We start from the raw sequence: 54,050 nt of genomic DNA, 5'->3' as shown, positions 1-54,050 counted from the left end.
GCGGCCTCGTTGCGGGCGTCGATCTCCTCGGCCGTGGAATAGCTCTCGTAGAGGTAGCCGGCCTCGCGCAGCCGGGCGATGACATCCTGGTAGATCTCGCCGCGCTGCGACTGACGGTAGGGGCCGTGAGGCCCGCCCGCGTCGATGCCCTCGTCCCAGTCGAGACCGAGCCAGCGCAACGAGTCGATGATCTGCGCGTAGCTCTCCTCGCTGTCGCGTGCCGCGTCGGTGTCCTCGATGCGGAAGACGAAGGTACCGCCCGTATGCCGGGCATAGGCCCAGTTGAAGAGGGCGGTGCGCACCATGCCGACGTGCGGGGTGCCGGTGGGCGAGGGGCAGAAGCGCACGCGCACATCGCTACCGGTGGCCGTGGAGAACTGGGGATCGCTGCTCGTAGTCATCGTCTCCAGTTTAGAGGTCGTGCGGGCGGGTGCGCCCACCCGCACGACCTCCGCCTCGGGCACGCGGGGTGCACCGGGAGCCGGCCTCATCGGTCTCGCGGTCGCCTTCCTCCGCATGCGACCGAGGCGATGACGCCCGCCGCGAGCAGGCCTCCCGCGACGAGCGCAAGGAACGAGAAATCGCCGTAGGCGAAGGCGACCCCTGAGAGCACGCCGGCGAGGGCGCCTGCCGCGCTCATGATCGTGTCGGAGCGGCCCTGCCAGCGGGGACGCTCGGCCGACGGGGTGAGATCCGTGAGCAGGGCCGCACCCGCCACGGTCACCGCGCTCCAGCCGAGGCCGAGGAGCGTGAGCGCGACCTGCACCAGCAGGTGCGACGGGCCCGCGACGTAGGAGAGCACGACCGCGGCGAGCAGGAGCCCCCAGCCGAGGCCGACCACGCGCAGGCGCCCGAGCCGGCTCGCGAGCGCGCCGAACACGGGCGACAGCGCGTACATGCCCGCGATATGCAGGCTCAGCGTGATCCCGACGATGGCGGGCGTACCCTCGTGGTGCATGAGATGCAGCGGGGTCATCGCCATGAGCGCCACCATGATCGCCTGCGCGGCCGCGATCGCGATGATGACGCCCCAGCGGGCGCCCGCGCCGGCGGGCGGGGCGGCGGCCGGACCCGCGACCGTTCCGCCAGCGGCACCGGACGCCCGGGCGGGAGCAGCAGCGGCGGATCCCTCGCCTCCGTCGACCGCCTCTCCGGCACCGGGCAACGTCACGGGCCCCGTCTCGACGGGCAGGCGACGGGCCTCGAGCAGCGGGTCGGGCCGCAGGCCGATCCAGTTGACGAGCGCCGCGAGCAGCTGCGCGATGAGCGCGAAGACGAAGACGCCCGCGAGCGGCAGGATCCCCAGCGCGTCGCCGACGGCCTCCCCGGGCGTGATGAGGTTGGGGCCGACGACCGCTCCGACCGTGATCGACCACACGACGAACGAGAGATCGCGCGCGCGGTTGGCCGGCACTGCCAGGTCGGTCGCGGCGAAGCGGGCGAGCAGCGAGACCGCGCTGCTGACACCGACCATGGCGACCCCGAGCGCGAAGAGCGGCCAGGCGTCGACCGCCGCTGCGAGGATCGCGACGAGGGCGCCTGCCACTGCCACGAAGCTGCCGACGACGAGGGCGCGGCGTCGGCCGCGGCGCGCGGCGATCCGGGCGAGCGGGATACCGGCGGCAGCCGCACCCGCGTTGAAGAGCGCGGAGGCGAGACCGGAGATGGCCTCATTGCCGCTCATCTCGGCCAGCACGAGCGCCCCGACCGAGAGCGACGCCCCCGTGCCGAAGCCCGACAGCATCGTGGCGACCGAGAGCACGACGACCGTGCGCCGCTGAACCCGCCGCCGGGTGTCGGGGTCGAGCGGGGGCGCGTCTGGCGCCGCGAGTGCCGGTGCGGTTGCGGTGCGTCGGTTCACGCCACCGCCTCCAGCCCCCAGCAGGATCCGTCGACGCGACCGAGCAGGCGCTTCGCGAGCCGCACCTGCGGGCTCTCGTTCGCGGTGTCCATGGAGACGAGGCCGATCGTGCGGTAGCGGGGCGGATCGAGCGGCAGCGCGCTCGCGTCGTCCGGCAGCGTGCGGGCGGCGGCGAGCGCGAGCCCGGGCACGAGGGCGACCGCTCCGCCCGCCGCGGCCATCGCGAGCATCGCGGGCACGTTGTCGGTCTCCTGGATGATGTCGGGCTCGAACCCGGCCTGCCCCGCAGCGTCGAGCAGGTGCCCTCGGCACTTCTCGCACCCCGCGATCCAGTGCTCCGCCGCGTAGTCTCCGAGGCGGGCGATCTCGCTCTCACCCGCCCGGGTGTCGGATACGACGAGCCGCACCTCCTCGCGCCACATGGGCAGGAATGCGCTGCCCGCGGGCAGCTCGGCCGATCCCTCGTAGACGAAGATCAGCGCGCAGTCGACCTCGCCGTCGCGCAGCAGCCGCGCGGCCTCGGGCGGCTCGGCCTCGCGGTACTGGAGCGATACGTCGGGCGCCTCCTCCGCGAGCGCGCGCATCACGGCCGGCACGATCGTGGCGGATGCCGACGGGAAGCCGACGAGGCGCAGCGTGCCCGCCCGCTCGCCGCGCAGGTCGTCGATCGCGGCGAGCGCGGCGTCGATCTCGGCGACGACGGTGCGGCCGTGGTCGGCGAGGATGCGGCCGGCCGAGGTCAGCCTGATGCCGCGGCCGTTGCGTTCGATGAGCGGCACGGCGAGCCTGGTTTCGACGCGCTTGATGCGCTGGCTCACGGCCGGCTGGCTGAGGCCGAGGCTGACAGCGGCCGCGGTGAGGGATCCGGTGGTGGCGAGCGCGTGGAGGATGCGCAGCTCGGTCGAGTCGATCGAGCCGAGGGGATCGCCGGTGCGGGTGGTGCTCATGGTGAGGAGTCTACCCCGAACATAACCATTTATGAAGCAAATGATAAGAATGATTCTGTTTGATTATGCTCCAGGCGTGACTAATCTGGCCGCATGACCGCAGTGATGGATCGGACCACGAGCTTCAGCAGCCGCTTCGCCCCCGTGAGCGGCTACCTCTCGGCGTGCACGGGCGGCCTGCCGAGCCGCGAGACCGCGGCGGCGATGCGCGACTTCGTCGACGACTGGGCGGCGGGTCGCCTCGATGCCCGCGCCATCGGCGAATCGTACGAGCGCTGCCGCGGGCTCTACTCGGACCTCGCGGGCGTCGCCGCGAACCGCGTGGCGATCGGCTCGCAGGTGTCGCAGCTCGCCTCCGTCGTCGCCACATCGCTGCCCGACGGAGCCGAGGTGCTGTGCGCCGAAGGCGACTTCGCCTCGCTCGTGCACCCCTTCGTGCAGCTCTCCCACCGGGGCGTCGGCGTGCGCTACGCGCCCGTCGCCGAGCTCGCCGCAGCCGTGCGCCCGGAGACCGACCTGGTCGTGTTCTCGCTGGTGCAGTCGGCGACAGGCGAGATCGCCGACCACGAGTCGATCGCGGCCGCAGCGGCCGACGCGGGGGCCCGCACCCTCGTCGATCTCACGCAGTCGCTCGGCTGGCTGCCCGTCGGTGCCGCCGGCTTCGATTTCACCGTCTGCCACGCCTACAAGTGGCTCTGCGCCCCGCGCGGCACCGCCTTCCTCACGGTGCGCGAGGGCCTCGACGACGCACTCGTGCCGATCGCGGCCGGCTGGTGCTCCGCAGACGATGTCTGGGCATCCTGCTACGCGGGACATATGCCGCTCGCCGAGGGTGCCGGGCGCTTCGATCTCTCCCCCGCGTGGCCCGCTATCACCGGCACCGAGGCCGCGCTCGAGCTCCTCGCGTCGCTCGACCCGGCAGAGGTGTACGCCCACGACCTGCGCCTCGCGAACGCAGCGCGCGCCGCACTCGGCCTGCCCGAGGGCGACTCGGCGATCGTCGCGTGGGCCGATCCCGACGGGCGCGACCTCGCCGCGATGCAGGCCGCCGGCATCGTCGCCTCGGGCCGCGCGGGCAACGCCCGCATCTCGTTCCACCTCTGGAACGACGACGCCGACGTGGAACTGCTGGCCCGCGCGCTCGGGCGCTAGCCCTCCGGCGTCGGGGTCGCCGGGCCGTGGGATCCCCCGCCCGCCCGGAGCCCCGCGACCAGGGGGCTCGTCGCGCGGTCGGGCAGCGCGGTGAGCAGCAACCACACCGCGATCGGCTGCTCGAGCGCGACGTTGAGGGCGCCGAGCACCGCGTACAGCGCGCGGCCGTCCGCGTATCCCACCGCGTAGCCGACCCAGCACAGCAGGGTGACTCCACCCGCGAGCAGCCAGAAGCGGCGCCCGGACGGCAGCTGCGATCGGGCGACCTCGGCTCTCCCCCGCAACTGGAAGAAGCCCGCCCAGAGGGCGTAATGGAACAGCTGCAGGAACACGAAGGCGGCGAACAGCCTGGCCGAGAGCTCGTGGCTCATTCCGTGGTGGGAGACTCCCGCGACGAGCGATGAGGGATCGGCGAAGCCCGCGACGAGCCCCGCCGAAGCCGTACCGGATGACGGATCGACAAGACCCACCAGCACCGCGGCGGGGAATCCGAGCATCAGCGCGGCGCACGCGCCGGTGAACGCCCACCGCATCGCCGGAGCGTACCGGCGGGCCCAGTCCCAGAGGAAGACGAGCGGAACGAGGTTGTGCGCGTGCGTCAGCGCGAACCAGTACCAGGAGGTCTGGGCGAGCGCTCCGGCGCCGAGGAGCAGCAGCGGCAGGAGGGCGAGGGATCGCCATGCGCCGCGCAGCCCCCAAAGTATCGCGACGGACAGCACCGCGACGCCACCCGCGGTCTCGAGCAACTGCCCGACGCGCGGATCGATCGCCGCGAAGGCGCGCACGAGCGCCATCGCCGCGACCGCCGCGATCAGCAGGCGCGCGGCAGGCCCGCGTACCGCGCCCGATACACGACCCGTGAGGTATCGGACCGCGAGAAGCACGTGCAGTGGGCCGAGCAGTGCGACCCCGAAGGCGGCCACCGGGTAGGGCGCGGCGACGGCGAGCACCGCCGCCACTGCCGCTGCAACTGCGAGGCCGGCGAGCGGCCCGAGCACCCGCGGCCCGGCGGCGCCTCCGGGCTCGGCGGCAGATCCCTGAGCGGCGGCGCCTGGGGCCGCCGCGCCGGGTGCGCCGCCGCCGTGCGCCGCTCCGCCGGACGCGGGGTCCGCGTTCACCGGCGCTTTCGGTACCAGATCACCGCCGCGACGACGAGAATCACCACGACTCCGATCACGAGGATCGGGCCGATTACGGATCCGCTCAACACTGGTTCGGGGGCGATGTCGAATCGGCGCATGGCTCCAGAATAGTCCGCTAGTGTGACCGGCATGCTCCAGTGGCCCGTCGCCTATCTGCTGACGTGCCTGGTGGAGATCCCGATCGTGGTGGCGCTCGGTCGCGGCCTGGGCTGGCACCCCCGCCGCGCGTGGGAGGCGGCGGTCGCCGCGTGGCTTCTGCAGTGCACCCACCCGCTCCTGTGGCTCGCCGGATCGCTCGACCTGCCGCGGCTCGTGCTCGCGGAGCTCGCCGTCATCGCGGTCGAGAGTATCGCGCTGTGGTGGTGGGCGGTGAGGCGCGCCGGAGCACCGCGAAGCCGCGCCACCCCGGTGAACGCCCTGATCATCGCGTTCATCGCGAACGCGAGCTCGGTGCTCGTGGGGGTGGCGCTCTCAGCGATCCTGCGCTGGGCCGATCTGGCCTGATCCGGCTTGGCCCGCTACCCGCCCGGCCCAGCCCTCCTCGGCCTGCTCGGCCAGGCTTTGCCCGGGTCGGTCAGCCCGCGGCCGCAGCGAAGGCCTCGGCCTCGGCCTTGTCCTGCTCCGTCGCGACGAGCTGCCCGCAGGCGCCGTCGATCTCCTTGCCGCGGGTGTCGCGCAGCGTCGTGGGGATGCCGGCCGCGTTGAGCCGGTCCACGAATTCACGGGTCACCTCGCGGGTCGAGGCGGTCCAGATCGAGCCGGGCGTCGGGTTCAGCGGGATCGGGTTGACATGCACCCAGCCGCGACCGCGCGCGTTCAGCTTGTCTGCGAGCAGGTCGGCGCGCCATGCGTGGTCGTTCATGTCCTTGATGAGCGCGTATTCGATCGAGACGCGGCGGCCGGTCTTCTCGTAGTAGTGGTAGGCCGCGTCGAGCACCTCCTCGACCTTCCACCGACTGTTCACCGGGATCAGGTCGTCGCGCAGCTCGTCGTCGGGTGCGTGCAGCGACAGCGCGAAGGTGATCGGGATGTCCTCGTCGGCGAGCTTGCGGATCGCGGGGGCGAGCCCGACGGTGGAGACCGTGATCCCTCGCGCCGACATGCCGAGCCCCTCCGGGCCCGGGGCGATCATGCGGTGCACCGCGTTCATGACGCGCTTGTAGTTGGCGAGCGGCTCGCCCATTCCCATGAAGACGATGTTGTTCACACGCTCGGGTTCGGCGCCGTTGCCCGCGCGGCGCCTGCGACCGAGGCCGCCCTCCGCGATCACGCGGTTCGCCTGCACGATCTGGTCGAGGATCTCGGCGGTCGACATGTTGCGGGTGAGACCCGCCTGGCCCGTCGCGCAGAACGGGCAGTTCATGCCGCAACCGCACTGGCTCGACACGCACAGCGTGATGCGGCCCGGGTAGCGCATCAGCACCGACTCGACGAGGGCCCCGTCGAAGAGACGCCACAGGAACTTGATCGTGTCGCCGTCGTCGGTGACGAGTCGCTTCACCTCGGTGAGCAGCGGCGGGAAGAAGGCCTCCGCGAGCTCGTCGCGGCGATCCTTCGGCAGATCGGTCATCTCGGCCGGGTCGGTGGTGCGGTGCTCGAAGTAGTGCTTCGAGAGCTGCTTCGCGCGGAACTTCGGCAGCCCCATCTCCACGACCTTCGCCTCGCGCTCGGCGAGCGTCATATCTGCGAGGTGCGTGGCGGGCTGCTTCACGCGGGGCGACGCGAACTGCAGGGTGGGGCGTCCGTCGGGGTTGGTGATCTGCTTCCAACCCTCGGCCATGGGGCGTACCTGCGGGCGCGCGCCCGCCTTCGCGGGGCGCGTCTTGATCAGCTTGCCCTGCTCAGCGGGCTGCGCGTCGTGGTTGAGCTTGTTGGGATCCATCGCGTCTATTGTCGCATCCGCGACTGGGCGAGGGATCCGGAGGCGGTTCAGACGCTGGCTGGAGGTGCCAGCCGGGCCGGATGCGCTGAACGGATTCGAGGGGCTCGAGGGGTCACGTTCGGGGGTCATGACCGCGTGATTACCCCCGAACGCGTCCCCTCACGACTTCTCCGCGGGCGCGGCGGTACGACAATCGGCCGGGCCGAGGAGAGATCTGCTTCAGGGGACGTCCGGCCTCATACTCAACTCCACCCATAATTGGATTGAGTGTATTTTTTGGGAATGCAGTCCTCCGACCGAAACGCCGCTGCGGCGGCGCTGGCTGATCCCTCGCCAGCCCCGGAACGCCTCGCAGAGATCGCGGCGCAGTGCCCGGAGCTCCGGCCGCAGGTCTCCGATCACCCGAACATCTACCCTGGTCTCCTCGAGCGGATGGGGGAAGCGGTCGGCGAGAAGCCACAGCCGGAAGTCCCACAGCAGCATGTGCTGACCGCCGCCACGATTCAGCTCAGCGCGGCCTGAACACCGCTCAGAACTCCTCGTAGACCGCGGGGTCCTGATCCTTCTGGCGCCCGTCGGGCTTGCCCAGCGCCGTGATCGCGTCGACCTCATTGGTGCTCAGCACGATCTCGGCGGCCGCAAGATTCTCGGTCTGACGTCCGGCGTCGCCCGATTTCGGCAGCGGCACCGCGCCGCGCGCGACGTGCCAGGCGAGGATCGCCTGCACGGGGGCGATGCCGTGGCGCCCGGCGATCTCGACCACCACCGGGTGGCGCACCTGCTCCCCCGCGCGGCCGACGGGACTCCAGGCCTCGGTGATGATGCCGAGCTCGCGGTGCAGCGCGAGCGCCTCGGTCTGCGGAAAGAACGGGTGCAGCTCGATCTGGTTGAGCACGGGCCGCACCCCCGTCTCGGCCTCGATGCGCTCGAGATGCTCCGGCAGGAAGTTGGAGACGCCGATCTCGCGCACGAGCCCGCGCTCGCGAGCCTCGATGAGCGCGCGCCACGCCTCGACGTACTTGCCGGTGACAGGGTTGGGCCAGTGCACCAGGTAGAGGTCGATCGCGTCGAGCCCGGCGCGGAAGACGCTCTCCTCGATCGTGCGCAGCGCGGCCTCGTATTCGTGGTGGCGACCGGGCAGCTTGCTCGTGACGGTGATCTCGGAGCGGTCGACGCCCGACTCGCGCACCGCGCGGCCCACGGCGCCCTCGTTCTCGTAGTTGAACGCCGAGTCGATGAGCCGGTAGCCGCCGCGGATCGCCGATGCGATGGCTGCCGCGCCCTCGGCGCCGTTCAGCTTGTAGGTGCCGAAGCCGATCGCCGGCAGGGTGAATCCGTTGTGCGCGCGCTGCTCGTCCATGCTCTCCACCCTATGGGGGTGAGGGATCCTGACGCACCCCGCGTCAGGATCCCTCACCTCAGAGCAGTCGCGAGCGGATCAGGAAGCGCTTGCCCTCGGGCGCCTCGAGGGAGAAGCCCGAGCCGCGACCGGGCACCGCGTCGACGGTGAGGTGCGTGTGCGCCCACACGCCGAACTGCTCGCGCGACATCCAGAACTCGATCTCACGGGGCGATCCCTCGCCGCCCCCGCCGTCGTCCGCGCCCGTGCCGCTGCCGGCAGCACCGCTCGTGAGCGGCGGCAGCACGAGGGTGCCGAGGAGCACGTCCTGACCGCCGGTCTTGAACTCGCCTCGCTGGTAGCACATGGGCGCGCTGCCGTCGCAGCAGCCGCCCGACTGGTGGAACATGAGGGGACCGTGCATCTCCCAGAGCTCGTCGATCAACTCGAGTGCGGCCGGGGTGAAGGCGAGCCGGCTCTCGGTCTCGCCCTCGACCTCGGGACGCGCGTCGACGACCCCCGGGATCGGCTCGGTCGGCGGACTCTGCGCGATGTCGCAGGCGTCCGACGTCTTCTCGTCCATGGTCCCGCCTCTCCGCCGAGCGGCCTAGAAGAACCCGTCGGCTTCCTCCTTGTAGCTGACCAGCAGGTTCTTCGTCTGCTGGTAGTGGTCGAGCATCATGAGGTGGTTCTCGCGCCCGATGCCGCTCGACTTGTAGCCGCCGAACGCGGCGTGCGCGGGGTAGGCGTGGTAGTTGTTGACCCACACGCGGCCGGCCTGGATCGCGCGACCGGCACGGTAGGCGGTGTTGCCGTTGCGGCTCCAGACGCCCGCGCCGAGGCCGTAGAGCGTGTCGTTGGCGATGCGGATCGCATCGTCGAAGTCGGTGAACGTCGTCGCCGAGACCACGGGTCCGAAGATCTCCTCCTGGAAGATGCGCATCGAGTTGTCGCCCCGGAAGATGGTGGGCTGGATGTAGTAGCCCTCGGAGAACTCGCCGCCGAGATCCTCCACACCTCCGCCGGTGAGCACCTGCGCGCCCTCCTGCCTGCCGATGTCGAGGTACGACTTGATCTTCTCGAACTGGTCGTTCGAGGCCTGCGCCCCGACCATCGTGTCGGTGTCGAGCGGGTTGCCGCGCTTGATGCGCTCGGTGCGCTCGACGACGGCGTCGAGGAAGTCGCCCGCGATCGACTCCTGGATCAGCGCGCGCGACGGGCACGTGCAGACCTCGCCCTGGTTGAGGGCGAACATCGCGAAGCCCTCCTGCGCCTTGTCCCAGTAGGCGTCGTCCTGCGCCATGACGTCGTCGAAGAACAGGTTGGGGCTCTTGCCGCCGAGCTCGAGCGTGACGGGGATGATGTTCTCGGAGGCGTACTGCATGATGAGGCGCCCCGTCGTCGTCTCGCCGGTGAAGGCGATCTTGCGGATGCGCTTGTTCGAGGCGAGCGGCTTGCCCGCCTCGGCTCCGAAGCCGTTGACGATGTTCACGACTCCGGGCGGCAGCAGGTCGCCGATGAGTTCGAAGAGCACGAGGATCGAGGCGGGGGTCTGCTCGGCCGGCTTGATGACGACGCAGTTTCCGGCGGCGAGCGCCGGTGCGAGCTTCCACGTCGCCATGAGGATCGGGAAGTTCCACGGGATGATCTGGCCGACCACGCCGAGCGGCTCGTGGTAGTGGTAGGCCACCAGGTCCTCGGAGATCTGGGAGATGCCGCCCTCCTGCGCGCGGATCGCGCCCGCGAAGTAGCGGAAGTGGTCGATCGCGAGGGGCAGGTCGGCGTTCAGGGTCTCGCGCACGGCCTTGCCGTTGTCCCAGGTCTCGGCGACGGCGAGCATCTCGAGGTGCTGCTCCATGCGGTCGGCGATCCTGTTCAGGATCACCGCGCGCTCGGCGGGGCTGGACGCGTTCCAGGCGGGGGCTGCAGCGTGGGCCGCGTCGAGCGCGGCCTCGATGTCCTCCGCGGTGCCGCGGGCGATCTCGCAGAAGGCCTTGCCGGTCACCGGCGAGGGGTTCTCGAAGTACCGGCCCTTCACCGGCGGCACCCACTCGCCTCCGATGTAGTGCTCGTAGCGGCTCTTGAAGGTCACCAGCGAATCGGGCTGGCCCGGGGCTGCGTACACGGCCATGGTGGGTCTCCTCTGACGTCGTTGTCGGATTCCGGGGGCCGCGCGCCCCCGGTGCTCCGAGGCTAGGCCGGGGAGGGTTGCATCAACGTTGCAGCGCCTCGAGCCGCGCGACGACGCGGGCGCGCTTGGGACTGTGCGGGGGCAGCACCTGCAGCAGGGTCTCCCACACCTCGGCGTCGTCGCCGGCCCAGTGCTGCGCGTACTCGAACAGGTGGTCCGGCGCCGCCGATTGCAGCATGGCCTCGCGCAGGGTGGCGTCGACGTCGGCCCGGAGCCGCTCGACGGCCGGCGCGGCCGAGCCGGGCAGCACGGGCCCCTCGTAGGCGGCCAGGGCGAGCCGGTGGGCACCGCGGCCGAGCGCCTCGAGCGCCTCCACTGCGTCGATGCGCAGCGGGGCGTCGAGCCGATAGGGGCGGGAGAGCAGGTCGATGCCGGCGCCGTGCCGGGCGAGCCCCTTCCGCAGCCGCACGACCTCGGCCCGCAGCGTCTGCTGCGATGCCGCGTCGCCGTAGACCTCCTCGGCGAGCGCGGCCGCACCGAGCCCGGGCCGCCGGGCGACGGCGAGCAGGATCTCGGCGTGCCGCCCCGTGAGAGCGAGGGATCCCTGGCCGGTCTCGAGCAGCGCCGGGTCGCGGCCGAGCACCATCAAGCGGGGCGCGACGGCCGCGGACCTCGCGGTCGGGACGCTTCCCGGGCGGCCGGACTCCATGAGGGATCGCAGCGACTCCACCTTGAGCTCTGCCTCGACGGCGGCGAGCGTCGCCTCGACGAGGGGCAGGATGTGGGGCGACGCGGCGCTGTCGCCGCCCGTGACGTCGATGACGCCGATGATCGCACCGGTGGTCGGGTCGTGCACGGGTGCGGCGGTGCAGCTCCACTGGTGCACCGCGCGGTTGTAGTGCTCGGCGCCGAGCACCTGGATGGCGTGGTCGAGCGCCAGAGCGCTGCCGGGTGCGCTCGTGCCGACGGCGGCCTCGGACCAGTCCATACCGGCCCGGAAGCCCATGTCCTCTGCGGCCGACCGCAGGCGCGCGTCGCCGTCGAGCCACAGCAGGCGCCCCGCGGCGTCGCCGACCGCGACGATGAGGCCCGAGTCGCTCGCCTCCTCGAAGAGCAGCCGCTGCACGACCGGCATCACCCTCGCGATGGGGTGGATGCGGCGCAGCTCTGCGAGTTCGTCGGCGTCGAGCGCGGGCCGTTCGGGCGCCCGGCCGGGGTCGACCGTGCGCTGCTGCGACCGGAGCCACGACGCGAACACCACGGGACGCAGCTCCGCCTGCCGTGCGAAGCGCTCGAGCAGTTCGGGGTCGGCAGCGATCCCCGCGTCGGCGATGAAGCGCTCGTGGGCTCGCTCGAGCTGCCTCCGCCGCTCGCGCACCGATTCGCCGCTGCGCAGCGCCCGCCATTCGCTCGGCACCGGGCCCTCCTTCGCGCTCCTGCCTCCGAGCGTAACAGCCACGCGCGGGAGGGGCGAGGGGCCCGAGCACCCGCGTCAGGATCCCTCACCCCAGAGCAGCCGCGAGCAGATGCCGGATCAGGCAGCCGCGAGGGATCCCTGTCGATAGAGTTCGAGCACGGCGGCGATGCCGCCCTCGCGCCACGCCCGGGACTGCATCGCCGCCGGGCCCCCGTCGGCGCGGCGAGCGGCGACGAACCGCTCGACGTGCGCGAGGTCGCCCGTCGCCTCAAGCGACGGGGCGATCCGTTCGACGAGTTCGTCGACGAGTTCGAAGGCGGCGCGCGACTCGCCGTTCTCGGGGTCGGCGAGCTCGGAGCCCAGACCGTTGCGCGCCGCGACCCAGTGCGCGCCGCGCAGCAGGTCGGGCTGGATCGCGGGCGACTGCTCCCCCGCCTCGCCCTCCGCGAGGGCGTGATGCACGAGCGCGCGCAGGATCAGTGCGAAGGCCACCGCATCGTCGGAGGCGAGCTGTGCGTCGGCCGTGCGCAGCTCGATCGTGGGGAACTTCTCCGAGAGCCTGATCGACCAGTTGACGAGCGCCTTGTCGAACAGCGCGCCCGTGCGCACGAGGCCCTCCACGATCCGCTCGTACTCGGCGGCGTCCTCGAAGCGGGGAGGGTAGCCCGAGCTCGACCACTGCTGCAGCTGCAGGTATCGCCAGCTCGCATAGCCGGAGTCGGCGCCGAGCCAGATCGGCGAGTTCGCCGTGAGCGCCACGAGCACCGGCGACCAGCGGGCGATCCGCGGGAACACGTCGACGCCCGCGTCTCGCGACGGCACCTCGATGTGCACGTGGGTGCCGGTCGAGTAGTACCGCTTCACCATCTCGCGCATCTCCGTCTGGATCCGACCGTAGCGCGGGTTGTCGGTGACGCGGCCCGGCTCGGTCGCCCCGATGGGCGGCAGCCCCGTTCCCGCGAGCACCAGCCCGTGACGCGCTGCCGCGGCGGAGGCGGCCGAACGGAACTCGCGCAGCGAGTCGAAGGCCTCGGCGGCAGTGCCGCACACGGGGGTGGCCGTCTCGAGCTGGCTGTGGAAGAACTCGTGCTCCGCGCGCAACCCGGGCAGCTCGGCGATCAGCTCGTCGGCGCCGTCACGCGGGAGCCCCGTCTCGGAGTCGAGCAGCAGGTACTCCTCTTCGACGCCGAACCGCGGCGCATCGCCGCGGAGCGTGACAGAACTCCGTGCGGTCATGTCGGCACCTGCCCTTCGTCGGAGCTTTCAGTGTGGCACGCTCGCAACCCGCGCTTGCGCTATGTTACGCCGCACGAACGGGCACGGTCACGCCGACGCGCCCGCCCCGAACAGTCCGTTCCCGTACTTCTGCAGCGTGCGATAGGCGTCGGCGAACGTGGCAGGCGGGTGCGCGCGCTCCTCCGCGGTGCCATAGCGGGAGATGAGCAGGCCCAGAAGCCCTTTCGCGGGCGGGCTCAGCGGGCGATCGGGGTCGGCCTCGGCCGGATGCGGCCCGCCCTCGGGATTCGGCGGCACGAAGGCGGGCGATGGTTGCGGCCAGTCGGCGACGTGGCGCGGCACCCTGCGGTTGAACGCGCCCGCGATCGAGGGCGCGCCCCGGTCTCGATCCGTGAGCGGCTCGAGGCCGAAGCGCTCGCAGAGGGTCGCTGCGAGCGAGCCGTGGTGCATGGTCTCGGTGAAGACGCTGCCGCGCTCGACGTGCGCCGAGATCAGCACGGTCGGCACCCGGCAGCCGAGGCGGTCGAACTCGAACCCCATCTCACCCTTCCCGCGCTGGGGCGGCTCCGCAGCAGGGGGCGCGACGTGGTCGTAGGTGCCGCCGTGCTCGTCGAAAGTGAGCAGCATGGCCGTGTTGAGGTAGTTCGAGCCCCGTGCGGACATCGAGGTGCGGATCGCCGTGTAGACCCGATGCACCAGCGCGTCGCCCGCTCGCACATCGGAGAGGGCACCGTTGTAGACCCGTTCGCCGTCGACGGGGCTCTCGCGGCCGACGCCGACCGGCGGATGGAAATCGTTGTGGTTGAACACCATGCGCGGTTCGATGAAGGCGTAGGCCGGCAGCTCGCCGTTCTTGGCGTCGGTCTCGAACTGCTCCATCGTGGCGAAGCGCTCGGTCTTCCAATAGCGCTCGAGCACGGGCGCGTGGATCATGCCGGTGAACGACACGAGCTGCAGTTCGTCGAAATAGACCCGCCAGCTCAGCCCGGCCTCTTCCAGACGGTTGAACACGGTCGGCGTCGCCGCCGCGTTCAGCCATTTGTCGTAGCCGCCGTTCAGCGCATTCGTGACATAGCCGTGCGAGGTCGAGGCGTGGAAGAAGCTGCGGTTGCAGAAGGTCTGGCTCGGCACGGCGCAGAACCAGTGATCGTAGACGCCGAACTCTCGCGCGAGCGCGGAGGTCACCGGCAGCATCTCCGGGCTGAACGATCCCATGATCTGGTCGCGCTCGGCCGCGCTCGGCCTACGGCCGGTGCGTCCGACGAAGTCGGCCTCGTAGTCGAGTACGAAGCCGGTCATAGTGGCCCGCCGCCCCGGCGCGGGCGCGTTGAACGGCTCCCGCATCTCGGAGACCTCGCGGCCTCTGTTGTGCTCATCGAGGGATCCGAAGAGCTGAGTGTTGACGTGGGGGTACTCCTCGCCCGGGTCCGGGTCCGGCCGACGCATGATGCGGTCGGTCGGACCCGCGTAGACATGAGCGGGCACGACGGTGCCGTCCTCTGCTCTGTTGGCGTAGTCGCCGAAGGCGAGGCCCTCGAACGAGCCGCCGGGAGGCGAATCGTCAGGCGTGTAGAGGCGGCCCAGCAGGTTGTCGAAGGAGCGGTTCTCCCCCATCAGAACCACGAGGTGATCGAACCCGGGGGTCTTCCGCGGTTTGGGGACCGAGAACTCCTCGGGGATGTAGGGCTGGCCGGGATGCTCGCGGGACTCGATCCCCCGCCACGCCGCGCCGCCGCCGAGACCGGCCGCGGCTCCCGCAGCGAGCAGACCGCCGCCGCGCAGCAGGTCGCGTCGGCTCGGTCGCCGGGGATCGGAAGCGGATCCGTCGCCGAACGAGGACCCCCGGGATCCCTCGCCCGATCCATCGCCGGTTCCGGGCCGCGCGGCCCCACTCCCCGGCATCGCGCTCACACCACCCGGTTGACGAGCGTGCCGACGCCCTCGATGCTCACCTCGACCTCGTCGCCGGCCTCGAGCCTGCCGACCCCCGCGGGCGTGCCCGTGAGGATCACGTCGCCGGGCAGCAGCGTGAACGCCTGCGAGGCGTGCGCGACGATGCGGGCGAGCGAGAAGATGAGCTGCGAGGTGCGGCCGTCCTGGCGCAGCTCGCCGTTGACGCGCGTCGTGATGCGGGCGTCCGAGAGATCCGGGTCGGTCTCGATCACGGGGCCGAGCGGGCAGAAGGTGTCGAACCCCTTCGCCCGCGCCCACTGTCCGTCCGCGATCTGCAGGTCGCGCGCCGTGACATCGTTCGCGCAGGTGAAGCCGAAGACGTACTTCAGCGCATCCTCCTCGGGCACGTTCTTCGCGATCGCGCCGATGATCATCGCGAGCTCGCCCTCGTGCTCCACCCGCTCGGAGATCTCGGGGCGCACGATCCGGTCGCCCGGGCCGATCACCGAGGTGTTCGGCTTCAGGAAGAGCAGCGGCTCCGCGGGAACCTCCCCACCCGTCTCGCCCCTCATCTCCTCCACGTGATCGGCGTAGTTCTTGCCCACGCAGACGATCTTGGAGCGAGGGATCACCGGTGCGAGCAGACGCACATCACCGAGCGGGAAGCGGCGCCCCGTCGTATCGTAGCCCGACACCATCGGGTCACCCGTCAGCTCGACGATCTCGACACCGTCGTCCCGGCCGCCTTCGACGCCGGGAGCGGACTCGGCCTCATCGAGCACTCCGTACGAGATCTCGCCCTCGACGAGGAAACGCGCGACCTTCATGCCTCAGACCTCCGCGGGAGCCGGAGCGATCGCGTCGAGCCAGCCGTGCCGATCCTCGCGGATGCCGGTCTGGATGCCGGTCAACTCCTCGCGCAACGACATCGTCAGCTCGCCCGGAGCCGTGTCGCCGAAATCGACGAGGAGACCGTTGTCGCCGACCAGCCGCTGGATCGGGGTGATCACCGCGGCCGTACCGCAGGCGAACGCCTCGACGATCGAGCCGTCGGCGACGCCCTCGGCCCACTCGCGCACGGTGATGTCGCGCTCCTCGACGCGCAGGCCGCGATCCTCGGCCAGCTGGATCAGGCTGCGACGGGTAATGCCGTCGAGGATGTTCCCGTTCAGCCGCGGCGTGAGCAGCGTGCCGTCGGAGCGCACGAGGAACAGGTTCATGCCGCCGAGCTCGTCGATCGTGTCCTCGGTCGCCGAATCGGTGAACAGCACCTGGGCGCAGCCGTTCTCGGCGGCGATGCGTGTGGGCAGCAGCGAGGAGGCGTAGTTGCCGCCGCACTTCGCGGCGCCCGTGCCGCCGCGACCGGCGCGGGCGAGATCGGAGGACAGCCAGATCGAGACGGGCTTCACGCCGCCCGTGAAGTAGGCTCCCGCGGGACTCGCGATCACCAGGAAGCGCGCACGCTCCGCAGCGCGCACGCCGAGGAAGCTCTCATCGGCGATCATGAACGGGCGCAGGTACAGGCTCTGGTCGGCGCCGCCCGGGACCCAGTCGGCATCGATCCGCACGAGCTGACGGATCGCCTCGGTGAAGAGGCTCTCCGGGATGTGCGGCAATGCCAGACGCTCCGCCGACTCGTTCAGGCGGCGCGCGTTGGCCTCCGGGCGGAAGGTGACGATCGAACCGTCGGGCCTGCGGTACGCCTTCAGCCCCTCGAAGATCTCCTGCCCGTAGTGCAGCACCGACGACGCAGGATCCATGGGGATCGGGCCGTAGGGCACGACCTCGGCGTCGTGCCACCCGGCCTCGCGGGTCCAGACGATCGACACCATGTGGTCGGTGAAGTGGTTGCCGAAGCCGGGATCGGCGAGGATCGCTGCGCGCTCGGCGTCGGGCAGCCGGTCGGCTTCGGTGATGGTGAAGGCAAGGTCGGTCATTGGGGTACTCTCTCGCGGTCGAAGAAGATGGAGCGGCTGCCCGGCGCTGCGGGTCTCAGCCGCGCTGCGGCAGCTGGGCGATCACGGCGTCGCCGATCTCGGCCGTGGGGCGCGTCGCGGCTCCGCGGGTGGCGAGGTCTGCTCGGACGGCGGCGCGCACGCGATCGCCATCCGCGGTCAGACCGAGGTGGTCGAGCATGAGGGCTGCGGAGAGGATCGCCGCGGTCGGGTCCGCCTTCTGCTGCCCAGCGATGTCGGGCGCAGAGCCGTGAACGGGCTCGAACATGCTCGGGAACGTGCCGTCGGGATTGATGTTGCCGCTGGCTGCGAGCCCGATGCCGCCGCCGATGGCGCCGGCCAGGTCCGTAAGGATGTCTCCGAACAGGTTATCAGTCACGATGACATCGAAGCGCGAGGGATCCTGCACCATGAAGATCGTCGCGGCGTCGACATGCATGTAGTCGACCGCGATCTCCGGGTACTCGGCGGCGACCGTCTGCACGATGCGCTGCCAGGTGGCGCCCGCGTGCACGAGCACGTTGGTCTTGTGCACCCAGGTGAGCTTCTTGCGCGGCCGGCTCTGCGCGGTCTCGAACGCGTAGCGCACGACGCGCTCGATGCCGAACGCGGTGTTGACCGACACCTCGGTGGCGACCTCGGCCGGGGTGCCGGGGCGCAGGCGCCCGCCGTTGCCCGCGTAGGGGCCCTCGGTGCCCTCGCGCACCACGACGAAGTCGACGTCTCCCGGCTGCTTCAGCGTCGACTCCACGCCCGGGAACAGGGTGCAGGGGCGCACGTTCGCGTAGTGCTCGAAGTCGAAGCGGAGCTTCAGCAGCAGGCCCCGCTCGATGTTCGCGTTCTTCAACCGAGGGTCGCCCGGCACGCCTCCGACGGCGCCGAAGAGGATGGCGTCGTGTTCGGCGATCGCGGCCTGCTCGGCCTCGGGCAGCGTGTCGCCCGTCTCGAGGAAGCGATCGGCACCCAGCTTGAACTCCGTGCGATCGAGGGCGACTTCGCCGCCGGCGAGCGCCGCGTCGAGTACGCGGTTCGCCTGCTCGATGACCTCGGGTCCGATGCCGTCACCGGGGATGACGGCGAGCTTGATGGTGCGGGTCACAGGGCGCTCCTCTTCGTGCCAGTCTGTCTGCCCGGAGGCTCCGGGCCATACCCTTCCAGCTTACTCCGGCGGCTCCGGCGCGGCGCCCCTCCCCGAAAACGACGAAAGCCCCACCCGAAGGTGAGGCTTTCGCTATCCGGTGACCCCAGCGGGATTCGAACCCGCGTTGCCGCCGTGAGAGGGCGGAGTACTAGGCCGCTATACGATGGGGCCGGAGCTGCTTCGCGCTTTCGATCTCTCTGCTGCGCTGGCAACTCGTATATCTTGACATATGCTCGCGGCCTACGCAAAATCGGGGCGCGACTCCCGGGTGTGTCCCGCATGATCACGCCGATCGGTGCCCATTCTGGACCCGATCGTACGGGTGTCGCGCCGACTCAGTGCACGGACCTGCCGAGCCTGACCCGAGCCCACAGCAGCCCGCACGCGAGCACCGCGCAGGTGACGAGCGCCGCGCCGAGCGGAGCGAGCGACGCGGCGCAGGCGAGAGCCCACACGACGCCGAGCGCCGCCCCGAGGAAGAGCACGGCGATGGGGCCGTCGAGCGTCCACATCAGCACGTTGACGCCCGCCATGTCGCCAGCGGGCGTCGGCACCGGCGCGAGCAGCCGCAGGGGGATGGTGCCCTTCAACACGGCGGCCGCCCGCATGGCGACGACCACCCCGGCGACGAGGACCGCGGAGAGCAGCACGAGCGGCGCCAACCGGACGTGCGGCCCGATGAGACCGCCTGCGGCCGTCCCCAGCAACGCGCCCGCCCCGAGCGCCACCGCGGTCAGCACCGCCGGAACGACGAGGTGTCGCGCGATGAGCGACGCCGGCGAGACCGGGAGCAGCGGCGGCGAACCGCTCCCCTGCGCCGCGGCAGCCATGCCTCGGCACCAGGCCGAGCTCGACAGATACGCGAGCAGGAGCGACGCGGCGCCGAGCAGGGCCGAGCCGACATACGGCAGCAGGAAGCGCCCCTCGGCCGAGGCCGCGGGGATCGACGAGGGATCGAATGCGCCGAGCGCCGCGGCCCACAGAGCGCCGGCGGCGCTCGCACCTCCGAGCGCGAGCAGGCTTCGGCCGGGAGCGCGGACGACGCCGAGCAGATCCCTCGCCGCGATCGCGCCCGTGAGACCGCGGCCGGGGCGGAACCGGATGCGCCTCCCCCACCGCACCGGAGCCCCGAGGCGGGCGAGCCCGGCGCTCGGGTCGCCCGCGACGACGAGGGTCTGCACGGTATCCCAGCGCAGCGCCTGCTCGCGCAGCGCCTCCCAGCGCAGGCGCGCGGCGATCGCGGGGGTCCAGGCGATCATCGCGACCGCCGCAGCCACCGGCACGACCGCGAGCAGCGGCTGGGTCGACGCATCGCTCAGCAGTCGCGCGGCGATCGACCAGGGGTCGGCGAGCCCCGCACCGTCGAGCGCCCGCGCGGCCCACAACTGCGCCGCCGCGAGCGCACCGAGCAGCAGGGCCGCGAGTGCGCGTGCGCGGGGGCTGAGCTGGCCGACGAGCGGCGCCGCCGCGGCCAGCAGACCGATCGAGGCGAGGGCGAGCGGCAGCGCCACCGCGAGGCCGACGTCGAACTCGCCGCGCAGCGCCCGGGCGGCGACGGCCACGGCCGCCGCGAGCACTCCGACGAGCGCGCCCACGCCGAGCCACCGCGCGACCGAGGGACCGAGGAGACGTGCCCTGGACACCGGAGTCACGTGCAGCAGGTCGAGCTGCGGCAGGCCGGCGCGGGCGGGTCCGATCCTCGAGCCGGCGAGACAGAGCAGGGCCGTCGCCACGGTGAGCACGGGGGCGACGGCGGATAGAGGCCCCTCGCCCCCAGCGGCCACGCCGGATGTCGCGGGCAACTCGGCTCGCAGCCAGAGCAGCCCGGCTCGCACGATCGGGGCGACCACGATGATCACGAGCATGATCGCGATGTAGACGGGGTACGACGCGTCGCCGACGTCGAAGCGCGCGCCTCGGCGGCGCAGCACGACGCGGACGGCGCTGCGGTTCACGCCGAACTCGCTCCCCCGACGAGCACGTCGGAACCCGCCACCCGCGCGACGAGCTCCGCGTCGTGCGACGCGAATGCGACCGCGGCCCCGCCGTCGCGTGCCTCGAGGACCGCTTCGGCGACGAGGGATCGCCGATCGGGGTCCAGCCGCTGTTCCGGCTCGTCGAGCAGCAGCGCCGAAGCGGGTCGCGCGAACGTCACCGCGAGCGAGACGAGCTGCCGCTGCCCGCTCGACAGCTCGTTCGGGAAGCGCGTCGCGAGCGCGGCGATGCCGAAGCGGTCGATCGCGCCGCTGCCGAAACCGTGCCATGCAGCACCCTCGGCCTCGCCCTCCCACGCCGCCTCGACGAGCGCGAGCTGATCCCTCACTGTCAGATCGGGGTAGAGCGTCGGCGGTTCGATCAGGGCGGCGATGTGCCGGCGCACCTCGCGGTCGCGCTCGTCGAGCCGACGACCGAAGAGCTCGGCGCGGCCGCGGTTCGGGCGCATCCGCCCCGCGAGCACGCGCAGCAGCGTCGTCTTGCCTGCGCCGTTCGGCCCGCGCACCGCGACGCAGGCGCCGCGAGTGAGCGTGACGGAGGTCTCGGGCAGCAACTCGGCGCCGTCGATCTCGACGGAGACGCCCGTGGCTTCGAGCACCGCGCCCACGCCGTCCACCGCGCCCGCCACCCCTGCGCCCGCTGCGTCCGGGGCGCTCAGCGCTTCACCCGGTTCATCGCCTTCTCGGTCTCGCGGCGCTTCAGCCGCTTCTCGATGACGAAGGCCATGAAGATCCAGCCGCCGAGCGCGGTGATCACCCACACGATGATGGGGGCGAGCACCCAGGTCTCGACACCGCGGATCTCGATGCCGCCCTTGAACAGCGTCGCGACCCAGAGCGCGAGCAGCGTCGCGACGAGCCCGACGCCGCCCGCGAGGGGCGCGGCGTAGCGCTGCGCGATGTTCAGCACGAACGGACCGAGCACGGCATGCGCGACGGCGAACACCGCGACCGCTGTGAGAAAGCCGCCGATGTGCAGCTCGAAGCCGGGCAGCGCGAAGTGCGCGACCACGAGCGCGATGGCCGAGAGCACCACCTGGGAGACGATCTGGAAGAGGAGTCGCATGCGGGATACGCCTTTCGTGACGTCAGTCGGTCTCGCCCGGCTTCGGCCGGAAGGGCTTCGCGGGGAGATCTGGGCCGTCCCAGACCTGGATGACGCCCCACGCGACCGCGGCGATCGGCACGGCGAGCACGGCACCGAGCACGCCGCTCAGCACGGTGCCGATGGTCAGGGCGAGCAGGATGACGAGCGAGTGCAGCTTCAGCGCGCGCCCCATGAGCACGGGCTGCAGGAAGTTGCCCTCGAGCTGGTTGACGAGCACCACGACGCCCACGACGAGCACGGCGCTCAGCGGACCGTTCGCGACGAGGGCGACGAGCGCGGCGAGGATGCCTGCGAGGGTCGCACCCACGATCGGGATGAACGCGAGCACGAACACGAGCACGGCGAGCGGCAGCGCGAGCGGGACCTGCAGGATGACGAGGCCGATGCCGATGCCGATGGCGTCGACCGCAGCCACCGATGCGGTGCCGCGCACGTAGTGGCCGAGCGTGTCGACCGTCTTCGCGCCCGCGCGCTCCGCGCGGGCCAGCGCCGCTCCCTCGAAGGGACGCAGCAGGAAGCGCCAGATCTGCGGCCCGTCTTTCAGGAAGAAGAACAGCACCACGACCATGAGCACGAAGCCGGTGATGAAGTTGGTGACCACGCCGACACCCGCGAGCGCGCCCGAACCGAACTGCGAGCTCGTCAGGAAGTCGACGATGGTGTCGCGCCACTCCATCAGCTGCTCGTGGTCGGGCGCGAACGGCAGCGTCTTCACCCAGTCGAGCACCTGGGCGAAGCCGTCCTGCGCCTGGGTCGAGAGGTCGTCCCACTGATCCTTCACCGCCCACACGATGAGCCAGCCGACGGCCGTGAGCAGCAGCACGATCGTGAGCAGCACGAGTACCGTGGCGAGCGCCGCGGGGATGCGGGCTCGCAGCCACCCCATCACCGGGGCGAACGTGCTCGCGAAGATCAGGGCGAGCAGGATGGGGATCACGACGGTGCTCAGCGTGCGCAGACCGATCACCACGACCGTCGTGAGCACGAGCACGACGATGATCTGCAGCGCGCGCGTCGCGAGCAGCCCGAACGAGTCGCCCCAGGCCCTGCGGGCCCGAGAGGACTCGGCCAGCCCGTCGGAGCCGCCGCGTCCGCGCGTGCCCGCGCGCACCTCGAGATCGTTCATCCGAGCGTTCAGCTCTCGCAGCCGTCTCCCGCCGAACATCGGCACCTCCCTGTTGATGTCGTAGGAACCACCATAGAGGGTGCCGCCGACATCGGTGTCCGCGAACCTCCGGGCTCCGGTCGGACGCACGATCGCCGCCGTCGACGCGCGAGCGCCGGCCCGCCGCGAGGGATCAGCGGTGCACGGCTCGCGTCGCGATGAAGTCGCGCAGCTCCGCCTCGTCGTCATCCATCTCGGTGACGTGCTGCGGCAGCTCGAGCAACCCGGCCAGGTGCTCGGGCATGCCGACGCGCTCGCCGGTCGCCTCGAGCACGATGTCGGGGAACTTCGCGGGCTTCGCCGTCTCGAGCACGAGCATGGGCACGCCGGGCTCGGCGTACTCGCGGGCGACCTTCACGCCGTCGGCCGTGTGCGGGTCGATGAGCACGCCGCTGCCCTCGAACACCGAGCGGATGGTCGCGACGCGGTCGGCGTGCGTGCTCGTGCCGCTCTGGAAGCCGAACTCTGCCTCGAAGCGAGGCAGATCCGCGGAGAAGTCGATGCTCCCGGTCTCGTCGAGCTCGCGCCAGGCGGCGGCGAGCCGCTCGGGATCGCGCCCGAGGAGGTCGAAGACGAAGCGCTCGAGGTTCGAGGCCTTCGAGATGTCCATCGAGGGGCTCGACGTCGCGTGCGTCTCGGCCGCCGTGCGCGGCGTGTAGACGCCGGTGCGGAAGAACTCGTCGAGCACGTTGTTCTCGTTGGCGGCGAGCACGAGTCTGCGGATCGGCAGCCCCATGGCCTTCGCCAGGTGCCCGGAGAGGATGTTGCCGAAGTTGCCCGAGGGCACCGTGAACGAGACCTCGAAGGCCGCGCGCTCGGCTTCGGCCACCGCGTCGGTGGTGCGCAACCAGGCCCAGAAGTAGTAGACCATCTGGGCGCTGATGCGGCCGAGATTGATCGAATTGACCGTGCCCAGCTCATGGGCGCGCTTGAACTCGAGGTCGCCCGAGAGGGCCTTCACGAGGTTCTGGCAGTCGTCGAAGACGCCGGCGACGGCGATGTTGTGGATGTTGTCGTCGGTGAGCGAGTACATCTGCGCCCGCTGGAACTCGCTCATGCGCCCCTGCGGCGAGAGCATGAACACGGCGATGCCGTGCTTGCCCCGGAGCGCGTACTCGGCGGCGGAACCGGTGTCGCCCGAGGTCGCCCCGATGATGTTGAGCGCGCGGTCGTTCTTCTCGAGCGCGTATTCGAGCGCCTGCCCGAGGAACTGCATCGCCATGTCCTTGAAGGCGAGCGTCGGCCCCTCGGAGAGGCCGACGAGCGAGATGCCGGTGTCGGGCCCGGCGAGCGGCGAGACCGGCACGATCGCCTCGTCCACGAAGTTGTCGGCGCTGTAGGCGGCGCGGCACATGCGCGCGAGGTCGTCGCGCGGGATATCGGTCGCGTAGAGGCTCAGGATCTCGGTGGCCAGATCCGCGTAGTCGAGGGATCGCCACGCCTCGATCTGCTCGGCGGAGACCTGCGGCACCGTCTCGGGAACGACGAGCCCGCCGTCGGTTGCGAGCCCCTCCAGCAGGATCGCGCTGTAGGGGGCCGGCTCCATGCCGCCGCGGGTCGAGATGTACTTCACCGATGCTCCTCCAGAGTTGTGGACTGCCCGCACCATTCTTGCAGGCCCCGCTGACATTCCCGGCGATCCCTCTCGGATATAGCCTGGTCGGGACCGTGAGGAGGTCCCCGCACATGAGCGACGAGCAGCAGATGCCCGCGACGATCCCCGATCCGCAGCAGCCCCGATACGCGTCTCTCGTCGCGCACCCGCCCGCCGCACCGTACGCCCCGCAGCCGCAACCCCGGCCGCCGCTCAACGGCCTCGCCGTGTTCGCCTTCGTATCCTCCTTCATCATCGGGCTGCTGGGTCTTGTGCTCTCGTTCATCGCGGTGTCCCAACTCGGGCGCGACGGCAAGCGCGGCAAGGGCTTCGCCGTCGCGGCGATGATCATCGGCGGGGTGAACACGATCTTCCAGCTCGTGGTCGGCATCTTCGTCGTGATAGCGCTCATCGCGGGAGGGATCGCGGTCTCGGCCGTCGGCGAGGCGGCGCGCCGCGGTGCCTCCGGCGCATCGCCCGAACTCGAGCTGCCGCACACCTGGGCGCCGGCGAACATGGGAACGGGAGGGGTGGTCTTCACCTCGCCGACGGAGGCGGTCGAGACCCCTCCGATCGGCGAGATCGAGGAGCGCGGTGCGTACATCCCCGCTCCGGGGAGCGCCCCCGTGCACGTCACGCTCTACGTGGACTACGCCTGCACCGATTGCCTCGCATTCGAGGAGGAGAACGGCGACATGCTCGAGGAGCGCCTCGCCGCGGGCGACATCTCGCTCGAGATCGTACCGGTCGCCGCGCTGGACCGCGCGACCGGCCACACCGAGTACTCGACGAGGGCCGCGAACTTCATGGCCTGCCAGGTCGACGCCCAACCCGAGACCGCCTACGCCGTGCATCGCGCGCTCCTGAGCGCCGAGAACGTCCCCGAACCCGGCACGGCAGGCCCCAAGGACGCCGAGCTGATGGTCATCGCCATGCGCGCGGGAGGCGCCGACGACACCGCCGCGCGCGAGTGCGTCATGTACCGCGCCTTCGAGAGCTTCGTCGCCGAGGTCACCACGGATCTCACGGCCGGTCGCGGGGTGCTCGGCCTGGCCCCCGACGAGCGGCTGCAGCGGGACTCCGAGCCGCAGTCGACCGACGAGCAGCTGCTCTCCAGCCTCCCCCTCTCCCTCGTGAACGGGAAGGATTGGCAGCAGCCCGAATACGAGGCGGTGAGCCTCGAGGCGTTCATCGACCGTGAACTCGCGGTCATCGAAGGCCGGTAGGGATCCCTCGCGGAGTTCGCTTCTGCTCGGCAGGGATCCCTCGCCCTCATCCGTCCGGAGCTCGCGGGTAGGCTGGATACGGTCGAAAGGGGAAGAACCGGCATGAACGACGCACCGGCACCGCACCAGGGAACGCCCGCGCACCCGGAGGTTCCCCCGCCGGGCCTGCCGCAGTCGCAACCGCAACCCGCGCCGCCGCAGGCGCCACCGGTGCACTACGCGCCGGGCGGAGCGGCCTACACCCAGCCGGGCGGCATGCCCGGAGCGATGTACTCCCCCTACGCGGCGCAGCAGGCGGGAGTGCGGCCGCCGATGAACAAGACCGCGATCTGGGCGTTCATCACCTCGTTCTTCATCGGGCTGCTCGGCCTCATCCTGGGCGTCGTGGCGTCGAAGCAGATCGGCAACACCGGGCAGCGCGGCATCGGCTTCGCGATGGCGGGGTTCTACATCGGCCTCGTCGTCATGATCCTGCAGTTGACGGTCGGCCTGATCCTGTTTCTGATGCTGCTCTTCGGCACCATCGCCTCGACGACGGTCTAGTTGGCGGGGCGGAGGGACCGAGACCCTCGCGCCGCCTCGCGGTCGTATACTCTGGCCGGATGATGCCGATTCGTCTCGCCGCGCTCGGCGGTAAGGACGAGATCGTGATCGGCGAAGACCTTCTCGTGGCCGTAGGTCACACGATCAGCGGCGACTTCGCGCAAGATGCGTTCGCGGGGTTGCGCGGCTGAACAAGGCCGGAAGTTCTCCGATGCCTACGAATTGGCGTAGCTCCTCGCCCGAGAGCGACGCATCGGTCTTCGCGTGCCGGGCTACGGAGTAAGCGGTAGCGCGGATGCGCGCACCAAGCGCACCGCAGCGGGTGCGCCCGGTTGCGCGGGTTCCCCGCCTTGCCCTGCACGTGCCGAACATGACGGTTTCAGCGAGACCGACTGTTCCGGGAGCGCTGAAACAGTCTGTTTCGCTGAAACGGTCGGTCTCACCGAGAGAAGCCGCTTCGCTCGCTCGAGCAGCGGAGGGAACGCAGCGAAATGGCGGCTCACCAGCTGACGGGGAGCGCCTTGCCCTCCTCGTAGCCGGCGGCCGACTGGAGGCCGACGCGAGCGCGCACATGGAACTCCTGCAGGCTCTCGGCGCCCGCGTAGGTGAACGATGAGCGCACGCCCGAGGTGATCATGTCGACGAGATCCTCGACGCCCGGCCGCTGCGGATCGAGGTAGATGCGCGACGACGAGATGCCCTCGGCGAAGAGCTCCTTGCGGGCCCGCTCGAAGGCGTCGAGCCCGCCGAAGCGGCCCTGCACGGCCTTCGTCGACGCCATGCCCCACGACTCCTTGTACTGCCGCCCGTCGGCGTCGGAGACGAGCTCGCCAGGAGACTCGGCGGTGCCCGCGAACCAGGAGCCGATCATCACGGAGGCCGCGCCGGCGGCGAGTGCGAGCGCGACGTCGCGGGGGTAGCGCACGCCGCCGTCGGCCCACACGTGCGCACCGAGCTCGCGCGCAGCCTGGGCTGTCTCGAGCACTGCCGAGAACTGCGGGCGGCCGACGGCCGTCATCATGCGCGTGGTGCACATCGCGCCGGGGCCGACACCGACCTTGAGGATGTCGGCGCCCGCCGCGACGAGATCGTTCACACCGTCGGCGGTCACGATGTTGCCCGCGACGATCGGCAGGCCGAGGCCGAGCTCGGATACGGCGCGCAGGGCGCGCAGCATGCCCTCCTGGTGGCCGTGCGCGGTGTCGACGACGAGCACATCGGCGCCTGCGGCGGCGAGTGATCGCGCCTTGCCCGCCACATCGCCGTTGATGCCGACCGCGGCGGCGACCGCGAGCCGGCCGTCGCCGTCGAGGGCGGGGGCGTAGATCGAGCGGCGCAGCGCCGAGCGGCGCGACAGCGTACCGAGCAGTTCCCCCCGCTCGACCACGCAGACGGTCTCGACGTCGTGCCGCGCCGCGACCTCGTCGACCGCGTCGAAGGTCTCCCGAGCGCCGGCGAGCGCATCGGCGTCGAGCAGCGGGGCGGCCCCGTGCACGAGGTCGCCGAGCCGCGCATCGGATGGAACGCTGCCGAGTCGCGCGGCCGAGAGGACTCCCCTGATCCGCTCGGAGGGGACGCGCCCCTCCGGCTCCGCACCGTCGATCACGACGACGCTCTGGCCTTCGGCGCGAGGGATCAGGCGCAGCGCGTGGGCCGCGGTCAGCTCGCTCGAGAGCAGGATCGGCGTGTCGACGTCGACGGGCTGCTGCTTCACCCAGCGGATCGCGGCCTCGGTGCCGTCGAGGGAGAGATCCTGCGGCAGCACGGCGAGCCCGCCGCGCCGCGCGAGCACGGCGGCGAGCCGCGGTCCGGTGACCGAGTTCATGTTGGCCGCGACGAGCGGCAGAGTCGCGGGGGTGCCGTCGCGGGGCGTCAGCTCGACCGCGAGGCGGCTCCCCACGTCGGAGTGCCTCGGCACGAGGAACACGTCGGAATAGGTGAGGTCAACGGTGGGCTTCGCGCCGATAAACTCCATGCTCCCCACGCTACCGCGTGAGCCTCGGAATGCTCCCGACGCTCGGGTTCTCAGTTCGGCGAGGCGTGTTTCGACCCGCTCCTCCCGCCGGTTGAGCGACCGAGGCACGAGGGAGTCGAAACCGAAGAGCCGACTCGGTGCGGCGGGTTTCGACTCGCTTCGCTCGCTCAACCAGCGGAGGTACCCGCTCCACTCGCTCCGCCAGCCGGGGCCGCGGTGCGCTGCGCACACGAACGCATAGGATGGAGGTTGTGGGAGCCCACCGCGGCCCTCGCGCAGCCCGGGTCCTGAACACCGGCTCGCTCCGAACGGGCGTGTCAACCTCACCGGGTAGCCACCGACACAGCCCAGGAGTGGAGACCGGACATGTCCGACACCAACACGCCCAACGACGATTCCCGGAACACCGCCCCGAGCGGTGCCGGCGATAACCCGCCCGCGCAGGACGCGCAGCCGACGACGCCGCTGACCCCGGCACCTGCAGCGCCCGACGCGCAGGACGCCCAGCACACGACGCCGCTGACCCCGGCCCCCGCCCCGCAGGACGCCCAGGACTTCCAGGCCACCACCCCGCAGCAGTCGGTGGCCCCGCAGGCGCCCCAGATGCCGCAGGCGCCGACCGGACGTCAGGCGCCGCAGGTGCCCCAGGCCCCTCAGATGCCGCAGTCCGCGCAGCAGCCCGGAGGCCCCCAGCAGCCCTTCCAGCCCGGCGCGCCCCAGCAGCCCTTCCAGCCCGGCGCTCCGCAGGGCCCCGGCGCTCCGCAGGGCCCCGGCGCCCCGCAGGCCCCCGGTGTGCCGAGCTACGGCTACCCGACGGCGCCGAAGCAGCCGAAGGGTCTCGCGATCACCGCGCTCGTGCTCGGCATCGTCGCGGTCGTCGGCGGGATGATCTTCGGATGGATCCCGTTCGTCGGCGGCATCATCACGGTCCTGTGCGGCCTGGCCGCGCTGATCCTCGGCTTCATCGCGATCGGCAAGAAGCAGTCGAAGGGCATGTCGATCACCGGTCTCATCCTGGGCGGCGTCGGAGTGCTGGCGGGCATCGGCATCATCATCGCCTGGAGCTTCATCATCTCCAACGTCAACAAGGAGCTCGAGGACTACAGCAGCTCCCTCGACGAGCTGCAGTCGGAGCTCGACAACTACGACTACGAAGCGGACACCGGCTCCGGCTTCTCGGAGGGCGACCCCGGAGTCGACTCGCTCGAGTACTCGGCGGCGTTCTGCTCCGTGTTCAACGAGTACCTCGCCCTCAACCCGACCGGTGACCTGGCGAGCGATTCCCCCGAAGCGCTCGACGTGTTCCAGCGCCTCGCGGCCGAGGAGAGCCCGAACCAGGACGTGTATCAGCTCTTCTACGACATCATCAGCGACCCGGCGAATGCCACGAACTACGGTTACGACGAGATCGAGCAGGCATCGCAGGATCTCGTCTCCGCGATGATGGACGACACCGCCGCCTGCATGTGATCGCGGGTGAGGTTCGCCCCTCCGCGACGAGGCCCCGGTATCGTGATACCGGGGCCTCGTCCGTTCCCACCAACACCACCGACAGGTATCCAGAAGGGAAGCATCCATGTTCAAGGGCTTCAAGGAGTTCCTGCTCCGCGGCAACGTGGTCGACCTCGCAGTGGCCGTGGTCATCGGCGCTGCGTTCAACTCCGTCGTCGAGCGCGTCGTCGACTCGCTCATCAACCCCATCATCGGCATGGTCTTCAAGGCCGACTCCCTCGACGGGGCGCTGAAGTTCGCGCTTCCCGGAGGCGGTGCGATCGCCCTCGGCGCTGTGATCGGCGCGATCATCAACTTCGTGATCGTCGCGGCCGTCGTCTACTTCGTGTTCGTGCTGCCCATGAACAAGCTGCGCCGCCCGGTTCCCGAAGAGGAGCCCGTCGCACCCACCGAGCAGGAGCTCCTCACCGAGATCCGCGACCTGCTCCGCGCGGGCGCGGGCATTCCTCCCGCTCCCACGCCGGAGAACCCGCCGACCCCCTCCTCCGAGCACCCGCCGCACAAGCACTGAGAGCAGCCCGATGACGCTTCCCCCGACTCCCGGCGACGACAGGGATCCCTCGCCGCAGCCGCAGGCTCCGCAGTACCCGCAGGCACCGCCGCACCCTTACGCGCAGCCGCCGGTCGCGCCGATGAGCTCGCTCGCGGTCGTGGCCTTCGTCGGCTCGTTCTTCGTGTCGCTCGTCGGCATGATCTGCGGCCACATCGCGCTCGCGCGGATCAAGCGCAGCGGTCAGCGGGGCCGGGGTCTCGCGCTGGCGGGAACGATCATCGGATACGTCACCCTCGCGTCCAAGCTCTCCCTGCTGGCCGCGCTCTTCGTGTTCGGGCTCGGCTTCCAGCCCGGTCCGGTGCCGACCGTGAGCGGTGCGTCCGCGAGCGGAGTCGGGCCCGAGGGAATGGCCTCGGGCGGCGCCGTGTTCGGCGAGGGCGGGGAGCTCGTCTCGTCGGGCTCGGCCTCGGGCGACTCGCGCGAGGCCCCCGAGGCCGATCGCTCCGCAGGCTCGCCGGTCGACGTGACCGTGTACGTCGACTACATGTGCCCGGCGTGCGGCGCCTTCGAGCAGGCGAACGGCGACATGCTGAACAGCTACGTGCGGGCGGGCGACATCACTCTGCAGGTCTACCCCCTCAACTTCCTCGACCAGACCTCGCTCGGTGCCCGCTACTCGACCCGTGCGGCGAATCTGTTCGCCTGCATCGTCGAGTCCTCCCCCGACGCCGCGCTCGACGTGCACACGAGCCTGCTGAGCGCCGACGTGCAGCCGTCGGAGGGCACCGAGGGCCTCACCGACGACGAACTGCTCGCGGTCGCCGAGGACGCGGGCGCCGATGTCGACGGCGAACTGCGGCAGTGCGTGGCCGAGCAGCGCTTCGCCGGTTTCTTCGACGACAACACGCGCATCGCGACCGAGGAGGGTCTGCTCGGCCTCGCCCCTGGAGCCCAGCTGCTCGGAAGCGGCGGAACGCCGCAGCCGGCCGACGGACCGCAGCGGCTCGTCTCGACCCCCACCGTGATCGTGGCCGGCGAGCAGTACGTCGCGCAGCGCGACGGCGATCTCGAGTCGGCGATCCTGAAGGCTCTGGACCGCTAGGGATCGCTGACGCGGCGAGGGATCACCGCAAGGCGGCTCAGAAGAGCGTGGGCGGCATGGATCCCTCGCCCGCCACGTCGATGATCCGCAGAGCCGCCCCGATCCCCTCCGACGCGAACCGCGCACGCGAGATGAGCTCCGCGTCGCCCACGCGATCGGGATCGAGCCACTCGTCGTGGAACTCGCGCGGCAGCACCAGCGGCATGCGCGGATCCGCCTCGGCGGCGGCGGCGACCGCGTCTCGGGTGACCATCGAGTAGCTGAGCAGCTCGCCCTCGCCGTCGATGCCGCCGCCGCGCTCCCCCGGAACCGGCGTGACGATCGCCGCGATGCCGAAGAGTTCGTCGCCGGGGAGCGCGAAGGTGCGCCCCTTCTCCACGTACCACCGCGCGGGCAGCAGAGCGCGCCGCTGGAACGGCTCCCGCCAGCTGCGCAGCAGCGCGTCGTCGCGCGAGTTGAAGGCGCTGTAGGGGGCGGGGGCGCCTGCGACGTGCAGCCACCACCAGCCGAGCTCCACCGAGCGCGCGCCGCCTCTCACGTGGATCAGGGGGTTGAGGTTGCGCGCCTTCCGACCCGTGATGCGCGCCCTGCCCCGCTGCTCGCGCGCCCACCGCTCGACGAGCGCCCGGCTGTCGGGCTCGTGCATGGGCGGCAGGTCGAAGGTGAGACCGAGGCCGTGGGGGCCGCCGCTCGCCCCGTAGATCGCGCACATGCGATCAGCCTATGCCGTGCCCCCTTCTGCGCTCGGCAGTAGATGTTCGAGAATCGCAAGAACGGAACGTCTACTGACCAGCGCAGAGGCTCTGGCGTTCACGCCGCGCCGACGGCCGTCAGCACGAGCAGCAGGGCGTTGAGCGCCACGATGAGCGCGGCGACGACGATCGCGACGACGCGCAGCGCCGTCCGGTTCGCGAAGCCGCCCATCACCCCGCGGCGGCTGGTGAGGGAGATCAGCGGGATGAGCGCGAAGGGGATTCCGAAGGAGAGCACGACCTGGCTCACGACGAGCGACCAGGTGGGGTCGAGCCCCAGCCCCAGCACGACGAGCGCCGGCAGCAGGGTGATGAGCCGGCGCAGCAGCAGCGGGATGCGCACGTGCAGGAGTCCCTGCATGATCTCGGCCCCGGCGTAGGCTCCGACGGACGTGGACGCGAGGCCCGAGGCGAGCAGGCCGATGCCGAAGATCACGCCGATCGCGGGACCGAGGTGGGCGCTGATGGCCGCCGCGGCGCCCTCGATCGTATCGGTGCCCGCGACGCCGGGCAGCGAGGCGGCCGCGAGCAGCAGCATCGCGATGTTCACGCCGCCCGCGAGCAGCAGCGCGAGCCCGACGTCCCAGCGCGTGGCGCGCAGCAGCTCGCTCACCCGCCGCGGGTCGGTCGAGGAGCCGTGACGGTCGCGGGCGAGCGAGGAGTGCAGGTAGATGGCGTGCGGCATGACCGTCGCACCGAGCATGCTCGCGGCGAGGAGCACGGTGGCGGTGCCCTCGAAGCGAGGGATCATGCCCGACGCGATGCCGCCCCAGTCGAGCGGGCTGACGAAGAGACCGGCGACGAAGCCGACGGTGATCACGGCGAGCAGCGCGAGGATCACCCGCTCGAAGCCGAGCTGGCCCGTGCGCTGCACGGCGAGGATCGCGAGCGACACCGCGCCGACGATGATGCCGCCGAGCAGCAGCGGCACGCCGAAGAGGATGTGCAGGGCGAGCGCGCCGCCGATCACCTCGGCGAGATCGGTCGCGATCGCGACGAGTTCTGCCTGCGCCCAGTAGAGCAGGCGGCCGGTGCGGGGCAGGCGTTCGCCGAGCGCTTCGGGCAGGCTCTGCCCCGTGACGATCCCGAGCTTCGCGGAGAGGTACTGCACGATGACGGCCATGGCGTTGGCGAGCACGAGCACCCACACGAGCAGGTAGCCGTAGCCGGCGCCGGCCGAGAGGTTCGCGGCGACGTTGCCCGGGTCGACGTACGCGATCGCCGCGACGAAGGCGGGGCCGAGCAACCGCAGAAGACCGCCCGGCGCTCTCCCGGCGTCGTGGCGCGAGCCCGCTCCCAGCCGTGTCCTCCGCATCGCGGCCCCTTTCTCCGTTCATTCCGTAAGAGGTCTCGTGAGGGATCCCCCACTGAGTTCGACTATACATGGTTCTAAAGTTCGTCATGGCGAACTTTGTCTTCGCGGCGCGCCCACAGATCAGGCGCACTATCACTTCTTCCCAGGTCATGCCACTATGAGCACATGGGATTTCTGGTTTACGGGGGCACACAAGAGTTCGAGTTCGAGGACAGAACCCTCGCGCATCTGAAGGTGGCGATCACCATGAAGCTGCGCCGCCAGGAGAGCTTTCTGATGAGCTGGGTGAATCCCGCGGAGCGCGGCGGGGGTCGCGTCTCCATCTGGTTGACTCCGAACATCCCGCTGTCGTTCCGCTTCGCGGGCAGCCGCCCGCCCCAGCTGAACAAGGCCTGGCTCTCGGTGCTCGCGGACTTCTCGCACACCCCGCGCGGCCTGGTGGTGGTCTCGGAGGACGAGGCCGAGAAGCGCGCGACGGAACGGTAAGGCGAAACCATGGGATATCTGCACTACGGCTACGGCAAGAGCTTCGCGTTCGACGATCGCACCCTCACCCACCTGAGAACGACCATCTTCGGCAAGCTCAACCTGCAGGAGAGCGTCGTGTTCACCTGGGTCGACGAGGACGGGCACCAGCGCAGCATCTGGCTGCAGCCCGGCATCCCGCTGCACTTCGAGTTCGATGCGGCCGAGACGCCCGATATCAACCCGGCGTGGATCGAGCAGCTGATGGCCCACGCGAACGCGCCGAGCGGACTGCGCCTCGTCGACGAGCCCGGTTCCGAGAAGGCCTGACCATCGCGCCGACGCGCCGCTACGGCATCGCCCTCCGTTTGTCGACCCCCTGAGGGAGTTCTCCGACCCGTGCTAGCTTCGGCCGCACGCGAACAGCCGGAGGGAGAACGTCATGTCGAACGAGCAGATTCCGGGAAGCGGTCAGGGCGATGAGCCGAAGCACGGCGAGCCGGAGGTCGATCCCGACAGCCCCGAGCGCCTGACCGAGGAGCGGCCGGATGCGCCGCACGACGCGACACGCTTCGAGGCTCCGGCCGGCCACGGCACCGCCGACGGGCCGCCCTACGGGCAGGAGTTCCAGGAGCGCCCGGTGCTCGACGGCTCGACCCAGAGCGACGAGGCGGAGGCCTCCGTGCCGAACCCGCACCGCGGCCAGGCCGACCCCGCGACGATCGCGAGACAGCCAGCGCTGAACAGCACCCGCAGCGGTCGCTGGCTCGTCGCATCCTGCGTCGCCGCGGTCATCCTGGTGCTCGGGCTGCTGCTGCTGGCCAGGTGGGAGCCGGTGTGGTGCGGCGTCGGCGTGGTCGTGGCGCTCCTCGCGCTCGTGCTCATGCTGGTGCTGCGCGCCAGCCGGATGGAGCAGAGGTCGAAGCTCCGCGCGGCCGCCGTGCTCATGGCCGTGCTCTGGCTCGTGCCCCTCGCCGTCATCCTGTCGGTGCTGGTCGGCCGGCGCGAGGAGATCTGGCCGCTGTGAGCTGCGGGGCCCGGTCTCCCCGGGGAGGCGAGCCTGCCCGGCGGAGGCGGGCGCTCCCCCGGAAAGAGCTCCCGCACCGCGCTCAGTGCGAGCGGATCAGCTCGATGAGCTCGCCCTTGCGGAGTCTCGAGTAACCCGTCAGGCCCAGCTCCTTCGCGCGCTCGCGCAGTTCGGCGACCGTGCGGTCCTCGTAGTCCTCCGCCTCGCCGCCGCGCTTGCCGACGCGCGATCGACCCTCCTTCGCCGCGGCGTTCGAGATGCGGGCGGCCTTCTCCTTCGACGCGCCGTCTTCTCGCAGGCGCTCGTAGAGATCCTCGTCCTTCAGCTGCGGGTTCGGCATGCTGCTCACGTCCTTTCGCTCGAGGGATCGTAGCCTCATCCCGAAGCTATGCCCGGCACGGCGCGTGCGCGACCCCCTCGACATCGGAACGCGCCCCGGCTAACCTGCGGCGGTTGCCATATCGGCGGCGACCGCGCAAGGGCTTGCCCGCACCCGAACGACCGCTCCTAAGATCGCGGCATGAGAGCGACGTTCCTGTTCTGGATGACGGTGGTGGCCGCGGGTCTCGCGGCGATGCTGGCGATCGTGCTGATGGGGAGGTGATTCCGATGAGGCTGAGGGATCACGCGCTCTCGATCGCCTTCGCGGCCGCGTTCGTGGTGACGCTCGCCGGGCAATCGGTGGCGGGCCTGCTCGCGTACAACGAGGAGCAGACTGCGCACGGCGCCCCGGGCACCGACTGGTTCGGGTTCGTGACCTCATCGGACTTCGTGGTCGACGTGGCCGAGAACTGGCAGTCGGAGTACTTGCAGTTCTTCCTCTTCATCCTCGCCACGGTGTGGCTCGTGCAGCGCGGCTCCCCCGAGTCGAAGAAGCCGGGCGACGAGGGACTCGGCAGCGACGAGGAGCAGCGGGTCGGCGCGCATGCCCGCGCCAACTCCCCCGCATGGGCTCGCGCCGATGGTTGGCGGAGGTGGTGCTACAGCAACTCGCTGATCCTCACGATGGGGGCGGTCTTCGTCGCCTCCTGGGGAATTCAGGCGCTCGCGGGTACGACCGTGTACAACGCCGATCAGGCCCTGCACGGACAGCCGCCGGTATCGGTGGGTGAGTACCTCGTATCCGCGGACTTCTGGAATCGCACGTTGCAGAACTGGCAGTCCGAACTGCTCGCCGTCGGCTCGATGGTGGCGTTCTCCATCTTCCTGAGGCAGCGCGGATCGGCCGAGTCGAAGCCTGTGGGGGCACCCCACCACGTGAGCGCGGTCGAGTCGGAGTGAGCACGGCGCCCGCGTACTAACCCATCGGAGAGCCGGGGCACAACCCCCTGGCCCGGCCCGGGACGCGGGGCTACCGTCGGGGAAACGGGCGAGATCCGCCCGGATGGAAGGAGCACGATCATGGGTTTCATCGCATTTCTCGTACTCGGCCTGATCGCCGGGGCCATCGCGAAAGCGATCCTCCCGGGTAGGCAGGGCGGGGGCTGGATCGCCACACTGCTGCTCGGCGTGGTCGGCGCAATGCTCGGCGGCTGGCTGGGAGGCGTGCTGTTCGGGGCCGATCTCGGGGAGTTCTGGTCGCTCGAAACGTGGCTGCTGGCCATCGGCGGATCGATCGTCGTGCTGCTGATCTACGGACTGATCGTCGGCCGCAAGCGCGTGGACTGAGCCGTGACCGTTCTGTCCGCTGCGCCGGCAGGCCGCAGGGCCGCAACCACGGCGCAGGTGGCCGGAACGCCGGCACGGTCGGGCCCTCCGCCCGGCACGAGCGCGCGGCTCGCGAGGGCGCGGCTCCCGTGGGCGCCGCGCTCGGCCCACGCCGCCCACGACGCCCGGATGGAGGCGCTCCTCGCAGCTGCGGCGAGCGCCTCCGACCCGGCCCGTCGCCGAATCCATCAGAGGGTCACGGCCGAGTATCTGAGCCTTGCCGATGCCGTGGCCAACCGCTTCCGAACGGTCGCCGACGATATCGATGACGTCAGACAGGCCGCCTATCTCGGCTTGGCCAAAGCCGTGCGCCGTTTCGACCCGGGGCAGGGATCCGGATTCGCGGCGTTCGCGGTACCCACGATTTCCGGTGAGATCAAGCGCCACCTGCGCGACTACTCGTGGTCGGTGCGGCCTCCGCGCGCTCTGCAGGAGCTCACGGGGGAACTCTCGGACTGCGCCTCGCGGCTCGCCCAGCAGCTCGGGCGCGAACCGACGCTCGCAGAACTGGCCTGCGCGGTGAAGCGCCCCCGTCGGATCGTGGCGGCCGCCGCGCGCTGCCAGCTCGCCCGCACCGCACTCTCACTCGACTCGACGGCGCACGATGGGGAGGACTCCTCGTCGGAGCCGCTCGGTGCGCTGCGTCCGTACGAGCCGGCGTTCGAGCCGCGCGCCGACGCGCTGCTCGTGCTCATGGATGCGATGCAGGCGCTGACCGCCGATGAACGGCGGATCGTGCGCCTCCGCTTCGCTGAAGATCTCACCCAGGCGCAGATCGCCTCCGACCTCGGTGTGAGCCAGATGCAGGTCTCGCGCCTGCTCTCACGGATCCTCGCGGTGCTGCGCGAACGGCTCCTCGCGGTCGGTGTGCGCGGCTCGGCCGCCTTCGAGGAGTGATCGGGCCGCCGACAGCACCTGCTCCGCGCCGACGGCGAGGAGGGCGGGATCGGGGTCGGCCGCGAAAGCGTCTCCGCGACGCAGTTCGGGGGCTGTGAGCACGATATGGGGTCCGGGTGGCGGACCCCATTCCTCGGGAGGGGCCGGCCCGAAGACGATGACGGACGGCGTGCCGTAGGCCGAGGCGAGGTGGGCCGCACCGGTGTCGACGGTGACGACGATGCGCGCCGCCGCGACGAGGGCCGCGAGTTCGCGCAGTCCCGCCCGTCCCGCGAGCATCGCGCCTTCGTCGAGGCCCGCGGCTCTCGCGATCTCGCGGGCGCGATCGGCCTCCGCCGCGCCTCCCGTCACCAGGACGCGCAAGCCGTCGCGCTCCAGCTCCGAGGCGACGCGGGCGAAGCGATCGGCCGGCCAGTGACGGGAGCCGTAGGCCGCGCCGACGTGCACGATCGCGATGTCGCGCGCTCCGCCGGCGGTATCCCCTGCCGCCAGTGCCTCGGCGTCGACCACCGGAACCTCGATCGAAACGTCGTCGGGGTCTGCGGATGCGCCGAACGCGTTCACGAGCCGCGCCCACCTCACACGCTCGTGCGTGCCGTCGATCCACGGCACCCCGCCGGGGTCTGCGGGCGAGCGGTGCACGATCTTCAGTCGCGCGCCGAGCGCGTCGATCCAAGCCCGGCTCTCCGGTCCGTTGCCGTGCAGGTTGACCGCGATGTCGACCTGCCCGGGCTCGCAGGCCGGCGGGTCGTCGAGTCCGTCGGTCGGCAGCAGTTCATCGACGGCGGGGATCAGGCCCACGACGGGAGCGAGCCAGCCGGAGGTCGCGAGCACGATGCGATGGTCGGGAAAGGCCCGCCGGAGCCCCTTGAGCGCGGGCACCGCGACGAGCAGATCGCCGAGCTTGAGCGCGCGCAGCGCGAGAAGGACCGGCCTGGGGTCGGGCGGAGGAGTGGGAGCAGGGGTCTCGTGCATCCGCAACGTGTACCACAGGAGCAGGAGCAGAAGCAAGGCTGCCGGCACCGCGTTTCAGGACTGCTCCTCCGGGCACGGGGGGGGCATGGAACACGACATCGAGGCATTCCTCTTCGACCGCGACGACACGCTCATCGTCGACGTGCCGTACAACGGCGATCCCTCCGCGGTCGTACCCATGCCCACCGTGGAGAAGGCCCTCGAACGTCTTCGCTCGCTCGGTTTCCCGCTCGGCGTCGTGAGCAATCAGTCGGGCATCGCCCGAGGGATCGTCTCGGCCGAGGCCGTGCAGCGGGTGAACGACCGGGTGGCCGAGGTGCTGGGCGGCTTCGACGTGTGGCGGATCTGCCCTCACGCGCCGGAAGACGGTTGCGAGTGCAGGAAGCCGCGCCCGGCGATGATCCTGTCGGCCGCCGCGGAGCTCGGAATAGCTCCCGAGCGTGTGGCGATGATCGGTGACATCGGCGCCGACGTGGCGGCGGCGCGCGCCGCAGGCGCCGTCGCCGTACTCGTGCCGACCGCGCGCACCAGGCCGGAGGAGTGCGCGACGGCTCCGCTGACCGCGGAGACGGTAGGAGACGCGGTCGATCTGCTGCTCGCGGGAAGCGAGGGACGACGATGAGCAGGCGAGTGCTCGTGGCGCGCCTCGACAGCCTCGGCGACGTGCTGCTCGCGGGACCTGCGGTGCGAGCGGTCGCGGCGGTGGCGGAGGTCGTGATGCTGTGCGGGCCGCGCGGAGCCGAGGCCGCACGTCTGCTGCCGGGGGTGTCGGAGGTGATCGTGTGGAACGCGCCGTGGATCGCGAACCCCGCTCCCGCGGCTACGGCCGAGCACCACGGCGCACTCGTCCGGCTGGTGCGCGGGGCGGCCGTCTCCGAGGCCGTGATCCTGACGTCCTTCCACCAGTCGCCGCTCCCCCTCGCCCTGCTGCTCAGGTCGGCGGGCGTCGAACGGATCTCCGGAGCCTCGGTCGACTACGCGGGCTCGCTCCTCGACGTACGGCTCCGGCCCGGGGAGGATCTGCCGGAGGACATCCCGGAACCGCAGCGCGCGCTCGCGATCGTCGGCGCCGCGGGCTTCCCGCAGGCGGACGACGGAGCCCTGCGCGTCCGCGCGGTTCCCGATGTGCGCGAGCTCACCGGGCCGGGCCCCTACGTCGTGCTCCACCCGGGAGCCGACGCCCCGGCGCGCCAGTGGCCGATCGAGGGCTTCGCCGAGACCGCCCGCCTCCTGGAATCCGAGGGACGCCGGGTGGTGCTCACGGGAAGCGGGGACGAGCGGCTGCTGACGCGCCGGATCCTGGAGCGCGCCCCCGGCGCCCTCGACCTCGCCGGCGCGTGCTCGCTCCCGCAACTCGCCGGCGTGCTGGCCGCCGCATCGGCCGTCGTCTGCGGCAACACCGGCCCCGCGCACCTCGCCGCCGCGGTCGGCACGCCGGTGGTGAGCCTCTTCTCCCCCGTCGTCCCCGCGGTGCGGTGGGCGCCCTCCGGCGTCCCGCTCCGCCTGCTCGGCGACCAGGCGGCTCCCTGCCGCGGTTCCCGAGCCAGAGTCTGCCCCGTGCCGGGGCACCCGTGCCTGGCCGCGGTGTCCCCTGACGCCGTGCTTTCGGCGGTGACCGAGATCGAGCGCCCGGCGCCCCTCCGAATCCCTGCTGCAACGACGAACGGAGCATACGAATGAGAATCCTCCTCTGGCACGTGCACGGAGCGTGGTCCGACGGCTTCCTGCGCGGAGAGCACGAGTACCTGATCCCCGCGGATCGGGGTGCGGATCTCGCCCTGCCCCGCGGCGGGGCGCGGACCGTCGATCCCGCTGCGCTGCGGGAGACCGACGTCGACATCGTCGTGCTGCAGCGCGTCGAGGAACTCGAACTCGCCGAGCGCCTGCTCGGCCGTCGACTCGGGTCGGAGCTGCCTGCGGTCTTCGTCGAGCACAACACGCCGAAGGAGCGCCCTGTCACCGAGCGGCACTTCCTCGCCGAGCAGAGCGACATCCCCGTGGTGCACGTGACGCACTTCAACCGCCTGGTCTGGGACTGCGGGCGGGCAACCACCCGGGTCATCGAGCACGGCATCCCCGACCCCGGGCCGCTCTACACGGGCGAGCTCCCGTCGCTCGGCCTCGTCGTGAATGAGCCCGTGCGCCGCGGCCGCGTCACCGGAACCGACCTGATCCCTCGCTTCGCGGAGGCGGCCCCGATCGACTGCTTCGGGATCGATACCGATCTCCTGCCCGCGGCGCTCGAACTCGGAGAGGAGCGCCTGCGCGTGGTCGGCGACCTGCCGACGGCGCGGCTGCACCGGGAGCTCGCGCGCCGCCGGGTCTATCTGCACACCGTGCGATGGACATCGCTCGGACTCTCGCTGCTCGAGGCGATGCACCTCGCGATGCCGGTGCTCGTGTTCGACACGACGGAGGCCTCGCGCGCGGTGCCTCCCGAAGCCGGGGCGATCTCGGCTGACCCCGACGATCTCGTGCGCGCCGCGCGGGAGCTCATCGCCGATCCCGAGGAGGCCAGGCGCCGCGGCGCCGCGGCCCGGAGCTCCGTCCGCGAGCGCTACGGCCTGGAGCGCTTCCACGCCGAGTGGGACGCCCTGCTGCACGACGTCGTGGAGAGCGCGACCGCCCGGCGCAGACGCCGCTCCGGCCCACGACCGCAGCTTCAGGATCCCTCGCCCGCACGCACCACCGCACTCCTGGAAGGAGCAGACCGATGAGAATCGCCATGGTCTCGGAACACGCAAGCCCGCTGGCCGCCCTCGGGGGCGTCGACGCCGGAGGGCAGAACGTGCACGTCTCCGCCCTCTCGCGCGCCCTCGCGGCCCGCGGTCACGCAGTGAGCGTCTACACCAGACGCGACGACCCCGCACTGCCCGACCGCGTAGCGCTCTGCCCGGGCGTCGAGGTGGTGCACGTCACGGCGGGACCGCTCGCGCGCGTGCCCAAGGACGAGCTGCTGCCGCACATGCCCGAGTTCGCGGAAGAGCTCGCTGCGCTGTGGCGGCCCGCGCCTCCCGACGTCGTGCACAGCCACTTCTGGATGTCCGGGCTCGCCGCGCTCGACGGCGTGCGGGCGCTCGGCCCGGGCGTGCCGCACCCGCCCGTGATGCACACCTATCACGCGCTCGGCTCCGTGAAGCGCCGGCACCAGGGCGATGCCGACACGAGCCCGGCCGAGCGCGCGTGGCTCGAGCCCATGGTCGGCCGCCGCGTCGACACCGTCATCGCGACCTGCGAGGACGAGACCCGAGAGCTCCAGGCGCTCGGCATCCCGAGAGCGAAGATCACCGTCGTGCCCTGCGGCGTCGACCTCGCGAACTTCTCCGCCTCCGGTCCCGCCGAGACGCCGGGCGCGGCGCATCGACTGCTGAGCGTCGGCCGCCTCGTGCCGCGCAAGGGTGTGGACGTCGTGATCCGGGCCCTCGCGGCGCTGCGAGACGCCGGATTCGACGATGTGGAACTCGAGGTGGTCGGCGGCCCCCAGGGCGCATCCGAAGCGGAGCCCCTCTCGGGAGACCCCGAGGCCCGGAGGCTCGCGACCCTCGCCGACGAGCTCGGCGTCGCCGACCGTGTGCACTTCAGGGGCCAGGTTCCTCAGCAGCGCATGCCGGCGCTGCTGCGCTCCGCCGACGCCGTCGTCTGCACGCCCTGGTACGAGCCGTTCGGCATCGTGCCGCTCGAGAGCATGGCCTGCGGCACCCCCGTGGTCGTCGCGGCCGTCGGGGGCCTCGCCGACAGCGTCGTCGACGGCGTCACCGGCCTGCACGTGCCCCCGAGGGATCCCGAGGCGCTCGCGTCGGCGCTCCTGCGGCTGTGCGAGGACCCGCAGCTGCGGAGCGCGCTCGGCGCGGCCGGACGTCTGCGGGTCGAGGCCGGCTACACCTGGGAACGGGTCGCGGCCCGCACCGAGGCGGCCTACGAACTCGCCGTTGGGCAGTCGCTCGCCGATGTGCGCCGGCTCGAGGGGGTGGCGCTATGACCGCCTCCACCACCGTGCACGGGCGGGTGCGTGAGCACTTCGGCGGGCTCGAGCGCGTGCTCTCCGCGGCCCAGCGGCACGCCGACCACCTCGAGGCCTGGGGCATCGACCTCGCCGAGCGCCTGCGCTCGGGGGCGCGCGTACTCATCGCGGGCAACGGCGGTTCGGCGGCCGAGGCTCAGCACTTCGCCGCCGAGCTCGTCGGGAGATACCGGGAGGAGCGACCGGCGTTCTCGGCGCTCGCGCTGAACGCGGAGACCTCGAGCCTCACGGCCATCGGCAACGACTACGGCTTCGCCGAGGTCTTCGCTCGGCAGGTGCGCGCCCACGGGAGGGCCGGCGACATCGTCGTGCTCCTGTCGACGAGCGGCGCGAGCCGCAACCTGCTCGAGGCAGCTCGGGCGGCGCGACAGGTGGGAGCGGTCTCCTGGGCGATGACGGGGCCCGGGCCGAACCCGCTGTCCTCGATCTGCGACGACGCCATCTGCGTCGACGGCCCTGGGCCGCACGTGCAGGAGTTCCAGCTCGCCGCCGTGCACGCGGTGTGCGAGGTGTTCGACGCCGTCTGCGCGCGGCACGCGGCCTCGGCCGCGCGCGCACGGTCGGCGGCAGGAGCCGAACCGGCAGTTCACGAGGGATCGGCCGCGCGGGAGAGGAGCGCACGATGAGGATCACGATCGTCGGAGACGTGCTGCTCGATGAGGACATCGACGGGACCGCGACGAAGTTCTACCCCGACGCCGCGGCGCCCGTGGTCGAGGTGACATCGCGGAACTCGCGGGCTGGCGGCGCCGGGCTCGTCGCGGGCATGCTCGAGGCCGACGGCCACGAGGTGGTGCTCGTCACCGCCCTGTCGGATGACGCGGGCGGTGCGCGACTGCGCGAACATCTCGCTGACGTCGACCTCGTCGCGTGCCCGTCTGACGCGCCCACCCCGGTGAAATCGCGCCTGCGCGCCGAGGGGCACCCCGTGTGCCGCATCGACGAGGGCTGCGAGGAAGCCCCGGCCCCGCGCGTCGGGGCGCACACGATCGCCGCGATCGAGGCCGCGGAAGCACTCGTCGTCGCCGACTACGGTCGCGGCCTCGCCGCCCATCCCGCGGTGCGCGAGGCGCTGCGGCGCCGCGGTCGTGAGGTGCCGCTCGTATGGGATCCCCACCCGAGAGGGGCCGAGCCCGTCGCGTCGGCCGCCCTCGTCACTCCCAACCTCGCGGAGGCCGCCGCGGCTGCGGGCACGCCCCCCGACCCCGCGGCGGCGGGCGACGCCGCTGCCCGGCTGCTCGAGCGCTACGGCTGCGGAGCGGTCGCGGTGACGCTCGGAGCGCACGGCGCCCTGCTGCTCGAGGAGCGGGGCGATGCGCTGCTCGTGCCTGCCGCGGCCGCCGAGACGGGCGACCCGTGCGGTGCGGGCGATCGCTTCGCCGCGTCCGCCGCGGTGGCGCTGGCGCGGGGCGAGGGGCACGAGGCCGCCGTGCGAACGGCCGTCGCAGACGCCGCGGCCTACCTCGCCCGCGGCGGCGTGGCCTCGCTGGGCCGACTGCAGGGCGACCGCACGGTCGGCGTCGAGGTGGCCGAGGCGGAGCAGCGGCGCGGGACGCGATCCCTCGTCGAATCCGTGAGGGATCGCGGCGGCACCGTCGTGGCGGCCGGGGGATGCTTCGACCTGCTGCACGCCGGACACGTGCGCACCCTCGAGGCCGCGCGCGCGCTCGGCGACTGCCTCATCGTGCTCCTCAACTCCGATGCCTCGGTGCGGCGGCTCAAGGGGCCGACGCGACCCATCATCGGCCAGGACGACCGCGTCGAGATGCTCCGCGCGCTCGCCTGCGTGGACGACGTGATCGTCTTCGAGGAGGACGGGCCGGAGGCGGCGCTCGACGCCCTGCGCCCCGACCTCTGGGTGAAGGGCGGCGACTACCGCGTCGAATCCCTCCCGGAGACGCGGCTGCTCGAGAGCTGGGGAGGCAGAGCCGTCGCGCTCCCCTACCACCTCGGCCGCTCGACCACGCACCTCGCGGAGGCGCTCGCCCAGGTCGGCTGAGCGCTCCCGCACCCCACGACATCGAAGGAGAACACCATGCAGCACTCGCTCTACCCCCGCCCCCTCGGCCGCATCCTCGTCACCGGAGGCGCCTCCGGCCTCGGAGAGGCGGTCGCAAGCGCCGTCGAGGAGGCCGGAGGATCGCCCGGGGTCATCGACCTCGACGTCTCGTCGCTCTCGGGCCGCTGGCCGGCGAGGGCAGCCGATGTCTCGGATCGCTCCGCCGTCGAACGGGCCGTCTCGGAACTGGCCGAGGAGCTCGGCGGCATCGACGGCGTCGTCACGGCCGCCGGCATCGACCGCTGCGGCCGCCTCGAGGACGTCGACGCAACCGAGTGGGAGCGCGTCATCGGCGTGAACCTGCTCGGCACCGTGTCGACCGTGCGCGCCGCGCTGCCGCACATCGAGCGCGCCCACGGCCGCGTCGTCACCGTCGCCTCCTCGCTCGCCCTGCGGGCGCTTCCCGAGGCGACCGCGTACTGCGCCTCCAAGTTCGGGGTGCTCGGCTTCTCGCGGGCCCTGGCCGCGGAGACCGCGGGCCGGCTGGGCGTCACGACGCTCATCCCGGCGGGCATGCGCACCCGGTTCTTCGACGACCGGCCCGAGCAGTACCGGCCCGGGCCCGACGCGCAGCTCAACGAGCCGTCGGACGTGGCGCGGAGCGTCGTATTCGCTCTGCAGCAGCCGCCGCACTGCGAGGTTCGCGAACTCGTGATCTGCCCCGAGCAGGAGCCGTCATGGCCGTGAGGGATCCGGAGCTCGCGGGCTCGCGGTCGGGGCTCACCGGCTCACGCGGTCGCGCCGAGCAGCGCCCGCGCGTCGGCCAGCACCGTTTCGACCGGCACGTCGCCGACGAAGGAGACGTCGTGCGCGCACCGCTCCTCGGCGCCCCCGTCGTCGACGATGCCGCGGCCGCAGACGGGGCATCGCATCGTCCAGGAGACGCGCGCGCGGTGACGCGACCGGCCGAACGGGCCGGCGTTGAGCAGATTGCCGCACCAGTACACGGAGGCCGTGGTCGTGCCGAGCGCCTGCGCGAGGTGGCGAGGGCCGCTGTCGTTGCCGATCATGAGATCGGCCCGAGCGAGCGTGCCGACGAGCTCGGAGATGGAGAGCGCACCCGCCGTGTCGATCACCCGGGAGGGCGATTCGGAGCCAAGTGCCGCCGCGTCGGCGACCTGGGCGCAGAGCTCCCGCTCCGCGGAGCTGCCGACGATCACGACCCGCGCACCCTCGTCGGCGAGCGCGCTCGCGACCGCCGCGAAGCGCTCCGCCGGCCATCGGCGCCGCGGATCGGTGGCGCCCGGGTGCACGGCGACGAGGGGTCCCTCGCCGAAGCGCTCGCACGCGAAGCCCAGCTCGCCCGGAGTTGCCCGCAGCCGCGGCTCGAGCTCGACGGGCGGTGCGCCGGCGAGACCGGCCACCTCGAGCCAACGGGCGATCTCGTGCTGGAAGTAGACGTACTCGAGGTTGCGGTCGAGCGGCTCGGCGTCGGGGGTGCGGGTGCCTGCCGTGCAGCGGGCACCGAGGCCGAGGACGAACGGGTTCGAGAACCGTCCGCCGCCGTGCATCTGAAGGGCCAGGTCGTACCCCTCGTCCCTGCGCGCCGCGAGGAACCGCTCAGTCTCGGCGGCCGTGTCGGGGGCGGTGTCGCGCGCCGTGTCGGGCGCGCCGACACCGCGCGCCGGCGGCAGCACGAGGGCACGATGCGGAGCCCCGAGCCGACCTTCGAAGAGCTCGACCGCGACGGGCGTCCCGAGCAGCACGACCTCGGCGCCCGGGTAGGCGGAGGCGAGCGCCCGTATCGCGGGCAGCGCGAAGAGCACGTCGCCGATGCCCCCGCCGCGTACCACGGCGATGCGACGCACGTCCTCCAGCCGGTTCCCCAGCGGCCCGATCGCGAGCGCGCGCGCCCGTTCCTCGAACTGTTCCGCGTCTGTCATTCCGCTCCCCTCTCCGCCCTCCCGCCTCGCCGGACCCTCGCGGCCCGCGCACCTCGGGGCGGTCGTCACTCCTCTGCCCCGACTCGCGCATTCCGAAACCGAGCGGCGCATCGCCCTCTGGAAAGGAGCACGTCATGAACGCTCGCTGCATCGAACTCGTCAGGAAGCACCGGCCCATCGTCACCGTGGTGGGCGACTTCATGCTCGACGGCTGGTGGAGCGGTCGGATCGAGCGCTTCGCCCGCGAGGCGCCGGCCCCGGTCGTCGACATCGAGGCGCGCAGGGACGCCCCTGGCGGGGCCGCGAACACCGCCCTCAACCTGGCCGCGCTCGGGGCCCGCGTGCGGGCGGTGGGAGCCGTCGGCGCCGACGCCGCAGCGTCGCGGCTGCTCGCGAGGCTCGGAGAGGCGGGCGTCGACGTCACCCGGCTGCGCGAGGTGCCCGGAGCGCAGACCACGACGAAGGTGCGCGTGTCGGTGGGAGACGAGATGCTCATGCGTCTCGACCGCACCCAGACCGATACGTGGCCGGGCGCGGCGCGGCGCCGGCTCGTGAACGACGTGGCCGCGGCGGCCGGAACGAGCGACGCCCTGCTGATCTGCGACTACGGCTCGTCGCTGCTCGACGACGAGACCGTGGCCGCGCTCGCAGGGCTGCGGCGTCCTCCGCTGCTCGTGGTCGACGCCCACGATCCCCGCCGGTGGCGCGCGCTGCACCCCGATGTCGTCACCCCGAACGCGGCCGAGGCCGAGCGGGTGCAGGGCGCGGAGTTGGGCGAGGGATCCGAGCGCGTCGGCAACGTCGATGCCGACGAACTGTTCGCCGAGACCGGGGCCACCGCGATCGTGGTGACCCTCGACCGCACCGGCACCGTGCTGCTGCGCCGCAACAGGCTCCCCCACCGCACCTACGCGAGGCCCGCCCCCGAGCATCAGGCCTCGGGCGCGGGCGACGTCTTCGCCGCGGCGCTGACGACCGCTCGCGCGGCAGGGATGCCGCTCGAGCACGCCGCCGACTTCGCGCAGCGGGCCGCCGACGTCGCGGTGCGGAAGAGCGGCACCTGCGTCTGCTCGCTCGAGGAGCTGGAGGAGCCCGAGGTCTCGGCCGACACGGGCCGGGGCGACGAGGCATCGGACGACCGCGACGCCCCCGGCCCCTCGCGGAACACGACCGGTGCAGCGCGGGCCGCGGGCGATCCCTCGCGGAATGAGCACCGTGCGGCGCGCGCCGCGGGGGCGGTGATCCCGTGAGCCCCGGAAGCCGCCGCGGCGCCGCGCAGTGGGGCGCTCCGGCGGAACCCCAGACCGCGGAGCTCGACGTGCTCGTGCCCACCTCGGGTCGCAACTCCGAACTCGCCGTGACCCTGGCCGGCCTCGCGGCGCAGGACGACCCGCCGTTCAGGGTCATCGTCGGCGACCAGTCGGACAGCGGCGTACTCGGCTCGCCCGCCGTGCGCGCCATGATGCGCGTGCTGCGCGCGCAGGGCCGCGCGGTCGAACTCCACAGGCACCGCGAGCGGCGTGGCATGGCCGAGCATCGGCAGTTCCTGCTGGACCTCTCCCGGGCTCCGCGGGTGCTCTACCTCGACGACGACGTCTGGCTCGAACCCGGCGCGCTCGAGAAGCTCGTGGCCGCGCTCGACGAACAGCGGTGCGGCTTCGTCGGCTATGCGGTGCAGGGACTGTCGTTCCTCGAGGACGTGCGCCCCGAGGAGACGCAGCACTTCGAACCGTGGGGCGATGAGGGCGTGCAGCCCGAGCGCATGCGCCCCGGGCCCGCGATGGAGCGCAGGTGGCCGCTGCACAACGCCGCGAACCTCGCCCACCTCGCCGCCGACCTCGGGCTCTCCGACGGCGACCGCATCGCCTATCGCATCGCCTGGGTGGGCAGCTGCGTGCTCTTCGAGCGACGGGCGCTCGTCGCGGCGGGAGGCTTCGACTTCTGGGAGAGCCTGCCTCCGCGGCACGCCGGCGAGGACCGGGTGGCGCAGTGGCGCGTCATGGAGTGCTTCGGCGGTGCCGGCATCGTGCCGAGCCCCGCCGTGCACTTGGAGGCGCCGACCACCATCGTCGACCGCCGCCACGAGGCGAGCAACTTCATATACCCCCGTTCGGGCACCGATGATCCGGACGAGGCTCGGAGAAGAGAGGAGACCCGCATGTCCGAGCAGCCCAATCCAATCCAGATCCAGAAGTTCCTCGGCGGGGTCGGCTACCCCGCGGGCCGCGACGACCTCGTCGCCACCGCCCGCGACTCGGGCGCCGACGAGCGCGTGCTCGACGCCCTCCGTGCGCTGCCCGAGAAGCAGTACCAGAAGCCCACGGAGGTCAGCGACGCGCTCTCGGACTCCTGAGCCGCGCCGCAGGCTGGACGAGGGTGAGGGATCCCCGCCCGCTCGATCGGCGGGCGGAGATCCCTCACCCCTGGCCGGCCTCCGGCGAGATCGCGGCCGATCCCTCGCGGTAGAGGTCGAGGAGGCCGCCGATGCCGCCCTCGGCGAACCGCGAGATCTGTCGGCGAGCCGGGCTGCCCTCGCGCCGCAGCCGCTCCACATAGCGGTCGACGCGGCCCTGGCCGCCGAAGCGCACCAGCTCGGGCTGAATGAACCCGACCATGCGCTCGACGAACTCGAGCGCCGGCACGGACTCGGCCGTCGCGGGGTCGACGAGCTCGGACTCGAGACCGTTGCGCGCGGCCAGCCACAGCGCGCCGTCGACGAGCCCCGGCGCGATGCGCGGCGCCTCGAGGCCGTGCGCCTCGTCGCTCAGGCAACGATCGACGAGCGCTCGCACGATGACGCCGAACGACACCGCCTCCCCCGCGGTCAGCTGGGCGTCGGCGATGCGCAGCTCGATCGTCGGATAGTTCTCCGAGAGCCGGGCGATCCAGGTGACGATTCCCGAGTCGAGCAGCACGCCGCTACCGACCAGCTGCTCGACCGAGCGGGCGTAGTCCTCTCCGTCGATGAAGTCGGGAGGGTAACCGCGGAGGGGCCAGTTCATGCTCATGAGGTAGCGCCAGCTCGCGAAACCCGTGGCCTCGCCGCACCACACGGGCGAGTTCGCGGTCATGGCGAGCAGCGCGGGCGCCCAGCGGGCGAGTCTGCGCAGCACGGCGACGCCCGCATCGCGCGAGGGGATCTCGACGTGCACGTGCGTGCCGGTGACGTACTGGTAGGCGCCCGCGTTCCGCATCTCGGCGTCGATCGCGCGGTAGCGATCCTTGGGCGTGACGGTGCCGACGGTCTCCCCGCCGACCGGGGGCAGTCCGGTGCCCGCGAGCACGGCACCGCGAGCGGTCGCCGCCTCGGCCGCTGCGAGGCGGAATCCGGTGAGGGATCGCTCCGCCTCCCCCGCCTCGATGCACACGGGCGTCGCGGTCTCGAGCTGGCTGGAGAAGAACTCGCGCTCCGCGTCGGCGCCGTGCTCGGGCATGCGGTCGATGAGCTCGGCCGCCCCGTCGGTGGGCGAGCCGCTCGTCGCGTCGAGCAGCAGGTACTCCTCCTCGACGCCGAAGCTGCGGGGCTGCACCGTGCGCTCGCCATCACGCTCCGCCATTCGCCGTCTCCTCCCCCACCGGCGCATCGGTCGTCGATGTCGGGTTCATCGATGTGTCGGTCATCGGTGTCTCTCTCATCGCTCCGGCTCCTCTCGTCGTCTCCGGAACCGCGAGACGGCACACCGCCTCGCGAGTGGTCTTCGAGCGTACGCCGACGGGCGCGCACGGGCAGCGGGGTTGACTTGCGGGAGTCCGAGCCGGTAGGCGTGACGGTAGTGTGGGGCCGTGCCGCTGCCCGAGAGGCTGCGGCGTGACCGGCGGAGACGAGAGCGGAAAGGATCGGATATGGGAACGACTCGGGTGCGGGAGCATCTCGCGGATCGCGGCTGGACGGGCGAGATCCTCGAGTTCGACGAGTCGAGCGCCACCGTCGAACTGGCGGCGGAGAAGGTCGGCACCGCCCCCGCCCGCATCGCGAAGACCCTCGGCTTCTACGATCCCGAGGCTCCCGAGCGCGCCGTGCTCGTCGTCGCCGCGGGCGACGCCCGCGTGAACGGCGGGATGTTCAAGCGCCGCTTCGGCGGCAAGCCCCGCATGCTGCGCGCGGAGGACGTCGCAGAGTTCACCGGCCATCCGGTCGGCGGCGTGTGCCCGTTCGCGAACCCCGGCGAGGCTCGTGTCTTCCTCGACGAGTCGCTGCGGCGCTTCGAGACGGTGTTCCCGGCTGCGGGAACCGCGTCGTCGGCGGTCGAGATCCCTGTCGAGTCGTTCGAGCAGCTGTGCGGTGCCGAGGCCTGGGTCGAGGTCACGGCGGGATGGCGGGGCGAGGGCTGATCCCTTACTGCTCCTCGGCGAGCATCTCCTCGGTCACCCGCCCGCCCGACTGCGGCGTCGTGATCCATGCCGCCAGGTCGTAGCCCTGCCGGCGCGCCGCACCGAGATACTCCCGCTCGAGCTGCGCGTCGATGACCGGCTCCCGGCCGAGCAGCCAGAGGTGCTTGCGATCGGGAGTGCCGACGAGGGCGTGGCGGTAGTCAGGGTCGATCTCGAGCACCCAGTAGTCCGCGCGGGTGAAGGGGATCCACCGCAATCCCTCGGGAAGGAAGCTCACCCGCAACCGCCCCGGGTGCTCCGCATCGGGCACCGCCTGGCCGAGCGCCCGTGTCGGCGCTCCCTCGGCATCGATGCACCGGTTGTCCACCCGCACCGTGCCGTCCTCGCGCAGCGAGTACTCGGCGGTCACATCGACCGCCGCATCGTCCTCGAAGCGCAGCGGCAGCCGCCCCACCTCGTACCAGAGACCGAGATAGCGCTGCAGATCCAGATCCTCGACCGATGTCGGCTGCGCTTCGGGTGTAGATTCGTTCATGCTCGGGCCCTCCGTGCACCCCATCTCGCCACAGCGTAGAGCAGCCCGCCGACCGCGAGCAGGACCGCCGCGAAGAGCCAGACCATGCCGCGCTGCTGCGTGAGCAGCAGCACGCACGAGGCGATCCCGAGCACCGGCACGAAGGTCCACACCCTGAAGTGCTCGTGCTCCACGCGGTCGCGGCGCAGCACGAGCACGGCGACGTTCGCGCTCAGGAACACGAAGAGCAGCAGCAGGACCACCGTCTCGGCGAGCGTGGCGAGGTCGCCGATGAGCGCGAGCAGCATCGCGGCGATCGTCGTGACGAGGATCGCGACCCACGGCGTGCGGCGCTTCGGCAGCACCCGCGAGAGCGCGGACGGCAGCAGCCCCTGCTCCGCCATCCCGTAGGCGAGGCGGCTCGACATGATCATCGTGAGCAGCGCCCCGTTGGCGACGGCGATGAGCGCGATGAGGCTGAACACCGCAGATGGCACGCCGATCCCCGTCGCCTCGACCACCGCGAGCAGCGGGCCGCTCGACTCGCTCAGCTCCTCGGATGGCAGTGCCGCGGCGCTCGCAAGACCCACGAGCACGTAGACCGCCCCAGCGGTGATCAGCGCTCCGAAGAGCGCACGCGGGTAGGTGCGGGTGGGCTGCTTCACCTCCTCGATCACGTTGGCCGAGGTCTCGAAGCCGACGAAGGAGTAGAAGGCGATGATGGCGCCTGCGAGCACGGCTCCCGCGACGCCGCTGCCCGCGGGCGCCTCGAGGGTCCGCGAGGGATCTCCCCCGCCGCCCGCCACGAAGACGGCGACGACGACGACCACGATCACGAGACCGCTGAGCTCGATGATCGTCATCACGAGATTCGCGCCCATCGACTCCCGGATGCCCCTGGCGTTCAGCGCGGCGACGACTGCGAGGAAGAGCAGTGCGACGAGCGGGACCGGGAGGTCGACGAAGGTGCTGAAGTAGTCGCCTGCGAAGGCGATCGAGAGGCCCGCGGCGCTCGTGACACCCGCCGCGAGCATCGAGAAGCCGACGAGGAACGACACGAGCGGGCTGCGGAACGCCCGCTCCGCGAACACCGCGGCGCCGCCCGCGCGCGGGTACTTCGTGACGAGCTCCGCGTAGGAGCCCGCGGTCAGCATGGCGAGCGCCAGCGCGAGCAGCAGCGGCGCCCAGAGCAGGCCGCCCACCTGCTCGGAGAGCACGCCCATGAGCGCGTAGACGCCCGCGCCGAGCACGTCTCCCAGGATGAAGGCGAACAGGAGCGGGCCGGTGATGGCGCGTCGCAGGCGCCCGGGTGCTTCGGGCGCCGCGTCTGCCGCAGCTGAGGCGGAGCTTGCTTCTGGTGTCATGGCGCGAGCGTAGCCCTCCGGCGCGCGCCGCGGACCTCCCTTGACACCGGCCGACGCCCCGCGGTACGAGCGCGGAGCCGAGTCAAGGGACCCGCCGCCGATCTCCGTTTGCTGGTAGAACTGAGCGGTGAGGCCTCCTCCGGCGGCCGGCGAGGAGCGAGGATGACGCAGAAGGCCGAGCGGCTCGCCCGCGAGATCGCACGCGAGGCCCACGCCGGACAGGTCGACAAGCTCGGGCGGGACTACCTCGAGGCCCACCTCGCACCGATCGCCGCGGGCGCTGCGCTGTTCGAGTCGAGCGCTCCTCGGGCTGAGGCAGCGGCGTGGCTGCACGACGTGCTCGAGGACACCGACGTGACCGCGCGCGAACTCGCCGACCGCGGGGTCGCACCGGATGTGGTCTCCGCCGTCGAGTCGGTGACCCGCAGGCCGGGCGAGGCATACGAACGGCTCATCGACCGCGCGTGCGCCCACCCCGTGGGGCGCTACGTGAAGCTCGTCGACAACGCCTGGAACCTCGCGTCGAATCCCGAGCTCGCAGAGGTGCACCCCGAGCGTGCGCACGAACTGCGCGCCGAGCGGTATCTGCCGGCGCGCGTCAGACTGCTCGCCGCCACGGGCCTGCACGAGGACTCCCCCGAGATCGCCCGCCTGGACCGGGTGCTGGACGAGCGCTTGACGCGGCTCCCCGCTGCGGATCCCCCTTCCCGTTAGCGGAGCGTCGCGAGCGCCAGATCGGCGCGGTCGGTGATGATGCCGTCGGCGCCGCGGGCGACGAGGGATCGCATGCGCTCCGGGTCGTTGACCGTCCAGACGTGCACCTCGACTCCCGCCGCGTGCGCGGCCGCGACGAGGCGCGGGCCGAAGATGGGCACGCCCCGGTGCCGCTCCGGGATCTGCAGCGCGTCGACGCCCCGGAGGGCGCGGGCGGCGAGCCCGCGCGAACGCGAGGCGACCGCGGCGAGTATCCGGAGGAGCGATCCGCGGCCGGGCGAGGTGGCGAGGCGCTCGATTCCGGGGGCCGAGGCCGCGGCGCGCAGCGCGCGCAGGCGGATGTCGTCGGAGAAGCTCGTCAGCAGCATGCGGTGCGCGTGGGGCGCGGCGATGCGGCCGGCGGGCTCCGCCGCGGCTGCGGCCTTCACGTCGATGTTGAAGCGCGCGAGCGGAAACGCTTCGAGCGCTTCGTCGAGGGTGAGCAGACCGCCGCGATCCGCGAAGACCTCCGCGAGTTCGGCCCGGCTCAGCTCGGCGACGCGCCTCGGGTCGCCCGCGATCCGGGTGAGGTCGGCGTCGTGCGCGAGCACCACCGCGCCGTCGCGCGTCAGGTGGCAGTCGGATTCCAGGTACTCGGCGCCCGCCGCGACGGCGGCCTCGAACGCGGCGCGCGTGTTCTCCGCGATGCCGCGCGCGGCGGCGTCCGCGGGCACGAATCCGCGATGCGCGAACACCCGCGGTTTCGCGGTGCCCTCGAGATAGGGGTGCGGCATGTCGTCTCCTCGGTGCGGCGGGGCGGTTGAGGGATCCCTCGCGGATGCCGCACCCGCAGTGTGTTCTGGCAGCACCCTACCCGCGTTCGGCATCGCGCGGGCGTGGGCTGCTAACGCATCCGCGTGCGGCACCGCAACCCCTGGAGCGCCCAGCCGGCCCGCGGATACGTTCGGGGTACCGGGCGAGATTCGTTCGGCACCGATACCGGGAGGGATCCACCATGCAGGAGCATTCGACCCCCGATCAGCACGACGACCGCAGCGGCGAGCGCCGGGCAGAGGAGCGCCAGCCCGAGGAGCGCACCGAGACCGTCCCCACCGGAGCGGGCCCGGGCGTGGCGGAGGCCGACGCCGTAAGCGATCCCGCGCGCGATGATCGCACCGGCTCCGACTGGGCCGATGAGGGCGGAGCGACCCCCGTTGGCCCGGCAACCTCCACGAGGG

Annotated in this window: 57 protein-coding genes and 1 tRNA gene (2 of these 58 cut by a window edge); 27 read left to right on the top strand and 31 right to left on the bottom strand. The window is 71.7% G+C overall.

Features of this window, described 5'->3' with window-relative positions; translation table 11 throughout:
* The 3 genes from gltX to J4H91_RS03340 all read right to left on the bottom strand — a co-directional run.
* Positions 1-401, bottom strand: the start of a protein-coding gene (gene gltX / locus J4H91_RS03350; RefSeq protein WP_208044839.1) for a glutamate--tRNA ligase. Its footprint begins 1,132 nt before the window's first position; only the first 401 of its 1,533 coding nucleotides appear in the window; its start codon is at positions 399-401; its stop codon lies off the left edge, out of view.
* Between the two features lie 86 nt (positions 402-487).
* A complete protein-coding gene (locus J4H91_RS15775) occupies positions 488-1,861 on the bottom strand; it encodes an MFS transporter (protein ID WP_341783406.1) in 1,374 nt (457 codons plus the stop codon).
* Positions 1,858-2,808: a LysR family transcriptional regulator gene (locus tag J4H91_RS03340; RefSeq protein ID WP_208044838.1), complete on the bottom strand. Its 951-nt coding sequence runs from the start codon at positions 2,806-2,808 to the stop codon at positions 1,858-1,860. The genes J4H91_RS15775 and J4H91_RS03340 overlap by 4 nt, the downstream gene beginning before the upstream one ends.
* 93 nt (positions 2,809-2,901) lie before the next feature.
* Here J4H91_RS03340 and J4H91_RS03335 point away from each other — a divergent pair, with 93 nt between their 5' ends.
* Positions 2,902-3,960 carry an aminotransferase class V-fold PLP-dependent enzyme gene (locus J4H91_RS03335; RefSeq protein ID WP_243752576.1) on the top strand — a complete coding sequence of 353 codons (1,059 nt, stop codon included), beginning with the start codon at positions 2,902-2,904 and terminating at the stop codon, positions 3,958-3,960.
* Here J4H91_RS03335 and J4H91_RS03330 read toward each other — a convergent pair.
* Entirely contained in the window at positions 3,957-5,078 is a 1,122-nt protein-coding gene (locus J4H91_RS03330) for a hypothetical protein (RefSeq protein ID WP_208044837.1), read from the bottom strand. The two genes, J4H91_RS03335 and J4H91_RS03330, sit on opposite strands and share 4 nt — an antisense overlap.
* Complete coding sequence (locus J4H91_RS15770; protein WP_279543125.1) at positions 5,075-5,200, bottom strand: hypothetical protein; 126 nt, start codon at positions 5,198-5,200, stop codon at positions 5,075-5,077. The genes J4H91_RS03330 and J4H91_RS15770 overlap by 4 nt, the downstream gene beginning before the upstream one ends.
* A gap of 22 nt (positions 5,201-5,222) precedes the next feature.
* Here J4H91_RS15770 and J4H91_RS03325 point away from each other — a divergent pair, with 22 nt between their 5' ends.
* Positions 5,223-5,606 (top strand): hypothetical protein, encoded by a 384-nt coding sequence (locus tag J4H91_RS03325; RefSeq protein ID WP_208044836.1) that lies wholly within the window; start codon positions 5,223-5,225, stop codon positions 5,604-5,606.
* Positions 5,607-5,676: 70 nt separating this feature from the next.
* Here J4H91_RS03325 and rlmN read toward each other — a convergent pair whose 3' ends face one another.
* Positions 5,677-6,984 carry a dual-specificity RNA methyltransferase RlmN gene (rlmN, locus tag J4H91_RS03320; protein ID WP_208044835.1) on the bottom strand — a complete coding sequence of 436 codons (1,308 nt, stop codon included), beginning with the start codon at positions 6,982-6,984 and terminating at the stop codon, positions 5,677-5,679.
* Positions 6,985-7,266: 282 nt separating this feature from the next.
* Here rlmN and J4H91_RS03315 point away from each other — a divergent pair, with 282 nt between their 5' ends.
* Positions 7,267-7,506, top strand: coding sequence for a variant leucine-rich repeat-containing protein (locus J4H91_RS03315; RefSeq protein WP_208044834.1), 240 nt, complete (start codon positions 7,267-7,269; stop codon positions 7,504-7,506).
* Between the two features lie 7 nt (positions 7,507-7,513).
* On the opposite strand, the gene J4H91_RS03310 is transcribed toward J4H91_RS03315, so the two are convergent.
* From J4H91_RS03310 to thrC, 15 genes are all read right to left on the bottom strand, one after another.
* Entirely contained in the window at positions 7,514-8,344 is an 831-nt protein-coding gene (locus J4H91_RS03310) for an aldo/keto reductase (protein WP_208044833.1), read from the bottom strand.
* Positions 8,345-8,402: 58 nt separating this feature from the next.
* Positions 8,403-8,906, bottom strand: coding sequence for a DUF779 domain-containing protein (locus J4H91_RS03305; protein WP_208044832.1), 504 nt, complete (start codon positions 8,904-8,906; stop codon positions 8,403-8,405).
* A 24-nt stretch (positions 8,907-8,930) separates the two neighbouring features.
* Complete coding sequence (exaC, locus tag J4H91_RS03300; RefSeq protein WP_208044831.1) at positions 8,931-10,454, bottom strand: acetaldehyde dehydrogenase ExaC; 1,524 nt, start codon at positions 10,452-10,454, stop codon at positions 8,931-8,933.
* A gap of 82 nt (positions 10,455-10,536) precedes the next feature.
* Positions 10,537-11,871 carry a sigma-54-dependent transcriptional regulator family protein gene (locus tag J4H91_RS03295; protein WP_208044830.1) on the bottom strand — a complete coding sequence of 445 codons (1,335 nt, stop codon included), beginning with the start codon at positions 11,869-11,871 and terminating at the stop codon, positions 10,537-10,539.
* Positions 11,872-11,988: 117 nt separating this feature from the next.
* On the bottom strand, positions 11,989-13,107 hold the full coding sequence (locus tag J4H91_RS03290) for a carboxylate-amine ligase (protein WP_208044829.1): 1,119 nt from the start codon (positions 13,105-13,107) through the stop codon (positions 11,989-11,991).
* A gap of 87 nt (positions 13,108-13,194) precedes the next feature.
* Positions 13,195-15,009, bottom strand: a complete 1,815-nt coding sequence (locus tag J4H91_RS03285) for an alkaline phosphatase family protein (RefSeq protein WP_208044828.1) — start codon at positions 15,007-15,009, stop codon at positions 13,195-13,197.
* Positions 15,010-15,014: 5 nt separating this feature from the next.
* Positions 15,015-15,827: a fumarylacetoacetate hydrolase family protein gene (locus J4H91_RS03280; protein WP_208044827.1), complete on the bottom strand. Its 813-nt coding sequence runs from the start codon at positions 15,825-15,827 to the stop codon at positions 15,015-15,017.
* A gap of 3 nt (positions 15,828-15,830) precedes the next feature.
* Positions 15,831-16,937 (bottom strand): branched-chain amino acid aminotransferase, encoded by a 1,107-nt coding sequence (locus J4H91_RS03275; RefSeq protein ID WP_208044826.1) that lies wholly within the window; start codon positions 16,935-16,937, stop codon positions 15,831-15,833.
* Positions 16,938-16,992: 55 nt separating this feature from the next.
* Positions 16,993-18,054: a 3-isopropylmalate dehydrogenase gene (locus J4H91_RS03270; RefSeq protein ID WP_208044825.1), complete on the bottom strand. Its 1,062-nt coding sequence runs from the start codon at positions 18,052-18,054 to the stop codon at positions 16,993-16,995.
* Between the two features lie 140 nt (positions 18,055-18,194).
* A tRNA-Glu gene (locus tag J4H91_RS03265) sits at positions 18,195-18,267 on the bottom strand.
* A 164-nt stretch (positions 18,268-18,431) separates the two neighbouring features.
* Positions 18,432-20,051: a hypothetical protein gene (locus tag J4H91_RS03260; protein ID WP_208044824.1), complete on the bottom strand. Its 1,620-nt coding sequence runs from the start codon at positions 20,049-20,051 to the stop codon at positions 18,432-18,434.
* A complete protein-coding gene (locus J4H91_RS03255) occupies positions 20,048-20,707 on the bottom strand; it encodes an ATP-binding cassette domain-containing protein (protein ID WP_208044823.1) in 660 nt (219 codons plus the stop codon). The genes J4H91_RS03260 and J4H91_RS03255 overlap by 4 nt, the downstream gene beginning before the upstream one ends.
* Positions 20,708-20,745: 38 nt before the next feature.
* Positions 20,746-21,156 carry a phage holin family protein gene (locus tag J4H91_RS03250; protein ID WP_208044822.1) on the bottom strand — a complete coding sequence of 137 codons (411 nt, stop codon included), beginning with the start codon at positions 21,154-21,156 and terminating at the stop codon, positions 20,746-20,748.
* 22 nt (positions 21,157-21,178) lie between these two features.
* Positions 21,179-22,453, bottom strand: coding sequence for an AI-2E family transporter (locus tag J4H91_RS03245; protein WP_341783404.1), 1,275 nt, complete (start codon positions 22,451-22,453; stop codon positions 21,179-21,181).
* A gap of 43 nt (positions 22,454-22,496) precedes the next feature.
* The gene (thrC, locus tag J4H91_RS03240; protein WP_208044821.1) at positions 22,497-23,936 is read right to left on the bottom strand and encodes a threonine synthase; all 1,440 of its coding nucleotides are present in this window, start codon (positions 23,934-23,936) and stop codon (positions 22,497-22,499) included.
* A gap of 113 nt (positions 23,937-24,049) precedes the next feature.
* Here thrC and J4H91_RS03235 point away from each other — a divergent pair, with 113 nt between their 5' ends.
* From J4H91_RS03235 to J4H91_RS15765, 3 genes are all read left to right on the top strand, one after another.
* The gene (locus J4H91_RS03235) at positions 24,050-25,183 is read left to right on the top strand and encodes a thioredoxin domain-containing protein (protein ID WP_208044820.1); all 1,134 of its coding nucleotides are present in this window, start codon (positions 24,050-24,052) and stop codon (positions 25,181-25,183) included.
* A 102-nt stretch (positions 25,184-25,285) separates the two neighbouring features.
* Positions 25,286-25,726, top strand: coding sequence for a DUF4190 domain-containing protein (locus tag J4H91_RS03230; protein ID WP_208044819.1), 441 nt, complete (start codon positions 25,286-25,288; stop codon positions 25,724-25,726).
* A gap of 59 nt (positions 25,727-25,785) precedes the next feature.
* The gene (locus J4H91_RS15765) at positions 25,786-25,917 is read left to right on the top strand and encodes a hypothetical protein (RefSeq protein ID WP_279543121.1); all 132 of its coding nucleotides are present in this window, start codon (positions 25,786-25,788) and stop codon (positions 25,915-25,917) included.
* A 308-nt stretch (positions 25,918-26,225) separates the two neighbouring features.
* Here J4H91_RS15765 and guaB1 read toward each other — a convergent pair whose 3' ends face one another.
* The gene (gene guaB1, locus J4H91_RS03225) at positions 26,226-27,701 is read right to left on the bottom strand and encodes a GMP reductase (RefSeq protein ID WP_208044818.1); all 1,476 of its coding nucleotides are present in this window, start codon (positions 27,699-27,701) and stop codon (positions 26,226-26,228) included.
* 366 nt (positions 27,702-28,067) lie between these two features.
* On the opposite strand from guaB1, the gene J4H91_RS15450 reads away from it, so the two are divergent.
* The 3 genes from J4H91_RS15450 to J4H91_RS03210 all read left to right on the top strand — a co-directional run bounded on the left by J4H91_RS15450 (position 28,068) and on the right by J4H91_RS03210 (position 30,808).
* Entirely contained in the window at positions 28,068-29,171 is a 1,104-nt protein-coding gene (locus J4H91_RS15450) for a DUF4190 domain-containing protein (RefSeq protein WP_243752588.1), read from the top strand.
* 106 nt (positions 29,172-29,277) lie between these two features.
* Positions 29,278-29,724 (top strand): large conductance mechanosensitive channel protein MscL, encoded by a 447-nt coding sequence (gene mscL / locus J4H91_RS03215; RefSeq protein ID WP_208044817.1) that lies wholly within the window; start codon positions 29,278-29,280, stop codon positions 29,722-29,724.
* 10 nt (positions 29,725-29,734) lie between these two features.
* On the top strand, positions 29,735-30,808 hold the full coding sequence (locus tag J4H91_RS03210) for a thioredoxin domain-containing protein (protein WP_243752574.1): 1,074 nt from the start codon (positions 29,735-29,737) through the stop codon (positions 30,806-30,808).
* Between the two features lie 37 nt (positions 30,809-30,845).
* On the opposite strand, the gene J4H91_RS03205 is transcribed toward J4H91_RS03210, so the two are convergent.
* Together J4H91_RS03205 and J4H91_RS03200 are read right to left on the bottom strand one after the other, a co-directional pair.
* The gene (locus tag J4H91_RS03205) at positions 30,846-31,520 is read right to left on the bottom strand and encodes an SOS response-associated peptidase family protein (protein WP_208044816.1); all 675 of its coding nucleotides are present in this window, start codon (positions 31,518-31,520) and stop codon (positions 30,846-30,848) included.
* A 98-nt stretch (positions 31,521-31,618) separates the two neighbouring features.
* A complete protein-coding gene (locus J4H91_RS03200) occupies positions 31,619-32,875 on the bottom strand; it encodes an Nramp family divalent metal transporter (RefSeq protein ID WP_208044815.1) in 1,257 nt (418 codons plus the stop codon).
* Positions 32,876-33,040: 165 nt separating this feature from the next.
* Between J4H91_RS03200 and J4H91_RS03195 the strand changes: the two genes are divergently transcribed.
* The 3 genes from J4H91_RS03195 (at position 33,041) to J4H91_RS03185 (ending at position 34,367) form a co-directional block, all read left to right on the top strand.
* Positions 33,041-33,361 carry a DUF7882 family protein gene (locus tag J4H91_RS03195; protein WP_208044814.1) on the top strand — a complete coding sequence of 107 codons (321 nt, stop codon included), beginning with the start codon at positions 33,041-33,043 and terminating at the stop codon, positions 33,359-33,361.
* Between the two features lie 9 nt (positions 33,362-33,370).
* The gene (locus J4H91_RS03190; protein ID WP_208044813.1) at positions 33,371-33,670 is read left to right on the top strand and encodes a DUF7882 family protein; all 300 of its coding nucleotides are present in this window, start codon (positions 33,371-33,373) and stop codon (positions 33,668-33,670) included.
* 112 nt (positions 33,671-33,782) lie between these two features.
* Complete coding sequence (locus J4H91_RS03185) at positions 33,783-34,367, top strand: hypothetical protein (RefSeq protein ID WP_208044812.1); 585 nt, start codon at positions 33,783-33,785, stop codon at positions 34,365-34,367.
* A gap of 82 nt (positions 34,368-34,449) precedes the next feature.
* Here the strand turns inward: J4H91_RS03185 and J4H91_RS03180 are convergent, their stop codons facing one another.
* Positions 34,450-34,707 carry a DUF7218 family protein gene (locus J4H91_RS03180; RefSeq protein WP_208044811.1) on the bottom strand — a complete coding sequence of 86 codons (258 nt, stop codon included), beginning with the start codon at positions 34,705-34,707 and terminating at the stop codon, positions 34,450-34,452.
* Positions 34,708-34,976: 269 nt separating this feature from the next.
* Here J4H91_RS03180 and J4H91_RS03175 point away from each other — a divergent pair, with 269 nt between their 5' ends.
* The 3 genes from J4H91_RS03175 to J4H91_RS03165 all read left to right on the top strand — a co-directional run bounded on the left by J4H91_RS03175 (position 34,977) and on the right by J4H91_RS03165 (position 36,971).
* On the top strand, positions 34,977-35,648 hold the full coding sequence (locus J4H91_RS03175) for a DUF6766 family protein (protein WP_208044810.1): 672 nt from the start codon (positions 34,977-34,979) through the stop codon (positions 35,646-35,648).
* A 120-nt stretch (positions 35,649-35,768) separates the two neighbouring features.
* Positions 35,769-36,035 (top strand): GlsB/YeaQ/YmgE family stress response membrane protein, encoded by a 267-nt coding sequence (locus tag J4H91_RS03170; RefSeq protein WP_208044809.1) that lies wholly within the window; start codon positions 35,769-35,771, stop codon positions 36,033-36,035.
* A 3-nt stretch (positions 36,036-36,038) separates the two neighbouring features.
* On the top strand, positions 36,039-36,971 hold the full coding sequence (locus J4H91_RS03165; protein ID WP_208044808.1) for a sigma-70 family RNA polymerase sigma factor: 933 nt from the start codon (positions 36,039-36,041) through the stop codon (positions 36,969-36,971).
* On the opposite strand, the gene J4H91_RS03160 is transcribed toward J4H91_RS03165, so the two are convergent.
* Entirely contained in the window at positions 36,897-37,946 is a 1,050-nt protein-coding gene (locus J4H91_RS03160) for a glycosyltransferase family 9 protein (RefSeq protein ID WP_208044807.1), read from the bottom strand. The two genes, J4H91_RS03165 and J4H91_RS03160, sit on opposite strands and share 75 nt — an antisense overlap.
* A gap of 85 nt (positions 37,947-38,031) precedes the next feature.
* Here J4H91_RS03160 and J4H91_RS03155 point away from each other — a divergent pair, with 85 nt between their 5' ends.
* The 7 genes from J4H91_RS03155 to J4H91_RS03125 are packed head-to-tail and all read left to right on the top strand — an operon-like array spanning position 38,032 to position 44,713.
* Positions 38,032-38,568, top strand: coding sequence for a D-glycero-alpha-D-manno-heptose-1,7-bisphosphate 7-phosphatase (locus J4H91_RS03155; protein WP_208044806.1), 537 nt, complete (start codon positions 38,032-38,034; stop codon positions 38,566-38,568).
* Positions 38,565-39,626 carry a glycosyltransferase family 9 protein gene (locus J4H91_RS03150; protein WP_208044805.1) on the top strand — a complete coding sequence of 354 codons (1,062 nt, stop codon included), beginning with the start codon at positions 38,565-38,567 and terminating at the stop codon, positions 39,624-39,626. The genes J4H91_RS03155 and J4H91_RS03150 overlap by 4 nt, the downstream gene beginning before the upstream one ends.
* Positions 39,623-40,663, top strand: a complete 1,041-nt coding sequence (locus tag J4H91_RS03145; protein ID WP_208044804.1) for a glycosyltransferase — start codon at positions 39,623-39,625, stop codon at positions 40,661-40,663. The genes J4H91_RS03150 and J4H91_RS03145 overlap by 4 nt, the downstream gene beginning before the upstream one ends.
* Positions 40,660-41,925: a glycosyltransferase gene (locus J4H91_RS03140; protein WP_208044803.1), complete on the top strand. Its 1,266-nt coding sequence runs from the start codon at positions 40,660-40,662 to the stop codon at positions 41,923-41,925. The genes J4H91_RS03145 and J4H91_RS03140 overlap by 4 nt, the downstream gene beginning before the upstream one ends.
* Positions 41,922-42,593 carry a D-sedoheptulose-7-phosphate isomerase gene (locus J4H91_RS03135; RefSeq protein WP_208044802.1) on the top strand — a complete coding sequence of 224 codons (672 nt, stop codon included), beginning with the start codon at positions 41,922-41,924 and terminating at the stop codon, positions 42,591-42,593. Before J4H91_RS03140 ends, J4H91_RS03135 begins: the two co-directional genes overlap by 4 nt.
* Positions 42,590-43,966, top strand: a complete 1,377-nt coding sequence (locus tag J4H91_RS03130) for a PfkB family carbohydrate kinase (protein WP_208044801.1) — start codon at positions 42,590-42,592, stop codon at positions 43,964-43,966. Before J4H91_RS03135 ends, J4H91_RS03130 begins: the two co-directional genes overlap by 4 nt.
* Positions 43,967-44,002: 36 nt before the next feature.
* On the top strand, positions 44,003-44,713 hold the full coding sequence (locus J4H91_RS03125; protein WP_208044800.1) for an SDR family oxidoreductase: 711 nt from the start codon (positions 44,003-44,005) through the stop codon (positions 44,711-44,713).
* A gap of 41 nt (positions 44,714-44,754) precedes the next feature.
* Here J4H91_RS03125 and J4H91_RS03120 read toward each other — a convergent pair whose 3' ends face one another.
* Entirely contained in the window at positions 44,755-45,909 is a 1,155-nt protein-coding gene (locus J4H91_RS03120) for a glycosyltransferase family 9 protein (RefSeq protein WP_208044799.1), read from the bottom strand.
* A 134-nt stretch (positions 45,910-46,043) separates the two neighbouring features.
* On the opposite strand from J4H91_RS03120, the gene J4H91_RS03115 reads away from it, so the two are divergent.
* Together J4H91_RS03115 and J4H91_RS15855 are read left to right on the top strand one after the other, a co-directional pair.
* The gene (locus tag J4H91_RS03115) at positions 46,044-47,159 is read left to right on the top strand and encodes a bifunctional heptose 7-phosphate kinase/heptose 1-phosphate adenyltransferase (RefSeq protein WP_208044798.1); all 1,116 of its coding nucleotides are present in this window, start codon (positions 46,044-46,046) and stop codon (positions 47,157-47,159) included.
* Complete coding sequence (locus J4H91_RS15855; protein ID WP_341783402.1) at positions 47,156-48,262, top strand: DUF2795 domain-containing protein; 1,107 nt, start codon at positions 47,156-47,158, stop codon at positions 48,260-48,262. The genes J4H91_RS03115 and J4H91_RS15855 overlap by 4 nt, the downstream gene beginning before the upstream one ends.
* Before the next feature lie 64 nt (positions 48,263-48,326).
* On the opposite strand, the gene J4H91_RS03100 is transcribed toward J4H91_RS15855, so the two are convergent.
* Complete coding sequence (locus tag J4H91_RS03100) at positions 48,327-49,466, bottom strand: carboxylate-amine ligase (RefSeq protein WP_208044797.1); 1,140 nt, start codon at positions 49,464-49,466, stop codon at positions 48,327-48,329.
* A 286-nt stretch (positions 49,467-49,752) separates the two neighbouring features.
* Here J4H91_RS03100 and J4H91_RS03095 point away from each other — a divergent pair, with 286 nt between their 5' ends.
* Positions 49,753-50,241, top strand: coding sequence for a YbaK/EbsC family protein (locus J4H91_RS03095; RefSeq protein ID WP_208044796.1), 489 nt, complete (start codon positions 49,753-49,755; stop codon positions 50,239-50,241).
* Between the two features lie 4 nt (positions 50,242-50,245).
* Here J4H91_RS03095 and J4H91_RS03090 read toward each other — a convergent pair whose 3' ends face one another.
* Positions 50,246-50,776 carry a lipocalin family protein gene (locus J4H91_RS03090; protein ID WP_208044795.1) on the bottom strand — a complete coding sequence of 177 codons (531 nt, stop codon included), beginning with the start codon at positions 50,774-50,776 and terminating at the stop codon, positions 50,246-50,248.
* Positions 50,773-52,119, bottom strand: coding sequence for an APC family permease (locus tag J4H91_RS03085; RefSeq protein ID WP_208044794.1), 1,347 nt, complete (start codon positions 52,117-52,119; stop codon positions 50,773-50,775). The genes J4H91_RS03090 and J4H91_RS03085 overlap by 4 nt, the downstream gene beginning before the upstream one ends.
* 162 nt (positions 52,120-52,281) lie before the next feature.
* On the opposite strand from J4H91_RS03085, the gene J4H91_RS03080 reads away from it, so the two are divergent.
* Positions 52,282-52,833 carry a phosphohydrolase gene (locus J4H91_RS03080; protein WP_208044793.1) on the top strand — a complete coding sequence of 184 codons (552 nt, stop codon included), beginning with the start codon at positions 52,282-52,284 and terminating at the stop codon, positions 52,831-52,833.
* Here the strand turns inward: J4H91_RS03080 and J4H91_RS03075 are convergent.
* The gene (locus tag J4H91_RS03075) at positions 52,830-53,606 is read right to left on the bottom strand and encodes a glycerophosphodiester phosphodiesterase family protein (RefSeq protein WP_208044792.1); all 777 of its coding nucleotides are present in this window, start codon (positions 53,604-53,606) and stop codon (positions 52,830-52,832) included. The genes J4H91_RS03080 and J4H91_RS03075 overlap by 4 nt on opposite strands.
* A 221-nt stretch (positions 53,607-53,827) precedes the next feature.
* On the opposite strand from J4H91_RS03075, the gene J4H91_RS03070 reads away from it, so the two are divergent.
* On the top strand, positions 53,828-54,050 hold the 5' portion of the coding sequence (locus J4H91_RS03070; RefSeq protein ID WP_208044853.1) for a hypothetical protein. The gene runs 200 nt beyond the window's last position; the window shows 223 of its 423 coding nt (coding positions 1-223); the start codon lies at positions 53,828-53,830; its stop codon lies off the right edge, out of view.

Origin of the sequence: Leucobacter ruminantium, from assembly GCF_017565705.1 — a bacterium.
GTDB lineage: Bacteria > Actinomycetota > Actinomycetes > Actinomycetales > Microbacteriaceae > Leucobacter > Leucobacter ruminantium.
Note: the sequence above shows the minus strand (reverse complement) of the source record. Positions and strands in the feature narration are given on the sequence as shown.

Bases quoted from the DNA above. Each gene is read 5' to 3' on its own strand.
- J4H91_RS03275 (WP_208044826.1), bottom strand. From the start codon at position 16,937: ATGACCGACCTTGCCTTCACCATCACCGAAGCCGACCGGCTGCCCGAC.
- J4H91_RS15765 (WP_279543121.1), top strand. From the start codon at position 25,786: ATGATGCCGATTCGTCTCGCCGCGCTCGGCGGTAAGGACGAGATCGTG.
- J4H91_RS03175 (WP_208044810.1), top strand. From the start codon at position 34,977: ATGAGGCTGAGGGATCACGCGCTCTCGATCGCCTTCGCGGCCGCGTTC.
- J4H91_RS03095 (WP_208044796.1), top strand. From the start codon at position 49,753: ATGGGAACGACTCGGGTGCGGGAGCATCTCGCGGATCGCGGCTGGACG.
- J4H91_RS03195 (WP_208044814.1), top strand. From the start codon at position 33,041: ATGGGATTTCTGGTTTACGGGGGCACACAAGAGTTCGAGTTCGAGGAC.
- J4H91_RS03200 (WP_208044815.1), bottom strand. From the start codon at position 32,875: ATGCGGAGGACACGGCTGGGAGCGGGCTCGCGCCACGACGCCGGGAGA.
- J4H91_RS03115 (WP_208044798.1), top strand. From the start codon at position 46,044: ATGAACGCTCGCTGCATCGAACTCGTCAGGAAGCACCGGCCCATCGTC.
- J4H91_RS03340 (WP_208044838.1), bottom strand. From the start codon at position 2,808: ATGAGCACCACCCGCACCGGCGATCCCCTCGGCTCGATCGACTCGACC.
- exaC (WP_208044831.1), bottom strand. From the start codon at position 10,454: ATGGCCGTGTACGCAGCCCCGGGCCAGCCCGATTCGCTGGTGACCTTC.
- J4H91_RS03280 (WP_208044827.1), bottom strand. From the start codon at position 15,827: ATGAAGGTCGCGCGTTTCCTCGTCGAGGGCGAGATCTCGTACGGAGTG.
- J4H91_RS03170 (WP_208044809.1), top strand. From the start codon at position 35,769: ATGGGTTTCATCGCATTTCTCGTACTCGGCCTGATCGCCGGGGCCATC.
- J4H91_RS03130 (WP_208044801.1), top strand. From the start codon at position 42,590: ATGAGGATCACGATCGTCGGAGACGTGCTGCTCGATGAGGACATCGAC.
- mscL (WP_208044817.1), top strand. From the start codon at position 29,278: ATGTTCAAGGGCTTCAAGGAGTTCCTGCTCCGCGGCAACGTGGTCGAC.
- J4H91_RS03145 (WP_208044804.1), top strand. From the start codon at position 39,623: ATGAGAATCCTCCTCTGGCACGTGCACGGAGCGTGGTCCGACGGCTTC.
- J4H91_RS03305 (WP_208044832.1), bottom strand. From the start codon at position 8,906: ATGGACGAGAAGACGTCGGACGCCTGCGACATCGCGCAGAGTCCGCCG.
- J4H91_RS03210 (WP_243752574.1), top strand. From the start codon at position 29,735: ATGACGCTTCCCCCGACTCCCGGCGACGACAGGGATCCCTCGCCGCAG.
- J4H91_RS03290 (WP_208044829.1), bottom strand. From the start codon at position 13,107: ATGACCGCACGGAGTTCTGTCACGCTCCGCGGCGATGCGCCGCGGTTC.
- J4H91_RS03085 (WP_208044794.1), bottom strand. From the start codon at position 52,119: ATGACACCAGAAGCAAGCTCCGCCTCAGCTGCGGCAGACGCGGCGCCC.
- J4H91_RS03250 (WP_208044822.1), bottom strand. From the start codon at position 21,156: ATGCGACTCCTCTTCCAGATCGTCTCCCAGGTGGTGCTCTCGGCCATC.
- J4H91_RS03335 (WP_243752576.1), top strand. From the start codon at position 2,902: ATGACCGCAGTGATGGATCGGACCACGAGCTTCAGCAGCCGCTTCGCC.
- J4H91_RS03160 (WP_208044807.1), bottom strand. From the start codon at position 37,946: ATGCACGAGACCCCTGCTCCCACTCCTCCGCCCGACCCCAGGCCGGTC.
- J4H91_RS03125 (WP_208044800.1), top strand. From the start codon at position 44,003: ATGCAGCACTCGCTCTACCCCCGCCCCCTCGGCCGCATCCTCGTCACC.
- J4H91_RS03150 (WP_208044805.1), top strand. From the start codon at position 38,565: ATGAGCAGGCGAGTGCTCGTGGCGCGCCTCGACAGCCTCGGCGACGTG.
- J4H91_RS03090 (WP_208044795.1), bottom strand. From the start codon at position 50,776: ATGAACGAATCTACACCCGAAGCGCAGCCGACATCGGTCGAGGATCTG.
- guaB1 (WP_208044818.1), bottom strand. From the start codon at position 27,701: ATGGAGTTTATCGGCGCGAAGCCCACCGTTGACCTCACCTATTCCGAC.
- J4H91_RS03120 (WP_208044799.1), bottom strand. From the start codon at position 45,909: ATGACAGACGCGGAACAGTTCGAGGAACGGGCGCGCGCGCTCGCGATC.
- J4H91_RS03230 (WP_208044819.1), top strand. From the start codon at position 25,286: ATGAACGACGCACCGGCACCGCACCAGGGAACGCCCGCGCACCCGGAG.
- J4H91_RS03135 (WP_208044802.1), top strand. From the start codon at position 41,922: ATGACCGCCTCCACCACCGTGCACGGGCGGGTGCGTGAGCACTTCGGC.
- J4H91_RS03075 (WP_208044792.1), bottom strand. From the start codon at position 53,606: ATGCCGCACCCCTATCTCGAGGGCACCGCGAAACCGCGGGTGTTCGCG.
- J4H91_RS03140 (WP_208044803.1), top strand. From the start codon at position 40,660: ATGAGAATCGCCATGGTCTCGGAACACGCAAGCCCGCTGGCCGCCCTC.
- J4H91_RS03185 (WP_208044812.1), top strand. From the start codon at position 33,783: ATGTCGAACGAGCAGATTCCGGGAAGCGGTCAGGGCGATGAGCCGAAG.
- J4H91_RS03310 (WP_208044833.1), bottom strand. From the start codon at position 8,344: ATGGACGAGCAGCGCGCGCACAACGGATTCACCCTGCCGGCGATCGGC.
- rlmN (WP_208044835.1), bottom strand. From the start codon at position 6,984: ATGGATCCCAACAAGCTCAACCACGACGCGCAGCCCGCTGAGCAGGGC.
- J4H91_RS03100 (WP_208044797.1), bottom strand. From the start codon at position 49,466: ATGGCGGAGCGTGATGGCGAGCGCACGGTGCAGCCCCGCAGCTTCGGC.
- J4H91_RS03315 (WP_208044834.1), top strand. From the start codon at position 7,267: ATGCAGTCCTCCGACCGAAACGCCGCTGCGGCGGCGCTGGCTGATCCC.
- J4H91_RS03205 (WP_208044816.1), bottom strand. From the start codon at position 31,520: ATGTGCGCGATCTACGGGGCGAGCGGCGGCCCCCACGGCCTCGGTCTC.
- J4H91_RS03155 (WP_208044806.1), top strand. From the start codon at position 38,032: ATGGAACACGACATCGAGGCATTCCTCTTCGACCGCGACGACACGCTC.
- J4H91_RS03285 (WP_208044828.1), bottom strand. From the start codon at position 15,009: ATGCCGGGGAGTGGGGCCGCGCGGCCCGGAACCGGCGATGGATCGGGC.
- J4H91_RS03180 (WP_208044811.1), bottom strand. From the start codon at position 34,707: ATGCCGAACCCGCAGCTGAAGGACGAGGATCTCTACGAGCGCCTGCGA.
- J4H91_RS15770 (WP_279543125.1), bottom strand. From the start codon at position 5,200: ATGCGCCGATTCGACATCGCCCCCGAACCAGTGTTGAGCGGATCCGTA.
- J4H91_RS03235 (WP_208044820.1), top strand. From the start codon at position 24,050: ATGAGCGACGAGCAGCAGATGCCCGCGACGATCCCCGATCCGCAGCAG.
- J4H91_RS15450 (WP_243752588.1), top strand. From the start codon at position 28,068: ATGTCCGACACCAACACGCCCAACGACGATTCCCGGAACACCGCCCCG.
- J4H91_RS03080 (WP_208044793.1), top strand. From the start codon at position 52,282: ATGACGCAGAAGGCCGAGCGGCTCGCCCGCGAGATCGCACGCGAGGCC.
- J4H91_RS03190 (WP_208044813.1), top strand. From the start codon at position 33,371: ATGGGATATCTGCACTACGGCTACGGCAAGAGCTTCGCGTTCGACGAT.